Annotated in this window: 51 protein-coding genes, 2 tRNA genes and 4 pseudogenes; 27 read left to right on the top strand and 30 right to left on the bottom strand. The window is 41.8% G+C overall.

The genetic code is table 11. The features are described 5' to 3' along the window. Positions 1-250: 250 nt before the first annotated feature. The 3 genes from HWQ39_RS21115 to HWQ39_RS21125 form a co-directional block, all read right to left on the bottom strand. Positions 251-323: transfer RNA gene (locus tag HWQ39_RS21115), tRNA-Ala, on the bottom strand. A gap of 65 nt (positions 324-388) precedes the next feature. Further along, entirely contained in the window at positions 389-1,117 is a 729-nt protein-coding gene (locus HWQ39_RS21120; RefSeq protein WP_292849261.1) for an HAD family phosphatase, read from the bottom strand. After that, entirely contained in the window at positions 1,114-2,001 is an 888-nt protein-coding gene (locus HWQ39_RS21125; protein WP_292849263.1) for a class I SAM-dependent methyltransferase, read from the bottom strand. Before HWQ39_RS21125 ends, HWQ39_RS21120 begins: the two co-directional genes overlap by 4 nt. 314 nt (positions 2,002-2,315) lie before the next feature. On the opposite strand from HWQ39_RS21125, the pseudogene HWQ39_RS34450 reads away from it, so the two are divergent. From HWQ39_RS34450 to HWQ39_RS21150, 6 genes and pseudogenes are all read left to right on the top strand, one after another. Continuing rightward, positions 2,316-2,549: pseudogene (locus HWQ39_RS34450) on the top strand (RtcB family protein); the annotation flags it as partial. Next, a complete protein-coding gene (locus tag HWQ39_RS21130; RefSeq protein ID WP_366932291.1) occupies positions 2,535-4,463 on the top strand; it encodes an RtcB family protein in 1,929 nt (642 codons plus the stop codon). The pseudogene HWQ39_RS34450 and the gene HWQ39_RS21130, both read left to right, overlap by 15 nt. A gap of 53 nt (positions 4,464-4,516) precedes the next feature. Beyond that, entirely contained in the window at positions 4,517-4,687 is a 171-nt protein-coding gene (locus HWQ39_RS21135; protein WP_292849267.1) for a hypothetical protein, read from the top strand. 142 nt (positions 4,688-4,829) lie between these two features. Next, positions 4,830-5,405 carry an ATP-grasp domain-containing protein gene (locus tag HWQ39_RS21140; protein WP_292849269.1) on the top strand — a complete coding sequence of 192 codons (576 nt, stop codon included), beginning with the start codon at positions 4,830-4,832 and terminating at the stop codon, positions 5,403-5,405. Positions 5,406-5,487: 82 nt separating this feature from the next. Next, a complete protein-coding gene (locus HWQ39_RS21145) occupies positions 5,488-6,387 on the top strand; it encodes a helix-turn-helix transcriptional regulator (RefSeq protein ID WP_292849271.1) in 900 nt (299 codons plus the stop codon). 107 nt (positions 6,388-6,494) lie between these two features. Beyond that, complete coding sequence (locus HWQ39_RS21150; protein ID WP_292849273.1) at positions 6,495-7,307, top strand: class I SAM-dependent methyltransferase; 813 nt, start codon at positions 6,495-6,497, stop codon at positions 7,305-7,307. Positions 7,308-7,543: 236 nt separating this feature from the next. Here the strand turns inward: HWQ39_RS21150 and HWQ39_RS21155 are convergent, their stop codons facing one another. The 4 genes from HWQ39_RS21155 to HWQ39_RS21170 form a co-directional block, all read right to left on the bottom strand. Then, positions 7,544-8,209, bottom strand: coding sequence for a heterocyst differentiation related protein (locus HWQ39_RS21155; RefSeq protein WP_292849275.1), 666 nt, complete (start codon positions 8,207-8,209; stop codon positions 7,544-7,546). A gap of 236 nt (positions 8,210-8,445) precedes the next feature. Beyond that, positions 8,446-9,273, bottom strand: coding sequence for a tryptophan synthase subunit alpha (gene trpA, locus HWQ39_RS21160; RefSeq protein ID WP_292849277.1), 828 nt, complete (start codon positions 9,271-9,273; stop codon positions 8,446-8,448). A 92-nt stretch (positions 9,274-9,365) separates the two neighbouring features. Next, complete coding sequence (locus HWQ39_RS21165; protein WP_179068469.1) at positions 9,366-9,677, bottom strand: DUF3007 family protein; 312 nt, start codon at positions 9,675-9,677, stop codon at positions 9,366-9,368. Positions 9,678-9,701: 24 nt separating this feature from the next. Next, the gene (locus HWQ39_RS21170; RefSeq protein ID WP_179068468.1) at positions 9,702-9,914 is read right to left on the bottom strand and encodes an NAD(P)H-quinone oxidoreductase subunit L; all 213 of its coding nucleotides are present in this window, start codon (positions 9,912-9,914) and stop codon (positions 9,702-9,704) included. A 1,401-nt stretch (positions 9,915-11,315) separates the two neighbouring features. Between HWQ39_RS21170 and HWQ39_RS21175 the strand changes: the two genes are divergently transcribed. Next, on the top strand, positions 11,316-12,638 hold the full coding sequence (locus HWQ39_RS21175; RefSeq protein ID WP_292849280.1) for a hypothetical protein: 1,323 nt from the start codon (positions 11,316-11,318) through the stop codon (positions 12,636-12,638). A 12-nt stretch (positions 12,639-12,650) separates the two neighbouring features. Here the strand turns inward: HWQ39_RS21175 and HWQ39_RS21180 are convergent, their stop codons facing one another. After that, complete coding sequence (locus HWQ39_RS21180) at positions 12,651-13,571, bottom strand: lysylphosphatidylglycerol synthase domain-containing protein (protein WP_292849282.1); 921 nt, start codon at positions 13,569-13,571, stop codon at positions 12,651-12,653. A gap of 343 nt (positions 13,572-13,914) precedes the next feature. Between HWQ39_RS21180 and HWQ39_RS21185 the strand changes: the two genes are divergently transcribed. Together HWQ39_RS21185 and HWQ39_RS21190 are read left to right on the top strand one after the other, a co-directional pair. Further along, entirely contained in the window at positions 13,915-14,481 is a 567-nt protein-coding gene (locus HWQ39_RS21185) for a DUF6658 family protein (protein WP_292849284.1), read from the top strand. Positions 14,482-14,585: 104 nt separating this feature from the next. After that, entirely contained in the window at positions 14,586-15,185 is a 600-nt protein-coding gene (locus HWQ39_RS21190; protein WP_292849286.1) for a hypothetical protein, read from the top strand. A gap of 235 nt (positions 15,186-15,420) precedes the next feature. Here the strand turns inward: HWQ39_RS21190 and HWQ39_RS21195 are convergent, their stop codons facing one another. After that, positions 15,421-16,293 (bottom strand): S-methyl-5'-thioadenosine phosphorylase, encoded by an 873-nt coding sequence (locus HWQ39_RS21195; RefSeq protein ID WP_292849288.1) that lies wholly within the window; start codon positions 16,291-16,293, stop codon positions 15,421-15,423. Positions 16,294-16,631: 338 nt separating this feature from the next. Here HWQ39_RS21195 and HWQ39_RS21200 point away from each other — a divergent pair, with 338 nt between their 5' ends. Beyond that, the gene (locus HWQ39_RS21200) at positions 16,632-17,759 is read left to right on the top strand and encodes a metallophosphoesterase (protein ID WP_292849290.1); all 1,128 of its coding nucleotides are present in this window, start codon (positions 16,632-16,634) and stop codon (positions 17,757-17,759) included. A gap of 87 nt (positions 17,760-17,846) precedes the next feature. On the opposite strand, the gene HWQ39_RS21205 is transcribed toward HWQ39_RS21200, so the two are convergent. After that, complete coding sequence (locus HWQ39_RS21205) at positions 17,847-19,079, bottom strand: FIST N-terminal domain-containing protein (protein ID WP_292849292.1); 1,233 nt, start codon at positions 19,077-19,079, stop codon at positions 17,847-17,849. 372 nt (positions 19,080-19,451) lie between these two features. Between HWQ39_RS21205 and HWQ39_RS21210 the strand changes: the two genes are divergently transcribed. From HWQ39_RS21210 to HWQ39_RS21245, 8 genes are all read left to right on the top strand, one after another. Beyond that, the gene (locus tag HWQ39_RS21210) at positions 19,452-19,697 is read left to right on the top strand and encodes a Calvin cycle protein CP12 (RefSeq protein ID WP_292849294.1); all 246 of its coding nucleotides are present in this window, start codon (positions 19,452-19,454) and stop codon (positions 19,695-19,697) included. Positions 19,698-20,177: 480 nt separating this feature from the next. Further along, positions 20,178-20,774, top strand: a complete 597-nt coding sequence (locus HWQ39_RS21215; RefSeq protein ID WP_292849296.1) for a DUF3177 family protein — start codon at positions 20,178-20,180, stop codon at positions 20,772-20,774. A 16-nt stretch (positions 20,775-20,790) separates the two neighbouring features. Next, a complete protein-coding gene (locus HWQ39_RS21220; protein ID WP_292849298.1) occupies positions 20,791-21,087 on the top strand; it encodes a hypothetical protein in 297 nt (98 codons plus the stop codon). Between the two features lie 101 nt (positions 21,088-21,188). Beyond that, on the top strand, positions 21,189-22,250 hold the full coding sequence (locus HWQ39_RS21225; protein WP_292849300.1) for a lipase family protein: 1,062 nt from the start codon (positions 21,189-21,191) through the stop codon (positions 22,248-22,250). A gap of 85 nt (positions 22,251-22,335) precedes the next feature. Further along, positions 22,336-22,710 (top strand): DUF1304 domain-containing protein, encoded by a 375-nt coding sequence (locus tag HWQ39_RS21230; RefSeq protein ID WP_292849302.1) that lies wholly within the window; start codon positions 22,336-22,338, stop codon positions 22,708-22,710. Between the two features lie 139 nt (positions 22,711-22,849). Continuing rightward, on the top strand, positions 22,850-23,965 hold the full coding sequence (gene cbiD, locus HWQ39_RS21235) for a cobalt-precorrin-5B (C(1))-methyltransferase CbiD (RefSeq protein WP_292849304.1): 1,116 nt from the start codon (positions 22,850-22,852) through the stop codon (positions 23,963-23,965). A gap of 228 nt (positions 23,966-24,193) precedes the next feature. After that, positions 24,194-25,816: a glutamine-hydrolyzing GMP synthase gene (gene guaA, locus HWQ39_RS21240; RefSeq protein WP_292849306.1), complete on the top strand. Its 1,623-nt coding sequence runs from the start codon at positions 24,194-24,196 to the stop codon at positions 25,814-25,816. 1,099 nt (positions 25,817-26,915) lie between these two features. Beyond that, positions 26,916-27,320 carry a response regulator gene (locus HWQ39_RS21245; protein ID WP_292849308.1) on the top strand — a complete coding sequence of 135 codons (405 nt, stop codon included), beginning with the start codon at positions 26,916-26,918 and terminating at the stop codon, positions 27,318-27,320. Between the two features lie 186 nt (positions 27,321-27,506). Here HWQ39_RS21245 and HWQ39_RS21250 read toward each other — a convergent pair. Together HWQ39_RS21250 and HWQ39_RS21255 are read right to left on the bottom strand one after the other, a co-directional pair. Next, positions 27,507-27,707 (bottom strand): annotated as a pseudogene (locus tag HWQ39_RS21250) (cation transporter dimerization domain-containing protein); the annotation flags it as partial. A 149-nt stretch (positions 27,708-27,856) separates the two neighbouring features. After that, positions 27,857-28,396 (bottom strand): hypothetical protein, encoded by a 540-nt coding sequence (locus HWQ39_RS21255; protein ID WP_292849310.1) that lies wholly within the window; start codon positions 28,394-28,396, stop codon positions 27,857-27,859. 749 nt (positions 28,397-29,145) lie between these two features. Here HWQ39_RS21255 and ppk1 point away from each other — a divergent pair. The 3 genes from ppk1 to HWQ39_RS21270 all read left to right on the top strand — a co-directional run bounded on the left by ppk1 (position 29,146) and on the right by HWQ39_RS21270 (position 34,025). Continuing rightward, the gene (ppk1, locus tag HWQ39_RS21260) at positions 29,146-31,314 is read left to right on the top strand and encodes a polyphosphate kinase 1 (protein WP_292849312.1); all 2,169 of its coding nucleotides are present in this window, start codon (positions 29,146-29,148) and stop codon (positions 31,312-31,314) included. Between the two features lie 732 nt (positions 31,315-32,046). Then, on the top strand, positions 32,047-33,303 hold the full coding sequence (locus HWQ39_RS21265; protein ID WP_292849540.1) for a reverse transcriptase domain-containing protein: 1,257 nt from the start codon (positions 32,047-32,049) through the stop codon (positions 33,301-33,303). A gap of 305 nt (positions 33,304-33,608) precedes the next feature. Next, positions 33,609-34,025 carry a response regulator transcription factor gene (locus HWQ39_RS21270; RefSeq protein WP_292849314.1) on the top strand — a complete coding sequence of 139 codons (417 nt, stop codon included), beginning with the start codon at positions 33,609-33,611 and terminating at the stop codon, positions 34,023-34,025. A 130-nt stretch (positions 34,026-34,155) separates the two neighbouring features. Here HWQ39_RS21270 and HWQ39_RS21275 read toward each other — a convergent pair whose 3' ends face one another. Next, the gene (locus HWQ39_RS21275; RefSeq protein ID WP_179066585.1) at positions 34,156-34,329 is read right to left on the bottom strand and encodes a hypothetical protein; all 174 of its coding nucleotides are present in this window, start codon (positions 34,327-34,329) and stop codon (positions 34,156-34,158) included. A gap of 375 nt (positions 34,330-34,704) precedes the next feature. Here HWQ39_RS21275 and HWQ39_RS21280 point away from each other — a divergent pair, with 375 nt between their 5' ends. After that, positions 34,705-35,274, top strand: a complete 570-nt coding sequence (locus tag HWQ39_RS21280) for a DUF2854 domain-containing protein (protein WP_292849317.1) — start codon at positions 34,705-34,707, stop codon at positions 35,272-35,274. Between the two features lie 161 nt (positions 35,275-35,435). Here HWQ39_RS21280 and HWQ39_RS21285 read toward each other — a convergent pair whose 3' ends face one another. Next, on the bottom strand, positions 35,436-35,696 hold the full coding sequence (locus HWQ39_RS21285) for a chlororespiratory reduction protein 7 (RefSeq protein ID WP_292849319.1): 261 nt from the start codon (positions 35,694-35,696) through the stop codon (positions 35,436-35,438). 586 nt (positions 35,697-36,282) lie between these two features. On the opposite strand from HWQ39_RS21285, the gene HWQ39_RS21290 reads away from it, so the two are divergent. Beyond that, positions 36,283-36,483 carry a hypothetical protein gene (locus HWQ39_RS21290; RefSeq protein ID WP_292849321.1) on the top strand — a complete coding sequence of 67 codons (201 nt, stop codon included), beginning with the start codon at positions 36,283-36,285 and terminating at the stop codon, positions 36,481-36,483. Beyond that, positions 36,471-37,499 carry a PleD family two-component system response regulator gene (locus HWQ39_RS21295; RefSeq protein WP_292849323.1) on the top strand — a complete coding sequence of 343 codons (1,029 nt, stop codon included), beginning with the start codon at positions 36,471-36,473 and terminating at the stop codon, positions 37,497-37,499. Before HWQ39_RS21290 ends, HWQ39_RS21295 begins: the two co-directional genes overlap by 13 nt. Before the next feature lie 52 nt (positions 37,500-37,551). On the opposite strand, the gene HWQ39_RS21300 is transcribed toward HWQ39_RS21295, so the two are convergent. Beyond that, the gene (locus tag HWQ39_RS21300; RefSeq protein ID WP_292849325.1) at positions 37,552-38,757 is read right to left on the bottom strand and encodes a histidine kinase; all 1,206 of its coding nucleotides are present in this window, start codon (positions 38,755-38,757) and stop codon (positions 37,552-37,554) included. A 1,781-nt stretch (positions 38,758-40,538) separates the two neighbouring features. Here HWQ39_RS21300 and HWQ39_RS21305 point away from each other — a divergent pair. Continuing rightward, a complete protein-coding gene (locus HWQ39_RS21305) occupies positions 40,539-41,939 on the top strand; it encodes an S-layer homology domain-containing protein (RefSeq protein WP_292849326.1) in 1,401 nt (466 codons plus the stop codon). Between the two features lie 222 nt (positions 41,940-42,161). Here HWQ39_RS21305 and HWQ39_RS21310 read toward each other — a convergent pair whose 3' ends face one another. Then, positions 42,162-42,353, bottom strand: coding sequence for a hypothetical protein (locus HWQ39_RS21310; protein WP_292849328.1), 192 nt, complete (start codon positions 42,351-42,353; stop codon positions 42,162-42,164). An 85-nt stretch (positions 42,354-42,438) separates the two neighbouring features. Between HWQ39_RS21310 and HWQ39_RS21315 the strand changes: the two genes are divergently transcribed. Beyond that, the gene (locus tag HWQ39_RS21315) at positions 42,439-43,485 is read left to right on the top strand and encodes an SGNH/GDSL hydrolase family protein (protein ID WP_292849330.1); all 1,047 of its coding nucleotides are present in this window, start codon (positions 42,439-42,441) and stop codon (positions 43,483-43,485) included. Positions 43,486-43,890: 405 nt separating this feature from the next. On the opposite strand, the pseudogene HWQ39_RS21320 reads toward HWQ39_RS21315, so the two are convergent. From HWQ39_RS21320 to HWQ39_RS21340, 5 genes and pseudogenes are all read right to left on the bottom strand, one after another. Continuing rightward, a pseudogene (locus HWQ39_RS21320) lies at positions 43,891-44,157 on the bottom strand (carbohydrate porin); the annotation flags it as partial. 21 nt (positions 44,158-44,178) lie between these two features. Continuing rightward, the gene (locus tag HWQ39_RS21325) at positions 44,179-44,484 is read right to left on the bottom strand and encodes a transposase (RefSeq protein ID WP_292849542.1); all 306 of its coding nucleotides are present in this window, start codon (positions 44,482-44,484) and stop codon (positions 44,179-44,181) included. A gap of 27 nt (positions 44,485-44,511) precedes the next feature. Then, a pseudogene (locus HWQ39_RS21330) lies at positions 44,512-45,327 on the bottom strand (iron uptake porin); the annotation flags it as partial. After that, positions 45,282-45,584 carry a hypothetical protein gene (locus HWQ39_RS21335; RefSeq protein ID WP_292849332.1) on the bottom strand — a complete coding sequence of 101 codons (303 nt, stop codon included), beginning with the start codon at positions 45,582-45,584 and terminating at the stop codon, positions 45,282-45,284. The pseudogene HWQ39_RS21330 and the gene HWQ39_RS21335, both read right to left, overlap by 46 nt. A 335-nt stretch (positions 45,585-45,919) precedes the next feature. Next, positions 45,920-45,991, bottom strand: a tRNA-Thr gene (locus HWQ39_RS21340). Between the two features lie 33 nt (positions 45,992-46,024). Here HWQ39_RS21340 and HWQ39_RS21345 point away from each other — a divergent pair. After that, positions 46,025-46,318, top strand: a complete 294-nt coding sequence (locus HWQ39_RS21345) for a DUF3493 domain-containing protein (protein ID WP_292849333.1) — start codon at positions 46,025-46,027, stop codon at positions 46,316-46,318. 296 nt (positions 46,319-46,614) lie between these two features. On the opposite strand, the gene HWQ39_RS21350 is transcribed toward HWQ39_RS21345, so the two are convergent. From HWQ39_RS21350 to HWQ39_RS21390, 9 genes are all read right to left on the bottom strand, one after another. Beyond that, positions 46,615-48,306: a DUF1565 domain-containing protein gene (locus HWQ39_RS21350; protein ID WP_292849335.1), complete on the bottom strand. Its 1,692-nt coding sequence runs from the start codon at positions 48,304-48,306 to the stop codon at positions 46,615-46,617. Positions 48,307-48,599: 293 nt separating this feature from the next. After that, a complete protein-coding gene (locus HWQ39_RS21355; RefSeq protein ID WP_179066571.1) occupies positions 48,600-48,797 on the bottom strand; it encodes a hypothetical protein in 198 nt (65 codons plus the stop codon). Positions 48,798-48,995: 198 nt separating this feature from the next. Next, entirely contained in the window at positions 48,996-49,616 is a 621-nt protein-coding gene (locus tag HWQ39_RS21360) for a low-complexity tail membrane protein (protein WP_292849337.1), read from the bottom strand. Positions 49,617-49,721: 105 nt separating this feature from the next. Continuing rightward, positions 49,722-52,901: a translation initiation factor IF-2 gene (gene infB / locus HWQ39_RS21365; RefSeq protein ID WP_292849339.1), complete on the bottom strand. Its 3,180-nt coding sequence runs from the start codon at positions 52,899-52,901 to the stop codon at positions 49,722-49,724. A gap of 135 nt (positions 52,902-53,036) precedes the next feature. After that, positions 53,037-53,276 (bottom strand): hypothetical protein, encoded by a 240-nt coding sequence (locus tag HWQ39_RS21370; protein ID WP_292849341.1) that lies wholly within the window; start codon positions 53,274-53,276, stop codon positions 53,037-53,039. 106 nt (positions 53,277-53,382) lie between these two features. Beyond that, a complete protein-coding gene (locus tag HWQ39_RS21375; protein ID WP_292849343.1) occupies positions 53,383-53,658 on the bottom strand; it encodes a YlxR family protein in 276 nt (91 codons plus the stop codon). Between the two features lie 149 nt (positions 53,659-53,807). Beyond that, on the bottom strand, positions 53,808-55,082 hold the full coding sequence (gene nusA / locus HWQ39_RS21380; RefSeq protein ID WP_292849345.1) for a transcription termination factor NusA: 1,275 nt from the start codon (positions 55,080-55,082) through the stop codon (positions 53,808-53,810). A gap of 220 nt (positions 55,083-55,302) precedes the next feature. After that, positions 55,303-55,764 carry a ribosome maturation factor RimP gene (rimP, locus tag HWQ39_RS21385; RefSeq protein WP_292849347.1) on the bottom strand — a complete coding sequence of 154 codons (462 nt, stop codon included), beginning with the start codon at positions 55,762-55,764 and terminating at the stop codon, positions 55,303-55,305. A gap of 321 nt (positions 55,765-56,085) precedes the next feature. Next, the gene (locus HWQ39_RS21390) at positions 56,086-57,483 is read right to left on the bottom strand and encodes a hypothetical protein (protein ID WP_292849349.1); all 1,398 of its coding nucleotides are present in this window, start codon (positions 57,481-57,483) and stop codon (positions 56,086-56,088) included. Between the last annotated feature and the right edge of the window lie 188 nt (positions 57,484-57,671).

The raw sequence follows: 57,671 nt of genomic DNA on the forward strand, positions 1-57,671 counted from the left end.
AACTGGTTTACAAACTGTTGTTACTGTACCTCATAAACCTGCAATACGCTGTAAATATAAATTCTCGGTTAGATGGATGCTGATTACTGGGAATTTGTACAAGCATTAACAGCGCTTCACAGTTGGCAGTTGTTTTTAATTGCTGAAAACCGCGAAAATACGTAACTGATGCCCCTGAACTTGGAAAAAATGGACAATAATTCTTTAAAACTGACAATAATTATTTAATGTACAAATGTACAACAACAAATGGAGAATAACGGATTTGAACCGATGGCCTCTGCGGTGCGATCGCAGCACTCTACCAACTGAGCTAATTCCCCTTAATCAGTGCTGAGTCCAGAGTAATATCACTCATTAACTCAAGACATTATCACCATTGACTATTCTAACATTCAGTTACCGATGATTGAGGCTGTTTTTGGGAATAAACTTTTTGCACCCGTTCGAGTTCCAAATCACTAAGATAATCAACAGTCCAGTTACAGCAGCGCTGGAGCATGTGGAATGGATAAGTATTGGCGACACCAACAACCTGCATTTGCGATCGCTTCGCTGCTGCAATACCTGCTGGGGTATCTTCAATTGCTAGACACTCCTGTGCTTGAAGATTCAAGTCAGGATATTCTTTATTCAGCTGTTTCACTGCCAGTAGATAACCATCGGGTTCTGGTTTACTAGTGTTGATGTCATCGCCCGCAACGATAATTTTAAAATATTCAGCTAGTTTAGCGCGATTGAGTACTAATTCGATTTCTTTGCGAATAGCACCACTGACTAATCCTAGTTTCAGATTCCGCGATCGCACCTGAAATATTAAGTCTGCGACACCTGCATATAAAGGCAGCTTCTCTATTTTTTCTAGTTCCACCGTATAAGCTTCGGCTTTGCGGTATAACAACTGATTTAAATAGTTTTCGTTGGCTACTCTACCACGATTAGCAAGTAATTGCTGAAAACAAGCGCGATCGCTGCGTCCCAAAGAAGCTTGACGCTCGCTCACCTTTTGGGGTTGGAGATTTTCTTCAATGAGAATCTCATCGATCAGTTGTAGATGGATTGGCTCATCGTTAATGATGACACCATTAAAATCAAAGAGAACTGCCTTTAAACTCATGCCATTATGCCAAATGCTGGAGAACCAAGTCCCTCCAAATCATTATTATCTACTGATGTGGGAGTATACCGACGGACATTTTCGGTTGCTATTGGTTTAACGCCGCTAGTTACCTGATTTATCCACCATACATCCTGCGATCGCACTGCTTCAAATCCGGCTGCACCCATATTCGCTTCTGTACTACTAGCAGCATACTCACGAATATATGGCTCCTCAAAAATATCATTAAGCCATTCTAACTGCCGCAGAGTCTTCTGATTTCCATCTAGAATTAGTACTTGCCCTCCAGTTACTAGCATCCTAAAGCTTTCCCGCAAAATTGCTAAAGATACTGCATCTGGTGTTTCGTGGAATAGCAAAGAAGCTGTCACTAAGTCAAATGTTGCATCTCTGAAACTGGTTTTTTCAGCATTTCCATATCGCCAGACTATCTCTAAACCAGCATTTCTAGCTTTATCTTCTGCCCTTACCAGCATATAAGGTGATAAGTCCAAACCAATAACTTCCGCTTGGGGGAAAGCCTGCTTTAACATTAAGGTAGTGGAACCTGTGCCACAGCCTAAATCAAGTATGCGTCGTGGTTTTACCTTGATGGCATCAACCAAAGCTTGACGGACAATACTTTCATTCGGTGGCAGAACATATTGTGTAATCGGATCGTAAGTAACTGCTGCACCGTAATTAAGATATCCGCCTGCAATCCCGTGAAAATTTTGATTGCTGTAGTACGAGGGAATTATGACATCATCTCGTCGATAGCGATCGCTCTCTTTTTCCCAATCAATACTATCAGCGTAACGCCGTAAACCGTCTTCATCAATCAAAAGACGCACTACAGGGGATAAAAAACGTTCCCAGATTGTATCTTGACGCACTGCCATATTGTGTCAGAACTTTAAGGGGCTATGGAAGCAAAGTGATTTTCTTTACAAATTTTAATACATCTGGAAAATATCTGCTTTCTTTGGTGCGATCGCCTTGACGTTTGTAACCCATTTTGCTACATTTGTATTACAAGTATACTACTTTTTAAAAATAGTTCTTCATCTGCGCGAAAATTGAGACAGCTAAATCAAAGACAATACAACATTTAAATTGCTACAACTAACTAATGGGTTATAAGTCATACCGATAATTATCAGTGTCATATAGCCAATCCCAAATCTAAAATTTAAAATCCAAAATACAAACAATTATGCCCTACGAAAAGTTAGAAATTACCACACCAGCACCAGTCTTATCTTGGGCAAATCACTCTTTAGGGCCAGAAGAAACCAAGATGGCCAAGAATGTAGCATCATTACCATTTGTATTTAAGCACGTGGCATTAATGCCAGATGTTCACTTAGGAAAAGGTGCTTTAGTGGGTTCTGTAATTGCAACCAAAGAGGCAATTATGCCGGCTGCTGTCGGTGTGGATATTGGTTGCTTCATAGGAGATACCTTAATTCCTGTAGTGGATGGTAAATCCTATCGTATTAAAGACCTAATGGATTCGGGTAAAGAATTTATTGTTTATGCTTGTACGCCAACAGGAAAAATCGTTGCGGCTCAAGCAACTGCTAAGTTGACTAGACGAAATGCTTCACTAGTGAAAGTGATTCTAGATAATGGCGAAGAAATTATTTGTACTCCCGACCATCAATTCATGCTTCGGGACGGAACCTATAAAGAAGCTCAGTTGCTTCAAGCAGAGACTTCCTTAATGCCCTTTTACTCCAAGACTGACAAAGATGGTTACACTCTGATTACTCAGCCATACTCCAGCAAATGGCAAAAAGCACACTGGATTATTGCCAGGTCTGGATTACTCGGCAAGATTCCGAGATTTGAGGGACAGAAAACAGTTATTCATCATCAGAATTTCCATGAATCCGATAATCGACCAGAGAATCTTGAATTCATGGGCAATTGCGATCATTCTGCTTACCACCGCTCTTTAGTGGAGCGTAACCAACACTGGCAGTCTGCCGAATTTGAAGAGAAAAGAGTTGCTTCCCTTGCTCAAAAAGCAAAAACTCCAGAAGGACACCAATACTATGCTGAACGGGGAACTAAAAATATCCTTCAGTACATGGAACACCAACCAGAGCATTTTAAAAATGCAGTCGCGGGTAATGGTAATCGGGGTAAACAATATCTAGTTGAATATAATAAGAGTGAAAAAGGGAGAGAAAAGTCTCAAGAGATTGCTAACCGATACTATACCTGTGAGGTTTGTGGTGTACATGTCAAAACTCCAATTGGACTCCACAATCACCGCAGAAAAGAACATCAATGCAATCACAAAGTTGTAGCAGTAAATCCCCTAAGTTACACAGAAGATGTTTACTGTCTAACAGTACCGGAGTACCATAATTTCGCCTTGAAAGCTGGTGTATTTGTTCATAACTGTGGTATGAGCGCGATCAAAACAGCATTTACCGCCGAACAACTAGAAGGTAAACTAAAGAAAATCCGCTTGGATGTTGAAGCAGCAATTCCGACTGGATTCAACGAAAATAAAGATGTTGAAAAATCTGTCACCAATTGGCAACACTGGGATGATTTTAAAGACTTGCATCGCGGTGTACAAGACCTACAAAGTAAAGCAATGAAACAGATGGGTTCTCTAGGTGGAGGAAATCACTTCATTGAAGTGTGCCTCGATACAGAGAATCAAGTTTGGCTGATGCTGCATTCTGGTTCGCGTAACATTGGCAATAAACTCGCCCAGTGTCATATTCACACAGCCAGAGAATTAGCAAAAATGGCAGGTAATAAATTGCCTGACCCAGATTTGGCTCACTTTGTCGCTGGTACGCCAGAATTTCAAGCATATTGGCACGATTTGCAATGGTCACAAAACTATGCGCGTGTCAACCGCGATGTGATGATGGCGCGTTTTAAGCACATAGTTGAGAAACATCTCGCAGGTGGGAAGGCAACTAAACCTTTATTGCAGGTTAATTGTCATCACAATTACGCCGAAAAAGAAGTGCATTTTGACGAGGATGTATATGTTACTCGTAAAGGTGCAGTCCGCGCCCAAACTGAAGATTATGGGATTATTCCCGGTTCGATGGGGGCAAAGTCTTTCATCGTCAAAGGTAAAGGTAATGCCCACAGCTTTTGTTCTTGTTCTCACGGTGCAGGGCGTTTGATGTCTAGAAATAAGGCAAAAAATGTCTATACACTTGATGATTTGATAGAGCAAACAAATGGCGTAGAATGCCGCAAAGATGAGGGTGTCTTAGATGAAATTCCCGGTGCTTATAAACCAATAGAACAGGTTATGGCAAATCAAGCAGACTTAGTTGAAGTTGTAGCAACACTCAAGCAAGTTCTTTGTGTGAAGGGATAATTTAGTTAGGGTGGCCATTACCCACCTTTTTATTTTTAACCGCTGAGGAATAAATGATTGTTTTAAGTGAATCGACTGAACAAATAGAGCAATCAGCCAGCGCTAGTGAAAACAAATTGATGACTGATACTGCCGAATTATTAGGTTGTAAAGTCTACCATATCCCGCGAGATTTTGAACGATGTAGTACAGCAGAAAATGCTCGCTCTATGGGACATTCTTAACTATCCTAAAATAATTGCTGGTATCTGGATAGGATATATCCCTGAGTTTGAGCGTTACAAAGCCATATATCATGCAGCTTTAGATAAGGGGATAAAATTACTCAATACTCCTTTAGAACACTAGACAGCACTAGAGTTTGACTTGTTTTACCCTCACTTAAAAGGATTGACACCCGATAGTTTAGTAATTACTTCAACAACCGAATGTATTGAGGCTGGTGAATTATTGGGATTTCCTCTGTTTGTTAAAGGCGCAGTTCAATCGAGAGAAATGCAAGGATGGAAGTCTTGTGTAGCGAATAATCACGAGGAATTAGTCAAACTGACAGAATGGTTATTAAAACTTAAATACGGTTCACGAGGTAGAGTTATCGTTAGGAAATTAGTAAAGTTGCGGCATAAACGCCTAGCTCCAAATAACTTTCCAATGGGGAGAGAATTTAGATGCTTTATTTATAATCAGCAGATTCTAAAATATGGATATTATTGGGATGGTCAAGATGACTTGAGCAAGTTATCAAAACCAGAAGAAACGCAAGTATTAAAATTGGCAATCCTAGCCTCTGAATGCCTTGGTGTTCCTTATATAGCAATTGATATCGGGCAATTAGAAAGTGGAGAATGGATAGTGATAGAAACAGCCGATGCACAATTTGCTAGCCTGAGTCACATTTCTGCACTTGAACTATGGAATAAGTTAAAAGATATATGCTACTGATGCTTTTAATGCGAGACTATGTACTTTGATCGCGCATTAGCTTACTATCTTTTTTGTAGTAGCTCACAAGTGAGTAGGCAACATGAAATCTGAACAACTCTCAGCCATTCATGTGGCAAGCGGAAATCTTGTGCCGATGAGCAGCAAACCTCCTATTTTATCCAGTACTAATCATTGGAACGGGATTGTGCTTGAACAGCATTATTTACCCGCCTTTGAATGTCCAGAGCTTTGCTTACAGCAGCACAGCATTAATATTTGGCTTGGTAATTCATGTCAAATAGACTGGCGACTAGACGGTGGAAGGTTGCACAGTACGCAGATGATGAGAGGTTTGGTTAATGTCACTCCAAAGGGAATTCCGACTCAAGCCCGTTGGCATGAGGAAATAAAATTTCTCCTAGTCTCTTTTGATTCTAGTCTATTTAAGAGAGTAGCAGATGATCTGATCATAGGGAGCTATCGCACAATTGAAATTATCCCACAGCGCGGAGTCTGCGATCGCCAAATTCTTCATTTGGGAATGCCACTCAAAGCAGAGCTTGAAGCCGGATGTCCATCTGGTAAACTATATGGTGAATCAGTTGCGATCGCTCTAGCAGCCCATCTCCTCAAAACTTATTCTGGAACACGGCAACTAATTGCAGAGTTTGAGGTCAATCTTTCTGAGCGTCAATTACGGCAGGTAATTGATTATATTTATGACAATTTAGCACTAGAATTAACGCTGGCAGAACTGGCTAATCTAGTGAATATGAGTTCCTATTCATTCTGTCGTTGGTTTAAACGTTTAATGGGTATTTCTCCACATCAATACGTTATTCAATGTCGGATTGAACGAGCTAAATTTTTACTCACTTATACTCAATTAGCTCTTATCGAAATTGCACTTCAAGTTGGCTGTTCTAGCCAAAGCAACTTTACTACCCTTTTTCGTAAGCAGGTAGGAATTACACCCAAAGCATATAGAAAAATTATATAAATTTAGGAATTTTGCAAGATTTCAGCATTTTGAAAGCAAGTTTTCAGAAGACAGAAGTTTCACTCACAATTTATTCTCATAATTGACCACTGAAAATCGACAATATCATGCAAAATACCCAATACGAACAACAATATAAGAAAAAAGTAATTAATTTCTTTGATAGCAGAACTAGCTATGACAACGATTACACAATTCATCGCGCTCTCCCTCTACTAGATTTAGTTGAACTCCAAAAGGGGCAAAAAGTATTGGATATGGCAACAGGCACAGGTATTATTGCCATTGCTGCTGCCCAAATTATCGGTTCCGAAGGAAAAGTAACTGGAGTAGATTTTTCTTCAGGGATGCTAATTCAAGCACAACAGAAAATTGAAGAATTAGGCTTACAAAATATCGAACTCATTGAAGCTGATGCTGAGTATATCGACTTCAATGATGAGAGTTTCGATGTAATTCTTTGCTCTACAGCAATAGTGTATTTCAAGGATATTCTTGCTGCTCTACGTAAATGGTATCGTTTTCTCAAACCAGGGGGAATTATAGGTTTTTCTTGTTGCTCTGAAGAATCTTGTGGAGCGCCACTCATCATCGAAATTTGTGACAAACATAATATTTTACTAACAAATATCAATGAGCCAACAGGTACTCCTGACAAGTGTCATCATCTGCTTGCAGAAGCTGGTTTTCAAAATATTGAAGTGAAGATCCAACAACTAGGTTTCTACCGCAATCTAGAGCAAGCCAGAGAATGGAGTGGAGGATGGTTTCATCCCAGAGAAAATCCTTTGTTACAGGTTTCATCAGAGCAAATGGCAGAATTAAAAGTAGAGTATCGTCAAAAAATTGAAGCAGAAGCAACCGACCAAGGAGCTTGGTACGAAAATCTGACTTTTTTTGTAACTGGTAGAAAGGTTTAGAGCAAACTCTAGCTTTCTATTGTATTTAGCCAATTCATCAAATCAGCCTCACTGACAAAATTGTTTATGTTTTTATTTCAGATGTTTAATCTTAAATCTAATAGCCTCTGGCTGGGAATCCCTAAAAGGAAGGCTGCTGCCTCTTGAATTTGCGGCAGCAGCCCAATAAACAAAGTTTCCAGGGGGAACCTGGAAACGAGATTAGAAATCGATGTTTATCTGTGGTTTTATTTTCCCTATCCGTGCATTTCGTCGTATTCGTGGGCTTCAACTCGTCTTGCCTCCATCCGAGAAGCAGGCAGAAATTCGGCGCGACGGACTGGAACTAAGGGCGGTGTAGCTCCTTGGTAGGGGTGAATCACTTGGACAGTACGGCCTGAACGCTGCCGTGGTGAGAATAAAGCCAATACCCCAGCTACTACAACACCACCACCAATAGTAAGAGCTGCGCCTCCTACAGCCCAAAGCATAGGTGAAGACCACCAAGTAGTTTGCGGCTGCAATGCTGTTGTTTTTGGTTGATTATTCTGTTGGGCTAATTGCCACTGCTGCTGAGTATTGAAATTTTGGACTTGGCCTTGGAGTTGTTGATTTTGCAACTTCAGCTGTTCATTATCGTTTTTTAAACGCTCCAACTGCATCTGCGTGTTCAGCTTCTCCATCTCTACGCGCTGGTCAGTGCTGGTAGCAGTTGGTGGCTGAACCTGATTAGGATACATGGGTTGCCCATAAGGCGCGTAAGGATACATTTGTGGCTGCATTCCTTGGGGCGCTACTACACCTGGCATTTGCGAAGCAACAGCGAAGTTAGGTTGTAGGGGGGTATTTGTTCCTTTGAGCAATACGAGAGCCGCCAGCCCAGCTACGGCGACCCCGCCGATAAACGCCATACTCTCACTCATCGCCTTTGCTCCTTGATTGCGACGTAAATATATTCATTTCTGACTGACTCACTCTCACACTCATAAATTATGCCTACTTGATTTCACATAATACTCAAACTATAAGCTACTGTATCAGCTAGTTTTTTTACACCATGATATCTGATGTTAATATTCAAGACCATAATGGTCAAATTGTCTACTAAACAAGGATAAAAAAACTACACTGTTATACTTTTTTAATCTACTTTCCCCGTCTAATCAAGAGGAATATTTGTGCTGGTGTTGGTGGTTTTGATGGCTGCCTTGAGACTTTGGGAAAATTGGGCGATCGCATTTAATCCCTGTTCTGGTGTACCTTCTGCTAGCCGTTTTACAAAAGCGCTACCCACGATGACTGCATCTGCGCCCCATTCCCTTACCTGAAGGGCTTGTGCAGTTTCGGAAATCCCAAAGCCGACACCGATGGGTTTATCAGTAACACTACGAATTTGTTTGAGTAAATCGGACACGCGGTTTTCTATTTGCGATCGCACCCCTGTAACCCCGGTGACGCTGACTAAATAAATAAATCCAAGGGATGAATGAGCGATCGCTTGTATCCGTTCAGCAGAACTGGTGGGAGCTACCAACAAAATTACGTCAATTCCCATCTTACTCGCTGGTTGGAGCAAGCCTGCTGCTTCTTCCAAGGGCAAATCCGGTACTACCAATCCTGCGACCCCAGCCGCAGCAACTTGCTGAAGAAATTTGTCAATTCCCCGGTGCAAAATTGGGTTGTAGTAGGTAAACAGGACAATAGGCGATCGCAATTTTGGAGTAACCTCTTGCAACATTTCCAGCACTTGCTCCAATTTCGTACCCCTTTGCAAAGCGCGGGTAGAAGAAGCTTGAATTACTGGCCCATCTGCCAGAGGATCGGAATAGGGTATACCTAGTTCAATAATGTCGGCTCCATTTTGATCTAGAACCTGCAACGCTTTTGCCGTTGTTTCTAAATCTGGATCGCCAGCAGTAATAAACGGAATTAGAGCGCACTCACCATTGTGCCCAAGGGTTTCAAAGCAATCAGAAATCGCAGTCATTAGTCAAGAGTCATTAGTCATTGGTCATTGGTCATTGGTCGTTGGTAATTCGTAACTAACAAAGGACAAACGACAACTGACTAATGATAACTTTACACCTGAGATTGCTCTTCTTGTTCTATTTCAGCTTGAATTCGTGCTAGTTCTTCGGGAGTAAGCTCATCTAGCCGCTTTTGCAGGAAGTCTTGCTCATACTGTTCCCGCTGTTGATGGTAGGTCATTTTTTGTCCCACCGCACGGAAAAAATAGGTGGCTAACCAGCCAACTAACCCACTGACTAGTAAGACTTGGCTCCATATACCAGCTTTTTGATTATCCAAACCGACTAGCTGTAATCCTACATAAGCCAAGCCGCCGGCAATAAAAACACCCAAGCCAATTCCAATAGCGTCAATCCGTCGCATGAGAGTTATGACCTACCAATCTCGTTAAACTTGAACTTGTCGCCGTTGGGGTCGGAAATTTACAAACGGCGATAGAACCAACAAACCCGGAAAGAAGAAAAACACCAAAAAGTACATTAAGACACGCTCAATGGAGCTAGCAACATACCAACGCTGCTTCAGGTACAGCAAAACAGCAATCGGGATTACCAGAAGGTAAGCTCCAGCCAAAATTAGATACAGCAGGGCGACAATCATAACTTTCAAGTCTTAAGCATCTGTTTTCCATCATAGGCTGAAGAGACAGACAAGAGAGAAGTATAGTCATAATGCTTTTAACAAGTCGTGTTGGGATTGGGGATTGGGGACTTAAAAATGCTTTGGCGGGCTGGAGTACTTTTACAGTAGGCAATTTAACGGATATCATCACAAAAGCTAATATCATGCTATTATCGAAAACGCACTAGCAAACAATGCTTTGGTTAGACAAGATCGAAAACTATCTAGATTGATTACGAAAAAACAAAAAACTTCCAAATTTGGGAAGCGATCGCACAATCTAGAAAAAATATTTTCAATCTAGTTGGACAAAAGACACGATTGATGGTGGAATAGATGAGGGGGTATTTGCTACCTCTACAAAATAACTAGTTACACTAGTTGCCAAACACCTGCGGGGGTGTGGCGGAATGGTAGACGCTACGGACTTAAATAATTGAGCCTTGAAGGAGAAATCCCTCAAGTGGAAGCTCTCAAACTCAGGGAAACCTAAATCTGGTGACAGACATGGCAATCCTGAGCCAAGCCGAAGAAAGTCCTGAGTCATGAGTGCTAAGTGAATTTAAAACTCCTAACTCCTAACTCATCACTGTTCGGAAGGTGCAGAGACTCGACGGGAGCTACCCTAACGTTAAGTCGAGGGTAAAGAGAGAGTCCAATTCTCAAAATCTGAGCAAGCTATTGTCATCAGGTAGCAGTGAAAACTGCGGGAGAATGAAAATCCGTTGACCGTAAAAGGTCGTGTGGGTTCAAGTCCCTCCACCCCCACTAAAACCTAAAATACCGAAAAGCTTCAAGTGAAGTCATGGGCGGGTTGTATCTAATCATAGATCAGTCCGCCCATATAGTTATGTATAATCTTGGATTGTTAGCAAGATAGTTAAGAGACAGAAATAGCAAGGGTTTTAGCCCAAAACACTTGTAGAGACGGCGATTTATCGCGTCTTGAAAACCCAAAATTGTTGCCAGTAGCCCTTAACCCAAGCGTATTGGGGTTTTAGCCAGCCTCCAAATCTCTAATTTGGTGTAGTATTAGGACTGTTCGCGCAGCACCTCCAAGAATTCCCTACACTGCAATACGCTTGGGGTTATTAGTGTAGATAATTGGTCTATTGAAGACGCAATTTATCGCGTCTCTACATGAGGGTTTTGGATGTATTACAACCTCCTACCCCCTACCTCCTTCAGAAGTAAGTAATCTCACTGAACTATTTGATGAAGTGTTAAACAATTTGTCTTTAATACTTTATTTATGGTCTTAGTTAATCAAATTTATGTAAAAAAATTACCGAATCACTGAAGAATAGATTGATGCTACTGTTCAGCAAGGTTAAGCTGGTAATAATATGAACAGGAAGTATTTTTGTCCTGATAACTGAAATGACCGCTCATCGTTTATCAATTAGTCAGGAAGATTCCCATTGTGTTACGTCTAACTCTCAACAGGTAAATGTGCAAATTGCACAAGATGAGGTTTATAGCTTCTTCGTGGAAATTGTCAAAAAGTTGCCACCAGAGGATATTTTACGCGAATTCAAAGGTTTATTTATAGATGGTCTTGATTCAGAAGATTCCGATTATATACCTGGAATATACAGCATTTTTTTAGATGATAACGAACATGAATTATATAATACACTTAAGCGGTGTTGCTACATCATCGTTAATAATTGGAAAACTAACCGAAAAGACAAATATATCCAAGAATTAGTTAATTTATTTGTTAATGAAAATCTCAAGATAAAAGACAATAATCCTCCAGTAGTCAAGATTTGTAAAAGTTGGCTAGAGAATTTTGTCAACAGCAAAGATTACAAAGATTTGAAATTATTTGCTACGAAATATGAGGAATCATCTAAAGGTCATTGGGCTAATCGCTACACTTCCTATTTGTTAATCGATCAATCTGTTAATGAGAAGAATCCTAAAGAGCAACAAGAGGCTGCTAGAAAGCTTTCTAAACAGATGAAAGACAAATTTAAGTTTGAACTAGCAATGTATATTGCTCGTTCTCAATCTGCCGTCTCCAGCACAGCACGCTATACAAATCCCAGCATTTTGGGAGACCAAGCTCTGCGTTTAATCAAAGCAATTGTCTTAAAAAGAGGTGTGTTTAGTCATGAAAATATTGCCCATATATTTATCAAACAAACTCAAAACCAAACTCTAGAAGAATTTAAAATAAATCTGGATAAATATCTATTTTTCTCTGTAGACAATAAAGAATCGGTAGAGTCTTGGCGGCAGCAGTTTGTAAATAGTTTATCCTTATGGAAGACAGATTATAATCAAGAAAATATCACTAAAGAATTATTTTTGAGAACCTGTAATCGAGTAATTGATTGCTTGACAACAGAAAATGGCAAAGAGCCTTCATCATTATTTGTCTTATTGCTGAACCAAGGCAATGCTCTAACATTGGTAATTATACTGTTAAAGATTATTTTGATTTCTAGAAATTCCCGCCGACATTTAGAAACTCGCATTGCTAATCTAATTCGTTTTTACGAAAAATATTCAGAAGAGGAATGCAAGGGAGTAATAAATTTTATCGAGATTTTTAATATCACCTTTGCAATTTATGCAGAAAATGTAGAATATAACCTGATTAAGATGGAAGAAGAGGAACAAAGCAGTAATCAGCAGTTAAATCTCGATGGTTATCGTGTGTTTTCACAGATGAAGGTAGATAGAAAAAAATAAGTTTTGCCTGATTTATGATTTAGCAAAGCGTTCGTCTAGCCAAGCGAGGATAGCACCCGCCGTTTCAGCTAGAATACTAATGAGACGATATAAAGCGATCGCACTAAATACTAAAGCTGCTGGAAAGTGGTGTCGTAAAAGTTCATACGCGGTTGCTTCAAACACACCTAACCCACCAGGCGCACCCGGTACAACAAACCCCAATAACCAAGCGCAGCTAAAAGCTCCTAGCAGCAAAGGAATTTGATTCGCATTCAACGAACCCAGGGCGGATACGGTTAATATAAACCCAGTGGCGCGTAATCCCATAAAGCCCAATTCTCCTAATAAAGGGCGTAAAGGATAGCTTTTAAGACTGAAGGGAACGGTTGGTTGAGTGTTAGCAGCAGACTTTTTTGCTTTCAATCTGTACAAAAAGCGAATAACTGGGTTTAAACACCAGGGATGAATCGCACAAAGGACTACAGCTAAACTCAGCAATTGTAGTATTCGTATAACTAGGGTAGTATTAGCTGGTGCAAATTGGCTACTGCATAGAACAATGATGATTAAAGCAGCCGCTAGCATGAGTAACGGTTCTAGTAAAACGCTTAGGGTAGCTGCACCAGTAGGAATATTGGCATTTTTGGCGGCGACAATTCGTCCATAGTGATGCCAGATATTACCTGGTAAATACTTAGCTATGTTCGTTTTTAGGTAAACTTGGATGAACTGGGGAGACGATACAGGTTGATTTAACTCTTGGAGAATCCAAGTCCAAATCCAGCCTGCCCAAGTATGAGCTAGTAAAGTTATCCCTGTAGCGATCGCCATAATTGCCCATCCTACATCATCAATGCGGATAGCAGTAACCTCAATCCAATTATCCTTCAGAGCTTTTCCTAAAAAAAACAGCGTTCCGCCCAAAATTAGCCAGCGTAAAAATTGCTTCATGAATCTAGTCATTTAACGTTGAAAGCAACAAGGGCTGAATACCTCAAATCTTATGGTGTATCAGCTATCTATCCAAATATTTTGAAGTATTAAACAGCTTGATGTAGTTCTTTTTACGAAAAATATATTACTTTATTTTATATCTCTCTAGAGTTAGATAAAAATATTATTTTTGTTCTCATTAAAATGTAGCCTGCGCTAGAGGTAAAGAGCATTTTATTATTCATATCCTGAATACAGGTTATCGAAAGTGAGCAGAACCAAAACAAGCACAATAACTTGCTGACCAATCCAATGATTCAGCAAATTATTAGTTTATTAATATTTTGGTAAGGAGGACTACGTGAACACTGTGAGAGTATTCTTGAAACAAATAAGATTGCGCCAGATATTAACTATCTTTTTAGCTGGACTATTGTTGATAGTTAGCACTGCTTGTAGTGGGGCAAATGCTCAAGGTGCAAATCCGCAAAATCCTGCTGTACAAGCTGGGGGAGCAAACAATCCTTATAAGAATGGTGGAGACAAGTATGGCAACTACAGAACGTCTACCGATCCGAAAATAGCAAACCCAAAAGCCAATCAGGGACGCGACCAAGCTAGCTTACAACCAAGTTCGCAATTGTTGATTGCTACAAATAGAGAATCTCAGATACTTTATCCTGGTGGCGAGACACCAGCAGGTCGAGTCCAGAAAGAAGCAGAACTGCCATTCATCACAGATAAAGACTTTCGCCAGCCTGAACCCGGTGGTTTGATTCAGAATGAATCAAATGTAGGAGATCGGGTTAAAGATCGGCTTGAGACTGTAAAAGAGGCTGTTGAAGAAGCTTCCGGCTTTTTGAAAAACAAGGCAGATGAAGCGAGTGCTAGACCGGAATTACAAAAAAATCCCGCAGTAGGCAGATAGAATCCTTATCTTGTCTCAATGTCTGAAATTTGAAATAGAATAGATTGCGAATGCCATTTTGGTTGAAGTTTAACTTAGTCACAAAAAAGCAAGGACTTGAAAGTATGAAAAAAGCAGTTACTTGGTTGAAAAATATTCGTCCCTTAAAAGTTTTAACAGTTTTTTTGGCAGGGATATTCTTATTTCTGACACAAGCTTGTGGTGCCCCAGGAATAGCAACACAGCCACCACAGCCTGATGCTCAATCACCTTATTCCAAACGATACGATCCCACAAAAGATTATCCACTCTCTTCTCCTGCGGGTGGAATAAATAACTTTAGTGATGTAGATCCTAGAGCGAAAGATGAAAAGGCAGCGAATGACAGAGCTGACGCGCTGGCAAAAAATGCTCAAAAAAATATTGATCGCAAGGGAATTGACAGCCCAGAGCAATACGGCGAAAATTACAAACAAGGTACACCCTTTGGTGAAAGAGTGAAGAACCTGGGTGAAGATATCGGCAGTTCATCTGAAGAAGTTAGCAAAGGTGTTGTTAAAGGTACTCAGCGTGGATTTGAAAATCTCAAAGAAAATACCCAAAATGCAGCCAAAAACTTGACGAAAAATGTTCAAAGTGGGGCTGATGATGCTGGTAAAAATGTTCAGCGCACAGCAGAGGATGCAGCTGACGCAGTGAAAGGTGCAGTCAAAAAGGTTGATTGAAATTAGTTATCGAAACAGAATTCTGAAGCCAGAATTCAGAATGAATTCTATACGAGTGCTGATGATGAATAGATGGGTTTAATACCTCCACCAAATCGTAAGATTTGGTGGTTTTTAATCAGTAGCAGGTCTATAGCTTGCTTCCCACATGGTATCTATGCCCTACTGATAGCGTTGGCGCAGTCTCTTTGTAGAGAAGCGTCTTGATTCTGGCTCCTGAGTTCTGAATTCTTCACTACAAATACTTCTGTAACAATAACCCTAATTTTTCTTTTGTTGCCGCTGGTGCTTTATCCAACTGAGTCAAAATCGCATACTGCAACGCCGAATGCGCCTCACTCGGCGGCGGATTTTCACTCAAGCGGCGCACAGTTTCTTGAATCACCTTTTGAGCATTCACGGCATTCCGCAGCAAATTGCCAATCACTAATTCTACCGTCACACTGTCATGGTCTGGATGCCAACAATCATAATCTGTCACCAGCGCTAAGGTTGCATAAGCTATTTCTGCTTCCCTGGCCAGCTTCGCCTCTGGTAAATTTGTCATACCAATAATTGTTGCATCCCAACTACGGTAAAGATTCGATTCTGCTTTAGTAGAAAAAGCTGGGCCTTCCATGCACACATAAGTACCGCCGCGATGGAGAGTAACTTCTGGTAAACTGAGAGATGCGATCGCATCTGCCAACACAGTAGCCAAATTCTTACAAATCGGATCTCCAAAGGCAATGTGAGCCACAATTCCTTCACCAAAAAACGTTGAAATCCGATTTTTTGTCCTGTCAATAAACTGATCTGGCACCACCATATCCAGTGGTTTCGCCTCTGCTTTCAGGGAACCTACAGCACTAGCTGAGATTAAATACTTCACACCCAATTGCTTCATCGCATAGATATTCGCGCGAAACGGTAACTCAGAGGGTAAAAGCGTGTGATTGCGGCCATGACGCGCCAAAAAAGCTACCCGTGTCCCATCCAAAGTCCCCAGAATCAAAGCATCAGATGGCGAACCAAAAGGAGTTTGGACTTGCACTTCTTCGACATCTTTGAGCGCATCCATTTTATACAGACCACTACCACCAATAATTCCAATACTAGCTTGAGCCATGACTCTGAACCTGTTACTTGCTGATCTGCTAAGTTATTTTATCGTGGATATCTTGCCAAACTATTCTTTACTCAACGCTTAGAAGTGGAGAAAACACATTGATTCTAAGGAGTTTTTCGGTAACTTATGACAGACTTTACCTTAACTCATCCTCCAGCTTGAAACCGGGGGATGAGTTAATAATTTCATTCCAAATCTCCTTTGTATATGGGGTGCGATCGCTGCTTCATGTATACAAATGTTAAGTAGATGCACTCCTACGCAGAGAAACAAAGCAAGCGTTATACTTTTGGAAAAAGACTTGTTTTAACCCCTGCTTTTAACATTTTCATAAATCAATGACTCTCAATTTTCGCTTTGCGGTAGTCAGCGACTTACACCTGGCACTTCCCCATACAATCTGGGATCATCCCAGCCGCTTTCATCTAGTGGAAGTAAGTATCTCGGCGTTTAAAAGCGTACTAGAACATTTAATACAACTCGATTTAGATTTCCTGTTGTTACCAGGAGATTTAACCCAACACGGCGAACCCGAAAACCACGCTTGGTTGCAACAATGTTTAGCCGAACTTCCTTTTCCCGTCTATGTTGTTCCTGGGAATCATGACGTTCCTGTACTGTTGGCCGATCAGCAATCAATTGCTTTTGCGGATTTTCCCTACTATTACACAAAGTTTGGCTATGAAGATCCACAGCAGATTTACTACATTCGTGAGTTGCTACCTGGAGTGAAGCTGATTGGACTGAATTCTAACTCCTTTAATGACCAGGGGGAGCAAGTAGGGTGTTTAGATGCCAAACAGCTACGGTGGTTAGAGGAGGTACTAGCGGCGTCTGGTGATGATTTAGTTCTGGTGATGGTGCATCATAATGTGGTGGAGCATTTGCCCAATCAGTCGAACCATCCACTAGCAAATCGCTATATGTTATCTAATTCCGCAGAACTGTTGCAATTGCTGAGGCGCTATGGAGTCAAGCTAGTGTTTACCGGGCATTTGCACGTTCAGGATATTGCTTACTCAGATGGAGTTTATGATATTACCACTGGCTCTTTAGTGAGCTACCCTCACCCTTATCGGGTGCTAGAGTTTCATCAAGATCGCCAAGGTAAAGAATGGTTGCAAATTTTATCCCATCGGGTTGAATCTGTGCCGGAGTTCCCCGACTTGCAACAGTCATCAAGGCAATGGATGGGCGATCGCTCTTTCCCCTTCCTAATTAAGCTACTAACTCACTCTCCATTAAACTTACCATTATCACAAGCAAAAGAATTAGCTCCTGGTTTACGTGACTTCTGGGCGACTATTGCCGATGGTGATGCAGTTTTAGATTATCCTCATTTTCCTGCAGAAGTGCGGCGTTATATTCAGACATATAGTGCATCACAGTCCAACCCAGGCATCGCCACTGCTGGAAATTTGACGATGAGTGATAATAACACCACACTTTTGCTGGATAAGAGTTAGGAGTCATTCAATTTTGGATTTTAGATTTTAGATTTTAGATTTTTCCTTCAATCCAAAATTCAAAATCGAAAATTGCCTCAGCACTGATTACTGATTTTGACGACAAATTCCAAATGCTGAAGTGTAGGCGTGTAAGAAGGTTCTACCACCAACAGGGCCGATTTCACCGCCACAGAAAAAGCCACCTACAGGAATATCGTTAAGGTAGCGCTGAAATAGTTCCGAATCGAAGTTGGGTTTACCGTACAGTCCTTCACCTCGTCCCAGACAGGCAAACATCAAAGCAGCTACGGCAGAGGGTTCAGATTCTCGCTGATGTTGATAACTTTGCAGCAGTAATTCTAAGTCTTCAGCAGAGGCTTGGGCATCGCGGAGGTGGAATTGCAGCCTTTGACCAGGACGGACGCGATCGCCAATTGCGATCGCCCCAGCTGTTGGATCGACCCCAAGGATACCACGAATTAAAAAGTCCCCTTGCTGCAAAGCCAACTTAAATTCATCCATTGCCACACCCACAAACAGAGAGTGCTGTGCTAAAGTCCGTTCTTGTTCGCTGAGACTAGCAATCAAATCTCGCAACACCACTAAAGGTACTTTTTCATCTAACTCCAGAATAATATTGCGATCGGCTTTTGTGACTTGCAATGGTTTGCCAATCGGTCGGCATCCTTGAGCTACAATCGTTTCTAAAACAATATTGCCAGTCAAAGCTATACCAACAGTACCCTCTCTATACAGATTTTGGTGTTCCTCACTACTAGGATCGTTACAAAATAAGGCAACACGACCACCCATACCGCCACCACTAGCCTGTCCCCCCACTATCACCGATCCTGGATAAGCAAAATCCAGCCCTTGTAACAAATTGTTGATTCCAGAGGCGAAAGAACTAGAAAGTAAGATGAACTGGGGTGTGGGGAAGGGTGGCACACCAATCAAATCAAGCCAAGCATCTGGTGAACTGTCTAAGTCAGGTAAGTCTTCAGCAACAACATGAAAAACTTGAATCTTCACTCCTGGAAGATGTGCCAAAGTCAAGCTAATAGCTGGTTCAGCTTCTAGTTCTTGGGTATCTCCGCTAACTGTCGTCCCAATCACACCTCCACCACTACAGCCAATTAACACTGGCACAGAAAGTTTCTCAGCTAACAAGGGTAACAGTCGGGAATACTCACTCGTAAAAGCAGACGAAATGAATACCAGTCCTAGATCCGCAGGTGCCGTTAACGATGAGACAGCACGTTCCACCACATCTGTAACAGCGGCTTCCAAAGAATGACGGGTTGATAGGGCATTTGCCCACTGCATTTGGTCTGCCATGAGTTTTGAGCTTCTTTCTCTTTTTGGGCTAGTAGGTTTTGAATTTTGATTTTGGGAAGAATTGCATTTTATAAGAATTGACACCAGCCCTTTGTCTCCACCATCCCAAGAAGCTGGGGTTGTCATTCCCTATATAGGCATCTAAATATATTGTATGATTATTTATCTATGCTACTGATTCCACAAAATCTTAAAAAATAAAGATAAATGCCTTATAGATACGTTAACTTGCTGTAATGGTTATAAATCAATAGTCTAAAGCACTAACTTATGATCGGCTAAATGGTTAGAATGGTTATTAATCAAGCAGAAAATTGCCATTTCTGAACATTTTCTATACTAGTATTAACAACACACAACGAGACTCAAGCAATGACCAACATCCAAGAAACAGCAAAAGGCGACATCCAAGAGAAAATCCAAGAAGAAGTAGAACAAGCGCGTACTGTTTGCGATATCAGCGGTAGCAACTCCCCAGAGTGCGCTGCCGCTTGGGATGCAGTAGAAGAATTGCAAGCCGAAGCTTCTCACAAGCGCCAAAGCAAGCCAAAAAATTCTCTAGAACAGTATTGTGATGACAACCCAGATGCAATTGAATGCCGGGTTTACGACGACTAAAAATTGAGGCAAGCGGATTTTCTGTTGTTTGGTCGGCAAGCAACCAGGATTGAACAAAGAATACGCCCAAAGTGGGGGATACGGAAACTTCCCAATATCCTCCACTTGCAAGCGTTTTACTTAAACCCCTGATTTTAGTAGTGGAAACAAAAAATTAATTCCTTATTTTAATCAAGATGTTTCTGCCAACGACATAAGCTGCTATTTTCATAAATTAAACAACAAATATAATTGGCACTAGGGGCGTACATCTGTACGCCCCTATAAATTTGTTTGTAATACTCGTGACTTCTAGTCATACGAGGTTCAATAAACTATTATCAAGAAGAATTCAGGATGAATTGGAGTCCGACTCACTCCTGAATAAAAGGGTTTAATACCCCTGCCTTATTTAGCAGTCTACAATCAGGTAGTGGTATAAAATCCCACTTATTTATTCGGACTCCTGACTTCTTTTTTATCTATTGTTTGAGAAAAACTATGGACTATAATATTTGGTTTCGCCCTTTCGTCTGGATTGATTACCGACTATCAGTATTATTCTTGGTAATTATTCCGCTAATTCTTCTGATTTGGGCATTTGTGCAAAAAGCAGAAGGTATACAACGCTTATTGAGCATATACTGGCGAGTAGCAAGCCTAGTGGCAATCACGATTTACTTAATGATTGCCCAGTATCCAGTTAGCTTTATTTCTGGGTTGATGGCTCGGATTTTGATCCCGATTTCGCTATGGTTCTGGGTCGATATCAACGATGAAATTGAGTATCAAACCAGTGGTTCGTTGAAATTTATTTTTACTTCTTGGCGCTGGGCGACAACTGTTTATTGTTTTTTGGGCACACTCGCCTTTATCCCTTTTTTGGGTTGTGCTTTTTCTGGCAATGTGCTTAAGACTTCCTATTGTCAGGTTTGGTTCGAGGCTCCGTTGCTATTCAAAGAATATTTTCATGCTAATAGTAAAGCTGAGTTTTTAGGTTTTCTTGGCATAACTAGTTTAGTAATTTATGTGCTTTATTTAAGCTATTTTGTTCTAATTAAGCTGGGCAAACAGGGACGTTCAGCCACACCACAGTAACCCTAATCTTAAAAAAATGAATCCCATTGGCAAGCGACTGGAACAATACACCGCTAAACGCACCAAAGAAGTCCTAATTGTAACGGTGGAAATTGCCGATGAGCAAGATACAATCGCTATTTTCAAAGGCTTTTCCAGTTGTTTGATGCGTCCAACGGCATTTGATGCAGATGTACCAGTTCTACCAGATGGGGCAAACATCCTCAACATTGACCGAGTAGCCAGTCCTTACAATCCTGAAGCACCCCGTTATATTCAACAAGGAATTTCTTGGGAAGCTATGGAAGCTCTATTATTAGAAGTGGGAATCTAACTAATTACTAATTCGTAATTTTGCAGAAAGGCTGACTTTGAGAGAACACTTGTAAGGTGCGATAATGAAAACTTCCTTAGATTGCTACAAAGGTTAAACTGATGACTTCTTTATCTAATTCCAATGGGCCACTTGAACGGGCAGATATAGCTCTTTTTGACTCCCGGTATGAAGGATTTGATGCTTCTATAGCTCAAGAGTTAGCAGAATTACTTCAAAAAGCATATAAGCAGTTCGATCAGTTTGTTGCTGACGAAAAAGCAAATAAACCTCTTGTGCAAAAAAGCCAACTACAGCTTGGTGGAAATTATCAGTTGAAGAGTGAGCTTTACGAGAACAGTATGCCCTTTGGTTTTGTTGCTTCTAAAGCCAGTAGTAATGATGTATTTGTCGTTTTTAGGGGTACAAAAACCTTTGTTGAGTGGTTTAAAGATGCCAATATTCCGCTTGTTTCCTATAGTGACGGCAAAAATCAAGAAGGGAATATTTTGAAAGTCATTGGGGAATCAATACAACTAATCCAGTCTCCAATTTTGATCCCCAACGCTAATGGCTTTGGTCGTGTAACGGTAGGTTTTAGGCAAATCTATACTGCCTTGCGCCAAGCCATGATTGACGTACTTAACCTCTGTGATAAAGATTCTCGGATTTTTGTAACAGGACACAGCCTTGGTGCTGCATTAGCAACTTTAGCGATTCCAGATATTCTCACTAACACCCAATTTAATAAGCCTGAAAAAGTTACCCTATATACTTTTGCTAGCCCCCGATGTGGAGACAGAGAATTTGCTATTAAGTTTCAAGACATAGGTGTAAGGCATTGGAGAATTGCTAATACTGAAGATTTTGTAACTATGATTCCGTTTCCTACAGGAAATATTTTCAAAGCAACAAGAGCATTACCACGAGATCAACAAGAGGTAGCAATTGGGGATGGAGAAGTGACCTCAAAAGTAGATAAACCAAGAAATCCAAATCCACTTTTTGGTTTCTTTGAGGCAATGTATAACCGAAGCGGGGAAATATATAATGATCGGAAAAGAAGGATGCCAGATTACGTGCATACTGGCACACCAGTTTGTTTTACGATTCATGCAGCCGCTCTAGAGCAGCACCATAATTTAGAAGAGATTTATATGCGTGGAATCTTGAGATTTAAGTAAGGATTTATAGTAAATAGAGTTTCTTACACTGTAAGAAGTCTATTGTAAGGGAAGGATAATTGCTAGGTTATGGAGGAATCTTGCAGTGCAAATCATTGCCACTATCGCTGTTGCATTTGTTGCAGTCGTGCATATTATTATTTCAGTAGTAGAAATATTTTTGTGGGAAAACCCTTTTGTTCATCAAAGGCTTGGATTTACAGCCGACGTTGCAGGCCAAGTGGCTCCAATTGTTAAAAATGCTGGTCTATATAACAGCTTTATTGCCATTGGCTTAATCTGGGGAGCATTTGCTAAAAGCGATTTCCTATCAATTCGGGTCTTCTTTCTGGTATGTGTTGTGATTGCAGGTATCTTTGGTGCATTAACTCTAAGAAAGACAACTCTTGTAGTTCAGACACTACCTGCATCCATTGCGTTGATTTTTGTTTGGTTGGCTTTTGTTCAAGTCAAGGGATAAGCCTAACAAAACCAGTGGCGAGAAACATGAAAACTAGGGGAGTCTAACAACCGTCTGTAGTGGACGGTATTGCGATCTCGGTAGTGAGGCAAAGTTTAACTGCCGCGGCGCAAACAATTTTGATTTTTAAATTTAAAAAATGTCCCGTTCTGGATACACACTTCCCGTCTTTGCCTGTGCTGCTGCTGTTGCAGCTTTACACTGGTTACACGATCGCAAATCCCTAACTTTTGCCTCTGTAGATTTGATTAAACCCGCTCAAATAGCAGAAATCCCAATTGAACAGGTAGCAGGACTATCTGAGAATACAGCTTTAGCAATAACTCGCAGCGATCCTGGCGATAATCTCGACCTGACTAAAGATACACCGATTTGGGCATTGGTGGAATGGCGAGAACAGGGTGATGATGCTGTAATTATTAAAGGTGGAGAAGGGATTGGTAGGCAATTAAACGCTGATGACAAGCCGGCTATTTATGCTTATGCTCAAAGGCTGTTGCAAGAGAATTTGCAACGAATGCTAGCACCGGGGCAAAAAATCACGGTGACGATTATTTTACCTGAAGGGCGATCGCTAGCTGTTAGAACTTCCAATTCTGCTTTTGGTGTGGTTGAAGGACTTTCGCTTTTAGGCACAACTGGCATTTCTCAACCCTTAAGTACACCCGATCAGCTTGCAGTTTTTCGGGCGGAATTACAAAATAAAGCCAGTCATTTTGAAACTTTAGTATTCTGTATCGGGGAGAATGGCCTAGATTTGGCGCGTAAACTAGGGATTAATCCTGAACAATTAGTCAAAACTGCTAACTGGCTTGGCCCAATGTTAGTAGAAGCTGATGTGCTGGGTGTGAAAGAAATCTTATTATTTGGCTATCACGGTAAGCTGATGAAGCTGGCTGGCGGGATTTTTCATACCCATCACTACTTAGCTGATGGACGGCGGGAAATTTTGGCCGCGCACTGTGCGATCGCAGGTTTAAAATCACCAGATATCCAAGCCGTCTTTAACAGTGCTACCGCCGAAGCAGCACTAACACATCTAAAATCCCTAGATGCTGCAACTGGTAGTGATTGGGTAAATCAAGTTTACAGTGCGATCGCCGAAACTATCGATATTCGTTCCCAAGAATACATTCAAAGTCATAGCGAAAGCGGCACAAAAGTAACAGTCTGTGGCTCTATTCTCTTCGATCGCGATCGCAAAATTATCGTGAAGAGTAAAACTGCTGGTCTGTTGATGGGAAAATTATGTTAATTTATTATGAATAATCGTAAACAATCCAAATAAATAATCCTTTAAGTAACCACTCTAGGGTAGATTTATCGTTTTAATACCATCTCCGACTCCGGGACTTGGCAAATGCACATAAAGCCGCGTTTGTCAAGGTTTTTTATACCATTATCAGCCTGTCCAGGCTGAATAATAGCATCTCCATAGACCACAAAGCATCTACTTATCCTTAACAGATATAACTCTCCCGTCATGAATACAGCGGTGACTCTACCAACTGAACAAGCGCCCCAAACATTGGAAAATTTTGGGCGGCTTGATCGTCAATTGATTGTAATTCTGGATTTTGGCTCTCAATATTCTGAGCTAATTGCCCGTCGCATCCGCGAGACTCAAGTATACTCCGAAGTTTTGTCCTATCGCACTACTTCTGAACATTTGCGCCAACTCAATCCTAAGGGAATCATCCTCTCTGGTGGCCCAAGTTCGGTTTATGGTGAAAAGGCTCCCCATTGCGATCCAGAAATTTGGAATTTGGGAATACCCGTCTTGGGTGTTTGCTATGGGATGCAGCTGATGGTAAACCAACTCGGTGGCGAAGTGGCAAAGGCCGAGCGAGGTGAATACGGCAAAGCCTCATTATATATTGACGATCCCACAGATTTGCTCACTAATGTCGAAGATGGTACTACCATGTGGATGAGTCATGGAGACTCAGTTACCCAAATGCCATCAGGGTTTGAATTGCTAGCACATACCGAAAATACTCCCTGTGCTGCGATCGCCGACCATGAAAGGAAACTTTATGGTGTTCAGTTCCATCCAGAGGTGGTGCATTCTGTTGGTGGTATAGCATTAATTCGTAATTTTGTCTACCATATCTGCGATTGCGAACCCACTTGGACAACAGCAGCTTTTGTCGAAGATGCAGTTCGAGAAATTCGCGCCAGAGTTGGCGAAAAGCGGGTGTTGTTGGCGCTGTCTGGTGGAGTGGATTCTTCTACTTTGGCCTTTTTGCTGTACAAAGCTATTGGTGAGCAACTAACTTGCGTATTTATCGATCAAGGCTTTATGCGAAAGTATGAGCCGGAGCGATTGGTAAAGCTGTTTCAAGAGCAATTTCACATTCCTGTAGAGTATGTTAATGCTCGCGATCGCTTTTTAGCTGCGATCGCTGATGTCACAGATCCAGAAGAAAAGCGCCGCCGCATCGGACACGAATTTATCAGCGTATTTGAAGAAACATCCAAGCGCCTCGGGCACTTTGACTATCTAGCTCAAGGGACTCTTTATCCAGATGTGATCGAATCTGCTGACACCAATGTTGATCCCCAAAGTGGTGAGCGGGTAGCGGTGAAAATTAAGAGTCATCACAATGTTGGTGGTTTGCCCAAAGACCTCAGATTTAAATTGGTGGAACCACTGCGGAAACTATTTAAAGATGAAGTCCGCAAAGTTGGGCGTTCCATTGGTTTACCAGAAGAAATTGTCCAACGCCAACCTTTTCCTGGGCCTGGTTTGGCAATTCGCATCTTGGGGGAAGTCACATCTGAGCGATTAAACATTTTGCGCGATGCAGATTTGATTGTCCGGCAAGAAATTAACCAACGCGGTATGTATCATGATTTCTGGCAAGCATTTGCTGTATTGCTGCCAATTCGTAGTGTTGGCGTTATGGGAGATCAACGTACTTACGCTTACCCCATTGTTTTGCGGATTGTTACTAGTGAAGATGGTATGACTGCTGATTGGGCGAGAGTGCCTTACGATGTCCTGGAAGTGATTTCCACGCGGATTGTGAATGAAGTCAAAGGCGTTAATCGGGTGGTTTATGACATCACATCTAAGCCGCCTGGAACCATTGAATGGGAGTAATCAAGTTTTGATATGAATCTTTCATCTAATTCAGATTAGTTGTATTAGTTGAGATTCATATACAGCAGTTTGCAAGTTAATAGTCAAAGATAAAATCTAATTTACTTCTGACTCCTAATTTAAGACTTGCGGCATGTTTCCGCCTCCGCTTCAGTTATATTTCAAAATGACAATGCCGAACTGACTCGTTTAAAGCCTCGGTATTGTCTATTTTTTTGACTTTGGTATTACTAACTTTAATTTTTAAAGCATCAATCAAAATCTAAACCTGTTAAGCGAAAAAATATCTAATTTGCATAATCAAATTGAATATAACTCTTGTAGGGTGGGCAACATGAGCACCCAGATTATGCAATTTAAATATAGAACAGCTTATACCAATTCTTTATGAAGCTGCGTAGAATTCGATCCCCCCTAGCCCCCCTTTTTCAGGGGGGAACTGGAAAAACGTCTATCAAAGTCCTCCTTTTTAAGGGGGATTTAGGGGGATCAAGATATCTGCAACTTCACCTTAAGTTGGTATTAGTAATAAAGCGGTTATTAATCAGCAAGATTATTCTATAGGAATCCAGTTTGATTTTGAAAAAAATAAGTATTTGTAATGCGTTAATGTTTTGCATAGCGCACACTACTGGTGTGGCAAGCAAAAAAATTGTGCATTAGACGTAGGTTGGGTAGAACCCAGCATATATCACGATGTTGGCTTTGGCAAAGCCTCCAACACCACTTGCTACAACGCGGGGAACCCGCGCAACGCAGTGGCTCCCCAACCTACAATTTTTTTGTAACATTTTAGCTTTGATACGCGACTACGTATCTTTTCAAAAATAAAATATTATTCCTATAGAATTTCAGCTATTCGTGAGAGGTAATTTTTTAAATATAAAGGAATTTAGACACTAACATAATTTTATCTACTCAATAATTATAAATACCAATGAATAACTAATCATCAATTGGATGGTAGTTAAAAAAATTGAGTTATTGTCTAGGAAAATAGGCGCGATCGCAGTAAAATTACCAAAGGGATGGTGACATAAAAAATAATAAGCAAATTATTAGAAATAAGTTTCATTAAATCAACGTTTATGGAGATGTTATGGAACCTGCTCTTCCCCTTGCTGGCTTAAACATCCTCGTAGTTGATGATGATGATGATAGCCGTTTTTACATTACTACCGTGTTGGAAGCTGATGGAGCCGCAATTACGGCAGTTGCATCAGCAGCGGTAGCATTGAAAGTACTACCTGAGTTGCATCCAGATGTCTTGATTTGTGATATTGCGATGCCTGGTGAAGATGGCTACACTCTTATCCGCAAGATTCGGGCGCTGAAGCCTGATATTTATGGAAAACTACCCGCGATCGCCTTAACTGCTTATGGCGATAGCGAGTATCGTAGCCTCGCTTTGGAAGCAGGCTTTCAAACTCATGTGCCTAAACCGGTTGATCCAGGAGAACTAGTTGCGATCGTTGCTAATTTGGTTGCATCTTATAAAAGTTGACACAAAGATACAGGTATTGGGAATAGGGCATTGAAAAGAGGCAGAGGGGCGGGGTGCAGGGGGCAGAGGGGAAAACTTTTCTCCCTTGGGTCTTCCCCAGCCCCCAATCCCCATTACCCCTTATCCCCAGAGGGGGCTCCACCATCCCCAATCCCCAGTCCCCAATCCCTTCGTTTCAAAACTAATTTACTCAGATTTATATGCTGGTGGCTCGACGTGAATTAAGATTCTCACTGGACGGAATCGTTCTTCTAATCGGCTTTCTACTTCTTCGGTGATGTGGTGAGCGGTTTCTACATCTGCTGCATCCACTATTAAATGCATTTCAATGAACACTTGACGACCAAGAACACCGCGAGAAGCGATCGCATGACAGTTAATTACACCTGAAATATTGCGATGGGAATGTAGTAAAGACAAACAAATATAGGGAAGAGATATAGCATTGCTGTTTCTCTTCCCTATTTTTGAAATGTATTCAACTGTTCTCTCAGTTGCAGAAAAATTTGTAAGTACTTAAGAGACAAAAATTCAATTTATTCTAAACCGCCTAAACCATTAGCACCAGCACCAGCCCGAATGATAGCTGCTTGTGCGCCAATATCACCATTTGAAACAGCATCATCTAATGCTGCTGCTGCTGAAGCTACAAAAGGATTGCTGATAGTAGAAAGTGCTGTAATATCAGCTGTGCCTGGATCTATTTCCAAAGAAAGTATGGTTTCATCGTCTGTAAGTGGTGTACCAGTACCGTATAGAGGTGTAATTGTTAAAGGGCCAGGAAAGTACGCGTTATTGGGCAAAGTTAATTCACCACTAACACTGATAGAAGCGCCTGAAGCTCTAACAAGAGTTACTGCACCACGGGCTGCTGCTTGATTTGCACTTGCTGGTGCAGCCAGAATGTTACCAACGCTAACCAAACCTAACAAGCAGATGCTTCCTTTAACGATCGCAGAAATTTTCATGATTAACAAACTCATCGTGTTGTTTATCTTTGCGTTTTCAATATAACCATTGCTTTCCAGAAAACTCTCAGTAACAATACCAGAATTTTTCAAAATTTCAGCGGTCATAAATTAAAAAAACTAATAGACAAAATTGTGAGTGTGGAACTGAACGATAGCGGCAAAACCTTAATAAAAGAAAGCTATAGCGAGGCTTCTATCTATTTAATGCCTGTATAATAATTGTGGCAATAATTACCAATTTTAGTGTTTTGGAGAACAAAATCTAGAAAACAATTGAGGTAAGGCTTTAGACCGCTCATACACCATAATTCTCTGTAAATACAGCTTAATAATTCGTCACAAGTTGTCATGAAATGCCCATATCATACATAATCTTTGCTAAATCTTCAGTGCATCTTTATAGGTAGTATGCTATTGACAACAATCTGACTCCCCAGACTTATTGCGGTTCTTGTCTAGATGCAATATTTGTAGGGATGCACAACTGTATACCCCACCATATTCCACACAATTGAAACGGGCTATAAAATCTAGTTATGGGTTGGGTAGAATGATTCTCGGAAAAAAACGCTTTGCGCGATCGCGAAGCACCCGCTAGTAGTCTGTTAATAAATAATTGATAGATAAATTCCTTGTACACACGGCGATTTATCGCGCCTCTCTAACTGCGATCGCAAAACCAAAAATTTCTTAGGAGAGAGGAATGTAAGTAAGGTCAAATATTTGTCCCTAGTAGCAAGGTAGAAAATCAGCACAGCAAAAAATTGCCTCAGCGTTATGCTCAAGCACCATTTAACTTACTATATTTATTGTCCCCCAGTCCAATGGGCTACATTTGCTGCCTTTAGGTCATTATGGCAAAATCTAAGAAAAGCGCTACCCCCATCAATCTCAGCGATCCACAATATTATCTTAACCGAGAGTTAAGCTGGCTAGAATTTAATGGCAGGGTGTTACATGAAGCCTGTGACGATCGCACGCCTCTTTTGGAACGCCTCAAGTTTTTGGGAATATTTAACTCGAATTTGGATGAGTTTTTCATGGTGCGGGTTGCTGGTTTAAAGCAACAAGTAGAGGCGAAAGTTACTCTGTTAACTCCCGATGGTCGCACACCACAACAACAGTTAGACGATATTAGGTCTACCCTCATTCCCCACGTCAAGAAACAACACCAACATTTTGAGCAAGTACTTCGACCCTTATTAGCAAATAACGGCATCCATATACTGGATTACATAGATTTAAATCAAAAACAGCGAACTCATATCAACAGTTATTTTGAGGAACAAGTCTTTCCTGTTTTAACTCCTTTGGCTGTTGATCCTAGTCATCCTTTTCCTTTTATTTCTAATCTCAGTCTGAATTTGGCTGTTGTCGTCAAAAACCCAGACACCGAAGAAGAATTATTTGCCAGAGTGAAAGTCCCTAGCGTTCTACCACGATTTTTACCCATACCGCCAGAATTGGGAGATCAGAACAGCGACAAACCCACCAACTGGACTGGAGTACCTTTAGAACAGGTGATCGCTCATAACTTGGAATCTCTATTTCCAGGAATGAATATTCAAGAATATCATCCGTTCCGCATTACCCGTGACGCTGATTTAGTACTAGAAGAAGATGAAGCAGATGATTTGCTGTTAGCCATTGAACAGGAATTGCGAAAACGGCGGTTGGGTGGGAGTCCAGTCCGGCTAGAAATTCAATCCCAGACTCCTGAAATAGTGCGATCGCGATTATTGCAAGATTTAGAATTAACAGAAAGCGATCTCTACGAAGTAGACGGTCTTTTGGGACTGCGGGATTTGATGTATTTCATGGCCTTGCCATTACCAGAACTCAAAGATCCACCACGCCAATCTGTTGTCCCATTACGCCTGCAAAGGCTGAGAGAACCGAGTTTAGATCCAGATGTTTTGGAGACGGACGAAGGAAAAGACTTTTTTGCTGTGATTCGGGAAAAGGATTTGCTAGTACACCATCCTTATCAATCCTTTTCAGCTACAGTAGTGCGCTTTATTACCAATGCCGCTTACGACCCGAATGTGTTAGCCATCAAGATGACCCTTTACCGGACTTCTGGTGACTCGCCCATCGTCAACGCTTTAATTGCTGCTGCCGAAAATGACAAGCAGGTATCCGTACTGGTGGAATTAAAGGCGCGATTTGATGAGGAAAATAATATTTACTGGGCAAAACGACTAGAAAGAGTTGGAGTTCATGTTGTCTATGGTTTAGTGGGGCTGAAAACTCATAGTAAAACCGTTATGGTAGTACGGCGTGAAAAAGACCGGATACGTCGATACGTACATATTGGCACTGGTAACTATAACCCCAAAACTGCACGTGTGTATACAGATTTAGGATTATTCAGTTGCCGTGAAGAATTGGGTGCTGACATCACAGATTTATTTAATTTCTTGACAGGCTACTCCCTGCAAAAGTCTTATAGAGAGTTGCTGGTTGCGCCTGTGAATATGCGCGATCGCTTTTTGGCACTAATTAACCGCGAAATTGAAAATGTTCAAAATGGATTTTCTGGACGCATTGTTGCCAAAATGAATTCCCTAGTCGATCCAGAAATTATCGCCACCCTATATGAAGCTTCCCGCGCCGGAGTGCAAATCGACTTAATTATCAGAGGCGTTTGTTGTTTGCGTCCAGGAATCAAAGACATTAGTGAAAACATTCGCATCATTAGCATTGTCGGTCGCTTTTTAGAACACTCTCGGATTTATTATTTTCATAACAATACCCAAGAGGAAATCTATATCGGTAGTGCCGACTGGATGCGCCGCAACCTAGATCGCCGAGTCGAAGTAATTACCCCAGTCAAAGACCCAGATATTGCAAAAGATTTGCAAGAAATTATGGGAATTATGCTCGCAGACAATCGCCAAGCTTGGGAATTACAAGCCGATGGCAGTTATATTCAACGTCGTCCTTATGATGATTCTCCAGAAGCTAACTCACAAAAAATTATTATGAACATGGCATTACGTTCAACTGGTGTAGCCTCCTGATTGAGTGAAGCAATCCAACCTGCTTCGCTGAGGTTGCAGACTTCTGCGAAGCGTTAAAAAATCAGTTACTTATACCTCAATACAGTTTAGTTAAGCTTCTCTTCCTTCTCTTTCTTTGCGTCCAACTCTTACGAGACGTTGCGCGTAGCAAGATCCCCATAGGAGTATGCGTCCTTTGCGGGTGACGCTCCTAACGTCGCTAACGCTACGCTATTGCCCTTGGCGTCTACGTTAAAAAAAGTTGTGCGATTCGTTGCTTAGTGAATCACGGTATCAGCCCGTACATAACTAAGCCAGCCTGACAGCAGATTACTGTCATTAAAGGCTGAACTCTCGGTCAGATGCAAGTGCAAGTCTTGCCATTCCGACTCAGAATTGACTCCTTACCTGCCCACACCGAACAAGCTCGGTTCTTGTAGAGTGAAGCTGGGAACAGGGCGCAAACAGACAGCCGTTGCGGGCTGACACTGGCGCTAACAGGGAGTTCCTACGGCGAAACCGGGTCTAGAAAAGCAACTTACGTAAAAGCAGGGCGCAACACAAAAATCCCTGACTTCACTGGAGAATCAATTCCCGCCGCATTTTAACTTTGATAGCGGCAAGAGTCTAGGGAATCCAGTAGTTGAATTGACCACGCCTAAAGGAACTATCAATCTCTCCGAGGGAACGAATAAAAACGAGTTGTGGGTCTAGGGGCTTTTCGTTCCCCAAGTAGCCCAGACGAGCGGAGGAATCCCCATCCCTAAGAAAGACGGGACTACCAGAATGCTTAAGATACCTACCATCGCGGATAGAGCTTGGCAATGCCTCGCAAAATACGCACTAGAACCAGCACACGAAGCCACTTTCCACGCCAGGAGTTACGGGTTCAGAACTGGGCGCTCTGCCCATGATGCACAAATGTACATCTTTGATAACCTACGCTCACAAAGCAACGGAATAGATAAAAGAGTTATAGAACTCGATATCGAAAAATGCTTTGACAGGATTAATCACTCAGCAATAATGGACGAACTCATCGCCCCTAAAGGCTTAAAACTCGGAATATTCCGATGCCTCAAGGCGGGGGTTAATCCAGAATTCCCCGAACAGGGTACACCTCAAGGGGGAGTAGTTAGTCCACTATTAGCAAATATCGCGCTCAACGGAATCGAAGATATTCACAAATATCATCGAGACTACAAACGGGGAAGGAGAATAACAGACAATACCTCAGAAAAGCATATTGTCGAACCATCGATCCGATACGCGGATGACATGGTTATTATACTCCGACCCGAAGATGACGCAATAGAGATACTTGAGAGAATCAGCGAGTTTCTCCGCAAACGCGGAATGAATGTAAGCCAAAAGAAAACCAAAGTTACCGCCACGACAGATGGGTTTGATTTCCTCGGATGGAACTTTAAAGTCCAGAAAAACGGAAAGTTTAGAAGCACTCCCTCGGTGGACAACTTCAAGGCATTCCGTAAGAAAGTAAAACACATCGTCAACAACTCGAACTATGGTGCTACCACAAAGGCTGAGAAATTAGCCCCGGTAGTTAGAGGCTGGAGAAACTACCATAAGTTCTGCAAGATGGACGGGTCTAGAAACTCGTTATATCACATCGAAAAAAGAGCTTACACGGTATTCAGCAAGGAAACCAAGCAAGACCGCTATTCTAGCAAGAAATTACTAGACAAAGCATTCCCAACAGTTTCCTACTCCGAAAACAAACATGTTTCTGTCAAAGGAACTAAATCACCCTACGACGGAGATACAACCTACTGGAGCGAACGCAAAAGCAAGCTCTACGGCGGCGGAACCTCTATTGCTCTTAAAAAGCAAAACCATAGATGTGCTTCCTGCGGCTTAAAGTTCATTGATGAGGAACGGGTTCACCTGCATCACATTGATGGAAATCATGCCAACTGGAAGAAAAATAATCTTGAAGCAATTCATGAGAGTTGCCACGATTACAAACACATGAGCAAAGGCGCAAGCTAAGAACATCGGAAGCTGGGTGCGGTGAAAGTCGCACGCCCAGATTTAACTGAGAGGTGCGGGGAATAATATCCTCCATCGACTCAACCACTTTGACAAAGAGTAAAGCCTTAACCCAAGCGTATTGACTTATACCTTGATAACTAGCTCAACTTAGTTATTTTTGGAAAACCGGAATTTTTTGAGCAGTTGTCTAGGTATTTTGTCATGGGTTCACACAAGTTATTCAACCATAGGATAGAGTCAGTGCTGATACTTGTTCTCATAAACTAGAGGGGTTACTCTGAATAAATTTGTCTTTCCCCTCAATGTTAATGTTATCCTGTGAGCTTTCTACCTTGCGTGTTCTAGTAGTTGATGACCACGAACTGACTCGTTTAACCTTACAACTGGTTTTTTCTTGCCAGGAAAATATTCAAGTAGTGGGTTTAGCTAGTAATGGTGAAGAAGCTATAGAAATGGTTAAACGTTGCCATCCTGACGTAATTGTTCTAGATTTACAAATGCCTATCATGGATGGCTGGAGTGCGTCTAGTCACATTAAAGCTATATCTCCCAACACCCAAATCCTTGCTTACTCCTCAGTGGAAGACGTGAATTTCCACGGTACAAAAGAAATGTCTAGCTTTGATGACGTTTGTAAGAAAGATGTACCTACAAGTGAACTTATTGCCTTAGTTAGACAATTAGGTAAGCGTGCAGGAGATGATTCAGCAGCAGGATAAACCGATTAAGCTATGTTGCTTCGCCAACTCAGGTTTAGTTTAATTCTGGGGATTTGAGGACATGATAGTAATGAAAAGCGTCGGTATAGCCTGAAGTTGAGGGTTAAACCGACGCAATTTTTGATATTTTCTACTCTACAGGAATGGTGCGTCTAAATTCATCAATTAATTCATCTAGTTCTTCCAAAGCTTGATTTACGTCAACTCTCAAAGTTCCCAGGTTTGGTTGTTCCAGTAAGCTTAACAGGTACTCCCGTTTACTTTGAACTGCGACAATTCGTTCTTTTATAGTCTGTAAATCCATTATTTTTTCCTATCTTTAACTACCTTTAAATTTAAAGTTAACTCAAAATTTAATATTTTGGCCACTATACGCCCTTAGTAGTCCACGAGAGTAACTTTTCTTTGTTAGAAACTCTCTGTATCTTCCGTAACCCGACTCATACGTGTCAAAGAGCTAGGACAAACAGAATTTGCCCTTTTAACTCAGCTAAAAAACATCTAATTTGCAGAATCGAATTAAACATAACTCTTGTGGGGTGGGCAACATGAGCGCCCAGCTTATGCAATTTAAAGATGGAACAGTTTACCAGATACGAACGATGTTCTTCCCTAATTTGTTGCTCATAGCCGATGATAATAAAACTAAGGTATTCTGACTTTATACTAATTTAAGCTCATGCTACGCCAAATCTCTTTAGGAACACTCGGTTTAACTATCGGCGGTATATTAACCGTCATTGGCTTCATCGCCTATGCTGATAATAATGCCACACTCAATCTTGTCGGATTTTTTTACGGGATTCCTCTATTGTTGGGAGGGCTGGCGCTAAAAGCTAATGAACTTAAGCCAGTACCTTTTAGCCAAACGACATCACCTTCAGCATTGATACTACGCCAGCAGCAAGCAACTGAAACTCAAAATAAAATTCGCAAAGACATCACCCGATATTGCTATGGTCAAGACGCTCATCTAGATACAACACTTTCTTTTCTAGGTTTGAGTCCCACAGACCAGGAACGACCAACCGTAACAGGGTTGCGAGAAACAGAAGTGAATGGGAGCTATGCCCTAATTCTAGAATTTGATTCACCGCTAATACCATTTGATGTGTGGCAAAAAAAGCAGGAAAAAATGACTAATTATTTTGGCCCTGGATTAGAGATTCAAATAACACAGCCGTCTGAAAATACAATTGAGCTAGCGCTGATTAATACTCAAAAAGAGTCCTTAGTCAGTAGTCAATAACAAAAATTATTGTTACTCTAACTCCATGCCTTTATCTACAATTTAGATAGCCGACTTCTTGAAGAAGCCGACTATCTAGGCAGTTTAGGCAAGTAGGATTCCACCTTACTAACTATTGAAAAATTTGTTTTTTGGGATTTTCTTCATCACTGACCAAAAAGTTACTTTTCTAAACGAACTGCATACCACTGTAAATATTGTCCAGGGCCGATATCTAATTCGCAAGTGGTGTCGAGCAAATATTGTGCTTGAGCTTCCACAGTATCCAAGTTTTGTAGGTCAGGCGCCAAATCTTGAATTATGAGTTTTTGAAGAGTTGTTTCGAGCTTTTTTAATAACTCTGATAGTGTCAGAAATTGTTCTGGTTGATTGGTTTCTAGAACAACAAAGTTATCCTGCTGATACATTAATGAGTCGGGCATTTTAAGGATTTAGTGGAGGTAAATAGTTTTGGAGTTTTTTGAAACAATTTTTTGTTGTTTGTTTAGTTAATAAGATGGCAATTTTAATGTGCAGTCTGTGGATAAATTTTAAAATTTAGTTGTTCAATATATTAATTTAATTTTAGTATATTTGTATACATTTTTTAACAAAAAATCTATTTCTTTATAACTCAATATTCTGAATACAACTAAATAAGAATTTTTACTTAATTTATTAACCTAGAGTCAATGCATAATCAAGCCTTGTACAGGCTTAATCTCAACTTTATATAATTATACTAAACCCCAGCAAACCTTACCGGATAGACTGAATAAATTTAAGTCAGCCGCTCTGAGAACTTACTATTAGCTATTTTTTGAGGGCACTTTGGTAATTACTTTGTTCTGTCTTACTGGGTTTCTAAAGTAACTCCAAAACTAAATGCGTAAGGTGTCCATTTGCAATTCTCAAAAAAATTGTAATTTAACTTTAACAATTGGGAAATATAAAAGTAACATTTCCTCCCATAACCACAGCCGAACAAAAAGGTAATAATTGCCTTCGCGTTCCAATTATAGATTGTCTATGCAACTTAGTTATCTACCGCTTGCTTGGCTCAAGAACATTGAGCAGTCCATTGTCAAAAAACAGTTGATTGTGAAGCTAGACACACCTCTGCCGCAAATCCTGGCATTGATGAAAATAGCGATCGCCTCCATGCGATCGAGTTGTACAGCCTTTTTCAGGATAGTCCCGCAAGTGGAAGGCAACTCATGTCAGGCATAAGCCCATTTCCTCTTTCTACTAAGCAACCGCCACTGATTCTAGTGGCTGATGATGACAAGACCATGCGCGTATTGTTGCGTAAAGCGATGGAACAAGAAGGTTATCGCGTGATCGAGGTCAATGATGGCAAGCAATGTTTAGATGCTTATGAGACCATCAAACCAGATATAGTTTTGCTAGATGCTGTCATGCCTGTAATGGATGGCTTTACCTGCTGTAAGCACTTGCTCCAGATTGCTAGGAATAATTTAATATCAGCCCTTGCAAACTTTGATAGTGACTCGGCCCTTAACAATACGGTTATATCCAAGATATGGGAGCGCACTCCCATTTTGATGATCACATGCTTGGATGATGAGGATTCCGTAAACCGTGCTTTTGACGCCGGCGCAACTGATTATGTTACTAAGCCAATTCACTGGCCTGTATTGCGCCAGCGATTACGCCGACTGTTACAGCAAGCGCAAGTATACAAACAATTAGAGGCGGCAAACGAAGCTTTGCATCACCTGGCCAATGTAGATGGCTTAACTGAGTTGGCTAATCGTCGCCGCTTTGACGATTATCTCAATACTCAGTGGATTAATCTCGCACAAGAGGGATCTCCTCTGTCGATGATCTTGTGTGATATCGACTTTTTTAAGTTTTATAACGATAGATATGGCCATCCAGCTGGGGATGTCTGTTTACAAAAGGTGGGTGCTGTCTTAAGTCTTAAGGCACAAAAACATCAGGATTTAGTAGCGCGTTATGGTGGCGAAGAATTTGCTGTGATTATGCCATACACTCCTGCATCTGGCGCACTTCACGTTGCTGCAACGATACAAGCGGGAATCAAAGATTTGCAAATTGTTCATGACGGATCTCTGGTGAGTGAGCATGTCACCTTAAGTATGGGCGTGGCAACTCTTGTCCCCACTTGGGAATCCTCACCTTCGGATTTGATTGTCCTGGCAGATAAAGCACTGTATCAAGCAAAGGCCGGGGGGCGCGATCGCTTTGTCTCAAGTACTTAATTGTCATTTGTCATTTGTGAATGACCAAGCCCTAATGCCCCATACCCAATGACTAAGAAGGATAAACTGGTAGTGTGAAGTGAAACCATGCTCCGTTATTGGGGGCAGAGTCTACCCAAATTTGGCCATAGTGTGCTAAGACGATACGTTGGCATAGACAAAGACCAATGCCATAACCTTCTGTACCTTCATCCCGTTGCAGGCGGAAGTGGTTTTCAAAGATGCGATCGCGATTCTCTACAGGAATACCAGGCCCATTATCACCAATACTAAACTGAACTTTTTGAGTAGTGCGGTGTAGTCCAGCAATGCTAATCTTGCCACCTTCTGGGGTGTATTTGATGGCATTATCCAACAGATTTACTAGCACTTGCCGGATACGTTCTGGGTCAGCATAGACATAAGGTAAGTCACTGGGAATATCCGTTTCTACCTCTTGGGATTTGGCAGTATAGCGATCGCACAATTCTTCTAGTACATCTATACACAGTTTACCTAGCTGTACTTTTTGTGGTAAAATTGGAAACTCTATATCTTTGCCACGACCTACCTGCAAAAGGTCGGCAATCATCCGATCGATAACCTTAGTTTGATTACGGGCTTGTTTTAAGAGATGTGCGGTCAAGGATGGTTTGAGGCGTTGAAATTGCCCTGTATCTAAATTGTAGTTAGATTGAAGAGTTTCTATGGCGATCGCGGCAGCAGTTAGCGGATTGCGGAGATCGTGCGCCAGCATTGCAATCACCCGATCTTTAAACTGTAACTGCTCTTGGAGGTTATCTTTTTCCTGTTTCAAGCGAAAAATTTCGTCTGAGAGTCGGATTAGTTCAGCAGAAACAGCAACAGAACGGATAGTAGATTTGGGTGATGTAGCCCTTGCAGTATCATCTATACGTTCTTGTAAGTCTTCTTGTAATTTTAAATAGGCGTCTACAGCAGCTTGCCAGCGAGGCCACCAGTTTTTCAATTGCGCTATGATATTACTCCCAGCTAAAACCTGTCGTGGTTCGGGATGGATTTTGATTAAAGCTGGCGTTGCTACTAATTTGAAGTGTTCTGCTAAGTAAGGTTGTTGTCCAACATCAATAGTTTGAAGTTCAAAACTATACTCAGCCTGCAATTCTTTTAAGTAAGCACGTATTCGCTGTACCTGTTGGCGGGACTTGGGGCGTCCATCGACGAACAGCAGCAGTTGGAGTGGAGCCTCAGAATGAATCGGCTGATCCTGGGAAACTTGCATGTAATCGTGTTTCAGCACTGGTAACAACCCGGTGACGCTTTACAGAAAGTAAAATGGACTGACGGTTGTCGATGGTCGTTGTTTTTCTTCTTAATATATATTTTAGATTTTCATACTCCTATCCGATCTGCATTTTTGACATCAGATACATCTTTTTCAGCCTTTTGCTTAACTTCATCTCCAAGAAACACCCAAGCCCCTTGAATATAAGTCTTAATTTGCCCTGAATTAAAAATTTTCGCCAGAGTTAGCAGGTGAAAACGTTATTACTATGTCAAATCGGTTAGTGAAGCAGCTTGTCAATTCGAGTACTTGCTTTGAATAAGCAATCACCCAAGTAAACACAGATGCTAATTGTATCTAATTTATCAGGAAGCTGTTAACTGTTCAGACCAATTTTGTAGAGGGTTTTCTCAACCGCCAATGCATTCGATGAAGTGTCTTTTTTGCCTGCCTTTACCTGATCCTACTAATGATTGGTAAAACAGCCATAGCTAACTGCGTACTGCCTCTATAACTTGCGAAGCACACCTTATGCCCAGCTTTGTCCTTTAAAAACTCCCATCCTTCCCAGAAGAAGAGGGGATGGGTTATCTGAGGAAAAGTTTTAGATAACATAGAGGCGATGCCTACGTCGGTAAATTACGCACTTTTAAAGAAAGCACTCACTGCTTTCGAGGCTGTCAAGAAACTCTTGACAATAGCATAAGTAGTATTTTCTCCAGAAAATCAATTTAGAGATACTAGGAAAACTGCTGCGACACTCAGCTACTTTGCTTATTACCCCAGTCGCCAAGAATAATGAACTTACGCTAAGTTTCTGGAATTGCTTAACATTGGCATTTTCCAGATATTGCCTTACTCAGCTTACCATCGTTAGATGAATAATTTCCAAAATTGATTATAAGCCAGGTTAGCGAACTTAATTTCCCCTTCTTGGGTGAGGCTAGGGGGCTTTAGTCATAGTCTATCACTTCAGTTGCTTGGCGTAGGCTTTGCCCGCCGTAGGCATCGCATTACAACTAGTGCATCTGGAACCAGATTAAAGCTAGTTATCCACTCTAGCAATGGAATATTTAGATAACTCTCTAAAAAATTGCAAAGGGCGCGACCTATTGATTCACAATCTAGTATTGATCAGTTCGTAGTCGGCGGCTTTCGCCTTGATCTAAGAACTAAACTTTTTCCGAACTCCCAAATCATAAAACTCTTATCTAGCAAGTATTTCAGGTTTATTTATTTTTTTTCCAAAAATGTTAGTTTTCCAGAATTTTAGGGAATTCTATAAATAAGCATGGGAATTATAAAAACCTAATGGCTGTAAAACAAAGACAATACGGTAGCTTTTGCTACCGTTTACTCATTTTTAGAGATATTATCTTCACCAATATAGACATTTACGAAGAAGACGCCGCAAGTTGGTAGTGTCTTTTGGTGATCTAAAAAATAGGACTTACGCAAACAGTAGCCGAAGTCCCAATTTTATGATGTGTGGTAGTGGCATTCAGGAGTGCTGAGTAAATAAGTGAGATTCCCCATTCGGAACGGGCTAAGGGAACTCCAAGAAATAAATTATCCAATATTGTGGGGTGAGCAACATGAGTGCCCAGTCCACAATATGGCTATCGTGTCGCCCACCCCACAGGATTTAATTGGATATTTTTTTATTTGGAAGTCCCTAAACCTTAGCTATCCGGGAACGGAACTGTTTTGCCCAATGCCCAATGCCCTATTCCCTATTCCCACTTAATGAACAGTCTGCGCTAGGGTAGGAATTGAAACTCAATTTGTGATTTCCTGTGCTTCCCTGCAAACGTCCAGCTGTATTTCTAATTTGGGCTGTTCTACTCACTTCCTTAACAGCCTGTGCTAATAGTCCAGTCGCCAAAAACCTAGAAGAATCTTTGGCGGCAGATCCGAAGCTGCAAAGCAATCCAGTTGTCTTTGGAGAATCTCAGGTTAACCAGCCAAAAGCACAGCAAAACCAGTCAACAGTTCAGTTACCAGCTGATTTTCCTAAAGATATTCCCCTATATTCCAATGCCAAACTAGAGGAAGTTACACCTGCTAGCAGTTCAGAAAGTAAAATCTCAACTCGTTGGTTGAGTTCTGACCCCAGCAACTTTATTGCTAGCTTTTATCGCAGCCAGTTTCAAGCAAATAACTGGCAGATTTTGCAACAGCCAACAGATGATGCAGGGGGCGCTTTTGAGGCACGTCGTAACGATTTGCTGTTGAAGATTTCCATTCAGCCTAAATCAGTTACTAACGCCACACCGAATCAACCCCAAACGGCTACTGAATTACTGATTGATTACGTACCCAATAGTGCTGCGACGGCACAACCTACCCTAACTACAAATGCTAGCGAAACTACTAACGCTATTTCTCCTCAACCAGGAAATCCCCAGTTCATTGGCCCAATACCACCTGCAAACTTAGCAGCACAGACACCAAGTACGGTTAATAACCAAATAATCCCAACAGCAACACCTGAATCTCAGGTATTCAACGATCTGAATAAAGTACCGCAAGAATGGCGGCAACATATTCAAGACTTGGCTACATTAGGTATTTTGTCTTTAGAGCCAAAGACAACTAAAAGCAACTCTACTATCAGTACTACTAAACAGTTTGAACCGAGTAAAATCGTTACACATCGGGAATATGCCCGTTGGCTAATTGCTGCTAACAATGCTATGTATGCCAGCAATCCAGCTAAACAAATTCGCTTGGCATCAGAAAGTACTCAACCAGCTTTCAGTGATTTATCGGCAAAAGACCCTGATTTTCCTGCTATTCAGGGATTAGCGGAAGCTGGATTAATTCCCAGTCATTTGTCTGGAGACTCTACAGTAGTTTTGTTTCGTCCTGATGCACCCCTAACGCGGGAACAGTTACTACTGTGGAAATTACCCCTAGATACTCGCCAAGCTTTACCCTCTGCTAACTTAGATACAGTCAAACAAACCTGGGGTTTCCAAGATGCAGTGCGAATTGACCCCAAGGCTTTAAGAGCAGTGTTGGCTGATTACCAAAATAGCGAACAATCGAATATTCGGCGGGTGTTTGGTTATACGACTCTGTTTCAACCCAAAAAATCAGTAACACGTGCTGAGGCTGCTATGGCTTTGTGGTACTTTGGCACTCAGGGTGAGGGTGTATCGGCTGCTGAGGCTGTGAAGTTAAAGAGAAGTTAAAAAGCAGTTAGTTTAGCCTAAACATAAAAGTGAGCAATTACAACCTTTTAGGTAGTAAATTTTGCTATTTCTTTGTAAAATCCCGATTTTTGATGAAGAAAATGTAAATCTAAGTATTTTCAGAGTTTTTATCTGTGTTTGATGAATTTTTGAGGCATAGTTAAGTATAATAACGCAGAATAGCTCAATAAAGGTACTTAGTTTTGAATTTGGGATTGAGGATTAGGGACTGGGACGATTTTGATGGGGATTCAAACCCCAACCAAATTGGGAAAAATAATCTTTCCCAATCCCCAGTACCCAGTACCCAGTCCCGGAGCGCCTATTACTCACCTTCTTGCTGTGCTGTACCACTTCGTAGAACCAAGCTACAGCGTCTCGTAGAGAAGTTGAGGAATCCTCGGCGCGATCCATTGAAGTAACTCAAAGGACAATTTGTCAGACTATCGCCCTTTTATCACTTTTCAGCAGACCAAAAAATACCACGGATAAAACAAATATGAAAAAACAAGCTGTCGCAGTCGGATTTGTTCTATTTTCTTTCATGTTGCCGACCAAAGCCTCGGCTGCGAGTTTCGATCAGCTTTATGTATTTGGCGATAGTCTTTCCGATACAGGTAATATATACAATGCTAGCGGTCAAACATATCCTCCAAGCCCACCTTACTTTGAAGGACGTTTTTCCAATGGGCCAAACTGGGTGGATTATCTTGGAAATCAACTAGGATTACACCCCACTTTAGTAACTGATATAAATTTCACTACTATTCCTCCCACACCAATTCCTACTCAAGGGATAAACTTCGCTTTCGGTGGTGCTACCTCTGGTTTAGATAACGCTGTCTTTCCCAATCAAAATTTACCGGGAGTACTTAAACAAGTCTCTGGCTTTGCTGGAATTCTGCAAGCAAATAATCAAACTGCCGATCCAAATGCACTTTATACATTATGGGCAGGTGCGAATGATTTCCTTTTTGTTAATCCTGGAGACTCGGCTACGCCAATCAGTAATATATCCCAGGCGTTGAATACTCTGGTAGGGATCGGCGCGAAAAATATTGTGGTATTTAACTTGCCAGATTTAGGACAGCTACCAGGGGCTAATAAAGATGGTCGCAACCCTATAACTCTTAGTAATTCGGCTAGTGCGTTTAACTTAGGTTTAGCACAAACTGTAAGCGGTTTGAGTCAAAACCCTAATCTCAACATTACTTATATTGATACTAATTCTTTATTTAGTCAGGCAAGCACATTCGGTTTTACAAATGTAACTGAGTCTTGTCTAGATAGGCTAGATATATGTAATCCAGCTAACAACAATTTTCTCTTTTGGGACGATTTCCACCCAACAACCGCTGGTCATAAGGTGATAGCAGAAACGGTATTGGCGGCAATTGAGGCTAAGTCTGTTCCTGAACCCTCAATAAACTTGGGGATTTTAGCTCTTGGTGCTTTTGGTGCGGTAGGAGTGTTGAAGCGTCAACAAAAAAATTCAGCAGTCCGGGTTATAGATGTGCAATTTTCTCATATAACAGTTAAAAACTAAACTAATCGATGTGAGATTGCGATCGCTTATTTCAAATTATTGAAGAATAGGTTATGCACCATTCCTCTAGTGGTGCAGAAGCCGAAACTAATCAGTTGTTGATGTAAAAGTTTGCGGCTTCTGGTGCATAGCTTGCCGCAGTAGGCATTGCCTCAATAATATTATTGTGAAAATTCCAGGGAAATTTTAGGGATTATTTCTTTGTGGCGTTTCGAGAAGAGTAAAACCATATTCATCACTGTTAGGATTACTTTGATTAAGTTGTACTAATAGTACAGTCATGATTCCTGTAACATTTGGCAGCTAATCTTTTTTGCAAAAAATAATAATTTTTTGATATGGAAAAACTAATTATTTCAGAACCCCAACTTTTTTAAGAAAGTTAGGGTTTTGAGACAATATTATTTATATCTTGAACGTAGTTCTAACTACTCCCACAAAAATGTCCCCATTCTGTTCATTGTGATTTGGTGCTGTCAGCCAAATTAAACCAGGAGTAATACTGATATTCTTATTGATTTGATACCGATAAAACCCTTCAATGTGAAATCCCGTATCTGGGTCACGAGGAGGTAAGCCTGATAACTCTCCTGAAGAACCAGTCAATTTAGGCTGCATCCCGATGATAACTCCTCCCAAATTACCCGGATCGGAATTATCTTTACCTTTATCAGGGAAGGCTAGGGCGTGTCATCAATTAAGCCAAATGACAGAAGCAGCCAGATAAATTGCACCCAAAAAGTTGGTAGCGCGTTTATCGTAGCGCGTCGCAATCGCTCGATACTGCTTGAGTTTGGCAAAAAAGTTTTCAATCAGATGACGAGCTTTGTACAAATCCCGGTCATAGTCACGAGGTCTAGTACGGTTGCGTTTTGGAGGAATCACTGGTGTTTTCCCCTGTGCTTGAAGTCGCTCAATCACTCGCTCATTGGCATCATAGCCTTTATCTGCCAGTACTGTATCCGCTACAACGGTTTTTTTATTGTCTTTTTTACACATAGGATAGTATATAATCTGCCCCAATGCACCATAGCCACTATTAAATAAGCCGCTAACAGGGTTGTTAGTATTTTTTGCAAGATAAGCCATTTCTAGTTTGATATTTCGACTCGGCTTATAAGTGACTCCGATACCTGTATCTCCACCCAAACGGAAAATCGGACTGTATCGACCATAGCGAGAAATAGCACCATCCGCATCACTTTTTAGAGGATTAATAACATCCCAATCATCGAAGTAAGTATTAGAGCCTGTAGCAATAAGAATTTTAACTTGATCGCTGGGTTCATAACTATATTCCAGCTTACTGACAAAAACATCATTAGTTGAATTATTGCCAGATTGAAAACTTAAACGAGCATCATTTCCGGGTGTAATCGGATTAATAACATTACTCGCCTGAATTCGTACATTCAATTTATCTTTTGGAAACTTAACTTTCGGATTTGTAAAGCTGGCTTTAAAGTTTAGGCGCAACCTAGTAGAAAATGTGAGTTTGCTATCATCTCTATTCCCACTCCGGCTAGCATCACCAAAGGCATCTGTAGCAGCAAATATTAACTGACTATCGACGAGTTTTGTGGTTGTAGAAAACTGTTGTCCTTCTAGCTGTTCAGCACGTGCTTCCAAAGTATCAACTCTACCCCACAAGGTAGCGAGTTCTGTTACAAATTCTTCTTGCAATTTTTGTAAAGTCGCTAAATCTCCTTTGTTAACCATCCCTGTGATATCAGTATTAATTATTTGGTTAACTTTGTCTAAGCAGGCGTTTAATGCAGTAGCAAACTCAAAGCGAGTCATGGCGCGATTCCCTTTAAACTCGCCATCTGGGTATCCAGCAATACAGCCATAACCTCAACTAAAGACTGTAACGCTTGAAATGCCCAGTCAGTCGGTTGTACATCAGAAAGCTGATTAACTAAAGTGACTGGTGCAGAATCCAGTTGAGCATATCGATTAACTTTCTGAAGGTAATCAGGGCTTTTGTCAGTTGTTAAAAATCCTAGTGAATCTTCAGCTTGAACCTTGGTAAAGGTAGGCAGCACCAAAATCAAAATAGCAGGAACTAAGCTCAGAGAAGCTCTGAAAAAATTAAACATATTTTGATCCTGACAATAATTATTTTTGCATAAACCTAAAATTACTGTTTTTTTAATACAGAATATGCAAGACTCTTAACATCAAAAAAATAATTAAGTTAAATTTATATAATTTTACCATGAGGCTTTATTTATTAAGATATCAGAAATCCGATTTGATTTTTTCAAAACCCTGCACACATTAAGCAAGAGGCAACTAATCTTTCGCTATTGCCTGCTTCCACGAGTAAGTTCAAAAATCAAATAATAGCCCTATATCAACTATTGATTTTACAAGTATTTAGCAAAATGCTTGATTTATGTCAAACTTGAATATTGAGCAATAATTTTATCAAAGCCGATGATGGGATTTGAACCCACGGCCTGCTGATTACGAATCAGCTGCTCTACCACTGAGCCACATCGGCGTACACAATCTAAGAGTATAACATGATTTAATCATGGTGGATCAAAATCGCAAAAATCGTCTTAACCCCGAACAATACGCCAGCCTCAAAGCAGAAATAGCCGCTCCTTATCGGGGCTTCCGACAATTTTTCTATATTGCTTTCGGTGCTTCTGGTTCACTCGGTGCATTCGTCTTTTTCTTCCAAGTGCTTGCCGGACGCAATATTGAGAGCGCTTTGCCTAATTTAGCTCTTCAAGTAGGAATAGTTGCTCTAATGGTTTTCCTTTGGCGCTGGGAACAGCGTCGGCAACAACGCCCCCAATCAGGTAAAAATCCTAATTCCTGAAGGGAGAAATTTTGGCTGGTTAATTTTTAGAGGATGTCTGAGAAGTATCAAATATTTCTTGATCCTCCCTAACCCCCTTAAAAAAGGGGGCAATAAGAGTCTTAAAGTCCCCCTTTTTAAGGGGGATTTAGGGGGATCACCAAGGGTTAGATGTATACAAAAAAACTTTTCAGACATCCTATTAGATTCTGCAAATTTTCTGTTTAAAAACCCCAAAATTAATAAAACTCATATTATTTGGAAGCGCCAGACTAACCAATTATTGGTCTAGCGCTTCCAATTTGCTAACTAGGCATTTACTGGGCTGTTACCAAATAAGATGAAGGAATTGGTTGGGCACGTCCAGCATTGACGAGTGCCTGGTAAACAAAGGCAGCAACTTCGGCTCTAGTCGCCTGACGATTAGGATTTAGTTGCTTCACTGTGGGATAGTTGATTACTAGTTGCCGTGCAGTTGCAGCAGCAACAGGAGCGATCGCATAATTAGGAATCTGGGCAGCATCGGTGTAAAAGGAAAGGACATTCTGATTATTTGCAGTTAAGCCCAAACCATTAGCTAAAGCAACTAACACCTGTACTCTGGGGATTTGCTGCTGTGGCTTAAAAGTGCCATCGGGATAACCAGAAACAAATTGACTCTGGTAAGCAGATTGAATTGCAGCGTAAGCCCAAAAATTGGTTGCTACATCCTTAAACTTAATGCCTGCACGTTTGACTGGTGGCGTTAAGGCTTTAGTGACAATAGTGGCGAATTGAGCGCGAGTTACAGGTTCATTGGGTTTAAAGCTGCCATCAGGAAAGCCAGCAATAATATTTTGGGAGGCTAAAGCTTCGATGTAGGTTTTTGCCCAGAAATTTGCTGGCACATCTTTAAAGGCAACAGGCCCTCCAGGGGGTACATCAACAGCTGCGGCAACAAAATCTACTGAGCCAAAAATCTTTTTCTGATCGATATCGTTGCCAACAGCAATAATTTTACCTGTTTTGGTAGCGTTGTTCACATCATAACGAGTGTTATTGCGGATCAAATTACCACCAGGATTTTCATTGGTGCCAAGATCGGGTAAAGCACTAACAGTTGCTACTACTCCATCCCGCTTATTGTTCTGAATAACATTCTTACGCAATATGGGCTTCGCTGACTCTGAGATAAAAAGACCGTCTTGGTTTTCGACAATTTGGTTTTCCACAACGAGGGGCGTAGAAGTGCCACCGATCGCAAGACCAAAACCAGTATCCTGAAATAAGTTACTCCGAATTTCTCCTTGGGCAGCTTTAGCAATTGAAATGCCATTGCCTTTGTTTTGCACAAAGAGATTACCTTCGACTTTGGGATTGGCTGTACCCGTGACAAAAACACCCTCTCTGACACTGTTAGTAAAAGTACTGTTTTTGATGATGGGATTAGTTGATTCCACCCACACACCCGTACCCCGGCTATTTGGGTTGGTGACGGTGACACCAGTAAGAGTGGTATCTTGCTCGGCAAGGATAGTAATATCTTGTCTGGCAAAGGTACGGCTAGTGTAGAAACCTCCACCTGTTATTAATATCCCCTGACCTTTACTAGCTTCATCACCCCGCAGTGTTACCCCTGGTTTCAGCAACAGTGGGAAAGTTTCGCCACTTTCTTGGTTATAGTTACCAGGTGCTAATTGAATAACTGTACCTGCTTGGGCTTGACTGAGAGCGAAATTGATGCTTTTGTAGGGTGTCGCTGAGGTTGTACCAGCACCAGCCCTATCTGCACCACTTGCTGGATTAACGTAAATCGCTGCGGCTGTTGCCGGAACTTGCGCTGTGAGAGTTGAGGCTATACTTTCTGGGTGAGTCGCACCAGCATTAACTTCACTCGGTAGTAGTGAACCACTAGAAACAATAAGCATTGCCGTGAGTCCGGCTCCCACGTGCAAAGTATATCTGAGATTACTGCTAGAAAAAAGGCGGAAATTTTTCGCTAGAAAAATGTGAAAACCCCGATATTTCATTTTTTGAGTCTGTGATGTGCTGAACTACGGTATGTTGACCAAGGTTTTACAATAGCTACAAGGCTACTATGAAACCCATGCAAAACTATACTGGATGATTAGTACTGATTCAGCTAAATTCCTTAGATACATCACAGAACTTATACATTAGTTATATTAGACATCTTCAGAAATTAATTATACATTACGTAAAATACTTGTAGAGACGTGTTAACAGCAGGACTAATCCCGCCATTAACGCGTCTCTACATTCTTTTTCATCAGATATCTATTGTGTGATTTAGAAAATTCTATTAGTAAGCTAAAGTTTCTAAAGTTTCCCTTAAATACCTCTGTACTTGCTGTTCCAGACGAATTCCCTGTAATTGGGTATCGCGTTCTAGTTGCCAGCGCTGAAAACCGGAACTAGTGGAGATCGCGCACTTAAGGCTATACCAAATTTCAGTATCAGCAGAAAATTGGCGATCGCTAGAAGCTGGAATTTGAGCCATAGTTCCTCATTCCTTTATTTTAAACTTCAACGGTAATTGGGTATTGGGCATTGAAAGGAGGCAGAGGGGCGGGGTGCAGGGGGCGGAGGGAAAATTTTTCTCCCTTGCTCCCTGCTCCCTTGCTTCTTTCCGGTTCCCTCATCTCCCCCTGCTTTCCTCTCTAGCCCTTTAAAGTGAAATAATATACTTTGCGGGCTGCTACGAATCTGTATTTATCCTAAACAAGGATTGCAGTAATCGGGGCACGATTTGATTAACCCGCACCCCTAAAATGGTAAAGTCTTGCTTAATCTTTTCTAAAGATAATGGTTCTATGCCAGCGAATTCTGTGTCATTAGTCACCAAAACTCGCATTACACTCACAGGTATTTGTAAAAATAGATTGCTGCCTAAAAAAGCTAACCCTGCAAGCACTAGTGCAAGACTGCGCCATTGTGGGAGAAATTTAGCTGAATTCGCTACTAATGGAGCAATTTGGTAAAGATGCCACAATACAAAAACTGACAATACTGCTGCTACTAATGCCAGAATACGATTTAACTTTGTATTAATTAAACAGAGAATTTTTCGCTGACTTTCAGTCAGATTTTCTGGCTTTTGGGCTATTCCTAAAAGAGCAAATATATAAAAAGGGCGACGTAACTGCATCCACAGCAGTGGGAGAACACCGATGGAGGCAACTAAGAATAGCTCCATCCAGACTGGTAAAAACGGCTCGCCTACAGACAAGAAAAATAAACAGAGTACTAAAAAAACAGGCAAAGTCGCCAATCCAGCGACATGAATCCACAAAATAGGTTCAGAGCGAAATGAATGCATATTATAAAAAGTTGTGAGTTAAGAGTTAGGAGTTAAGAATTAGCAATCTTTAACTACTAACTCCTAATTTATTACTCCTAACTTCTAACCATTTTACCCTTAACACTATCTCGTTAAGGTGAGAGTGCGGCGTTTCGTAACCATCTGATAGGATTCGATGATGTCACCTTCAACCCAATCATTGAATTTATCGATGCCGACACCGCATTCATAACCAGCGTTAACCTCACGGGCATCTTCTTTCATCCGTTTTAGGGAATCAAGGACGCCTTCAAAGATCACCTTACCGCCGCGTCGCACCCTGACTTTGCAGTTGCGAACTAGCTTGCCAGATTGAACGTAGCAACCAGCAACCGCACCACGACCGACTGGGAAGACGGCACGGACTTCGGTTTGACCCAAGGGTTCTTCCACCAACTCTGGTTCCAAAAGACCTTCCAAGGCATCTTGAATATCTTCTAGGAGTTTATAGATGACGTTGTATTCCCGGACATCTACACCTGCTTCATCGGCGGCTTGTCTAGCGCCAGTAGCAAAGGTGGTGTTGAAGCCGATAATTACAGCGTTACTAGCAGCTGCTAAGTCGATATCTGTCTCGGTGATTTCCCCAGCAGTCGCTAACAGCATCCGAATTTGGACTTCGTTTTGCGGGATTTGCTTGAGCGCTCCCACAATGGCTTCCACGGAACCTTGTACGTCTCCTTTCAAGATCAAGTTGAGTTCTTTCAACTCGCCTTCTTGGGCTTGAGCGGACAGGGTTGTAAGGGTAACACGTCCTTGTAACAGGCGGGATAGGCGTTGTCTATCGGCGCGATCGCTAGCGAGTGCCCTGGCTTCTTTTTCGTTCTGGAAGACCTCGAACTCGTCGCCGGCTGCTGGCACATCACTTAAACCTAGTACCTCGACAGCAAAAGAAGGAGAAGCAATATCTACTCTCTTGCTTCTGTCATCCACCATCGCCCGGACTTTACCGAAGGCCGAACCAGCTACTAAGATATCTCCCACATGCAGGGTGCCATTCTGAATTAGCAAGGTAGCAACTGCTCCCTTAGCCTTATCGAGATGTGCTTCAATGACAGTTCCTTTGGCGGCACGATCTGGGTTAGCAGATAGTTCTCCAACTTCTGCTACTAAGAGAATCATTTCTAAGAGCGTATCCAGATTTTCACCTCTGATAGCGCTTACAGGAACCATGATTGTCTCACCGCCCCAGTCTTCTGCTGTCAGACCATATTGGGTTAGTTCTTGTTTAACCCGCTCTGGCTGTGCCCCTTCTTTATCAATTTTGTTGATGGCAACAACAATTGGCACTCCCGCAGCTTGGGCGTGACTAATGGCTTCAATGGTTTGGGGACGGACACCATCATCAGCAGCCACTACCAACACGGCAATGTCTGTTACCCGCGCTCCTCGTGCCCGCATCGCTGTAAAAGCTTCGTGACCAGGCGTATCCAGGAAAACTATCTGCTGTGGTTTACCCTCATGTTCGATATCCACATGGTAAGCACCAATGTGTTGAGTGATACCGCCAGCTTCGCCAGCAGCCACTTTTGTTTTGCGAATTGAGTCAAGCAGGGTTGTTTTACCGTGGTCTACGTGACCCATAATGGTCACGACTGGCGGACGGCGGTGGAGATACTCTAGGTCTTCTGCACCGACCATTTCCGTGATTTTGCGAGCTTCTGCTTCTCGTTCGACGGTTTCAACTTCTATTTCTAGTTCTTTTCCTACCAGGGTAATTGTGGGAATATCCAGATTTTGGGTGATACTCACTGCCATACCTTTTAGGAAGAGGATTTTGACAATCTCTGTATCGGCAACGCCTAATACGTCAGACAGTTCTTGCACAGTCAACGGCCCTGTGATCGTCACTTTTTCGGGGCGATCGCGCTTGGTCTCGGCTTCTTGGCGACGATTTTGGTGATGGTCGCGGCCAGAACCAGACCTAGAACCAGACCTAGAACCAGATTTTTTCGCTCTTGCAGTTGGGGCGCTAGCAAGGGTTGCACCTGGCATCTGTACAGGTCGAGTCGCTTTCGGTTTGGGAGGACGAGCAATGGAAAGGCTGACTTGGACTGTGGCTGGTGAGTCGATATCGTCATCATCCAGCAAATCTTCTTCAAACTCATCATCAAGGATGGGCTTGATCCGCTTGCCTTTAACGCCAGCTTTCGCCTTCTCTTTAACTTCGTCAATGATTTCCTCTTCTACCCACTTTTTGCCGCCTTTGGTCGGGCGAGGCGGACTTGGGCGTTTCAAATCGAGGAGATCCGGTGTGATTGGTTCATCACCCAAACCTTGAGATTTGCCGGCTATTCCTGACGACTGTCTGGGTGGAGTAGCGATCGGCATTGCGGCTGCTACAGATTCACTTGGGCGTGCTGGTCTGGGTCGTTGTCCCTCTCCCAGTTGTGATGGTGCAGATGGTCTATTGCCCCTTGGCTCTGGTCTGCTGGGTGCAGGGGTGGGACGACTTGTCCTTTGTGGCGCACCGACTGGGGACTGGTCTGTTGGCAGTTTCGCGACTCTCGGCTTAATTTGCTCGCGATCGCCTTCTGCGGGTCGTAGCCTTTGGTCGCGTTTGAGGATCGGTTTATCCGCCTGAGATCCCGGCTGTTCATCTACCACCTGTGCTTCTTCCGCCGCCGGTCTGGCTGGAGGAGCAACTAGTTGCGGTTTGATTGGTTTTTCCGATTTCGGTCTGGGTGCAACTGTTTTTTCCGGTTTTTGGGATGCTATTTTTTCCGGTGCTGGATTTGGATTAGGCATTTGTTCCAAGTCAGCGATCGGAGATTGGATCGGAGGTTGCTCTTTAGTCTCAGATTGAGTCCGGGGCACAGGACGAGTTGGTGCTGCCGGTTTCAGAGGTGAGACTGGTGTAGCGAAAGGCCGTGGAGGAGAGGGAGGATTAGCTTCAGACAAGGCAGCTTGGGTATTGGTAGCAAGTGACGCCTCTGGGGCGTTGGAAGAAGTAGTATTTCTCAATATTTTGGGTTTGAGTATTTCCAAAATTTGTGGTTTGTGGGGTGCAGCAGGTCGGTTACGTCCGCCGTTCGGTGGTGAATTTGGCTTATGGCTGGTTGTACCTAGTTCCTTTTTGGCTGATACATTCGTAGTTGCAAGCTTTTCTGCTGCCGCCCGGATGTTTTCTGCCTCGGACTCTGAAATCGTGCTGCTATGACTTTTGACCGAGATGCTGAGCTGCTCGCAAATTGCTAATAGCTCTTTGTTATCCAAATTCAATTCCTTTGATAATTCATAAATTCTAACTTTGCCGTTGTTCATCCACTCTTCCCCTTTAATTTACAGTTTTAGCGGATGGTTGCCTGGTTTGCGACATCTCCATCCTTGGATTACTGTTTTTAGACTGCCGTTCAGTTTTTGCCGGTGCCTCCAATCAGGAAAGAGAGATGTTTCGGTTTAATAATGACATCCCCACCAGGAATGATGGTTGAGGGATACCCATAAAAACTTCTTAAATAAAAGATTTTTATAGGAACCCTTGACGCCGAACTGCGCCTGAGCGCTACCAGGTTGCCATTTTGTAGTTTCTTGTTTTGTTGATTCTGAGTCTTCCACAACACAATCGATTACATCTTGTTCTGGGAATGTTGCTTCGTCTCTCTTTTTATGGGAGAGCCGAATGCCTTTTACACCCATTTACTATTTTGGCACTAACCTTAACGATCAACAGGGAGTGTCATGAAAGCGCGACTTCGGCTTTCGATACAATTCCTCTGGTGATTACGTCACAAGGTTGTTCCAACTAAATTTGGTTTTGGTTTTGGGTATTAGTGCGGGCTAGACGTTGCGACAAGCTTTGGTACAGTGTTTCTGGCACTGATGCGTGTAGCGATCGCCCTAGTCGATTTTTTTTTTGAGCCGCTTGTAAGCAACTCGTTTCTGGACAAATATAGGCAGAACGCCCCATGCCCTGATCTAATTGTACCTTTCCCGATGGAAAGACGCGGACAATCCGCCAAAACTCATCTTTTGAGCCTACTTTACGGCAACTAATACAGCGCCGATAATTTGGTTTCATCGGTTCTCTTACGATCTCAGCCCAGGATAATGGCAGTAAAAAGAAGTTTACTATGACTATTTTTTACCTATACCCAGCAGTTTTTGAGAAAATAATCCTTGAGACTGAGACTACAATCTACAGTATCAAAACTTTACAAAATTAATCAATTATTCATCATCGTTGTCAAAACTATCTTCCTCTTCTAATTCTTCCTGATTTTCATCCTCGAATTCTTCCTCATATTCCAGATCGTCTTCCTCTGATTGATATTTTGTTCTGACGGCTGCAAATTTGGCATCCTCTCCTGCAAAGTCGTACTTAGCTTTGTCTTTGATGTCTATTTTCCAACCAGTCAGGCGGGCTGCCAAACGGACGTTTTGTCCTTCTTTGCCGATAGCCAAACTCAATTGATCTTCAGCCACGAGTACGTGAGTTTGGCGTGATTCCGGGTCCATCAGCCGTACTTCATCTACTCGTGCTGGACTTAAGGCATTAGCAATGTATGTTGCTGGATCTGGCGACCAGCGAATTACATCTATTTTTTCACCGCGTAATTCGTTGACTACCACTTGAATTCGCGATCCCCTGGCTCCAATACAAGCGCCTACTGGGTCTACATCGCGATCAAGAGTATCAACTGCTATTTTAGTCCGGGGGCCGACATAACGGGAGGGGGGGTTTGCCTCCCTGGCGACGGCAACAATCCTTACCACTTCATCTTCAATTTCTGGGACTTCGTTGGCAAAGAGATAAACCACCAAACCAGCATCAGCACGAGACACGAGCAACTGTGGCCCTCGTTGTTGACCTTGGGAGACTTTTTTCAGGTATACCTTGAAGGTGGCATTTGCTCGATAATTATCGTTGGGTAGCTGTTCTCGCTTCGGTAATTCGGCTTCTACTTCTGGCTGACCAAAATTACTGGTGACTGCCAAAACCACTGATTGCCGCTCAAACCGCAGGACTCTTGCTTGCAGGACTGTTCCTTCTAAATCTTGGAACTCTTCTTGCACCATTTGGCGCTGTTGATCCCGTAATTTTTGCGCCAATACCTGCTTAGTTTGCATGGCCGCCATCCGCCCAAATTCTCCTTGGTCGGGGGTAACATCCAGTACTACAGAGTCTCCTAACTGGGCTTCGGGAGCGACTTGTTGAACTTCGTCTAGGGAAATCTGGTGGTCTGTATTATTAACTTCTTCGACAATGGTTTTGGTGGAAAGGACGCGAAAGCCTTCTCCTTCAATATCAAGTTCTACTTCAAAATTTTCAAAATAATCTTCGTCAAACTGTCTGCGCTCTAAATTTTGGGCACGACGATAACGTTCATAGCCTTTGAGTAGGGCTTCTCTAATCGCTGATTGAACTGCAAGTCGGGGTAAATTGCGATCGCGACTTATACTTTCAATTAATTCTTTTAATCCAGGTAAAGTAACCATTGACATAAGCAATCTCCTTTAAAAATTAGGGACTGGGGACTGAGGACTGGGGACTGGGCATTGGGCATTGGGCATTGAAAAGAAGCAGAGGGGCAGGGTGCGGGGTGCGGAGGGGAAAATTCTTCTCCCTTGCTCCCTGCTCCCTGCTCCCTGCTCCCTTGCTTCCTTGCTTCCTGCTCCCTACTCCCTAGTCCCTAGTCCCCAGCCTCTAGCCTTTAATCCTCGTTTATCGGCGCTCGTCTAACTGCACCTTATTAATTAGGGAACGGGGAATTTCGACTACACGACCTTTTTGGTTTAAGTAAAGTGTTGTCTCATCCCGACGAATCAACTGACCTGTCCACTCTTGTTGTCCGTCGTAGGGGGGCGTTGTGGAAATAATGACAGGAAATCCTTTAAAGGAAATAAACTCCCTGTCTGTTACCAATTGCCGCGAAATACCAGGACTAGACACTTCCAAGACATATTTATCTGGAACGATTTCCGCAGCATCTAAGGAGGCTTCTAAAGCACGGCTCATCCTTTCACAATCGTTCAACCCAGTGTCTTGTTCGGGGTTACGAATATCTACCCGCAACACTGGGGGACTTTGGTTGGTGTGAAAAACCACTCCAACCACTTCTAATCCCAGTCCTTCTGCTACTGGTGTCGCCAAATCAATAATTTGTGGAACTAAAGGATGAGCCATGAGAGAATTCAATAAAAAAAGTGGGCGTCGACCCACTTCCTGCGATAGGTATATCTTCCAAGAAGTCTTGTGACGAACCAAATGATGATTCGCCTAATTCGAGTTTAGCGCATTTCTTTTATAGTCGTGCATTGGGGACTCAGGTTAAGTACACAGATAATTCGTAGCAAATTGTCTGTGTACCTCTGCGCCTCTACCCTGCGGGAAGGCGAAGCGCCTGCTTATGCGTTTAAATTTCAACCCTCAATTAATTACGCCATGATTTTACGCAAAGCTCTAATTAAGGACTAGGAACTGAATTATCCCCAATCCCCAATCCCTCTACCCTTCCCGGATTTTTGGGAGAGCATTACCTTTATCAACTACTGTGGAAACTGATGTTTGTGTTCTTAGCTTCCGAGTTTGCTCGATAATTTGGTCTATGTCTTCTTGGGATAGACGCTGAACGTAGTTGAGTTTGATTTCCTCTAAGAAGTCAAAAAGTAAACTCTGAATTTCTGAAAGTACGTGTTTTTCCTTGATTTGAGATCCCAAGGCTTTGCTAAAGGTTTCTACTAGTTGACTGGTGAGCTTTGCGCCCACAGGGTCTTCAACAGCACTAACTAACGTTTTGTAAAGATTAGTTGTGATTTGAGTCGCCAATTGTTCGCTTAACTGGGTTTGAGCCTGTCCCACGCCAGGGAGATTCTGAAGATTGCGGTAGACGGGGACTTGATGGAAGACGGTTTCGATGTTGTGGCGCAAAATGGCAACGATCGCAGGTTGGATATCAGGTAGCACTTGGTAGACTATTGTTTTTACCAAAAGACCTGCGATCGCCTCTACTTCATTCACATTATTAATATCTATATAGGGACGTAAATTTTCTTGTTGCGAGAGCCAGCTTGTTAATTCACCCCGCTGAATTGAACCCTGAACCTGATTAATCACTCTCACCACGACAATTTCTGTGAGTTCTTCGGCAAAATTGGCGACAATTCCTTGATTAAGTTGCTTTCGCACTGGATACAGATTCAATAACTGCGCTTGATCGAGGCGAATTAATACAGGTATGATTCGCAACCCTCGCCAAAATGGCAGTAGTAAAAATAAATCGTACCAACGCCACAATAGTGCTTCTAACCAGCTAAAACCAGGATGTTGGCGTTTGAGCAAGAAGGTGCGCCCCAGCAATTCTACGCCAAATAAAATCACGAAGGGTAAGTCAATAATCCAGAAATCATCAAAAAATTCGCCATTTTCCCCGATTTTACGGTAATAGTTAGAGGCAATTAAAGGGCGAATACTATCGTTGAAAAAATTAATTTCTTGAACCCAGCCTTTTTGTGATAAATACGGCTGACTCCAAAAAGTGGCAAAGGACTGTTTTGCAGATTCGTTGTGGATGCGATCGCGCATCCGATTTTTGATTTTTTCCAGAGTACCACTCTTATTCACTCCCGCAAAGGGGTTAGTGTCAATCATCTCGTTGCTCAGACGCTTAATTTCTTCTAGCCTGCTATTTACTTGAGGCGACTGTAACCCTGTTTGGCTGACTTGTTCTTCTAATGCCTTTACTAGTTCTAAATAATTTTTCGTCTCTCTATGGCGTTCAATACCTTTTATTGGGTCATAAATCTCAACAATTTGCGGAAGTTTTCGCAAGTAGAAATCTCGCCAAGGTACGTAACTTAAATCAAACAAAACTAAACCTAAATTTACGGTGGCAGTAATTGCCATAAATCTTTCAAACCAAAGATTACGCTGTTTAGAAGATTTTACATTTCTCATTATTTGTTATATATTATACATTCTGAGAGCATTGAGAATATAAGCTATTTCGCTTAATTAATTTTCGGCTATTTCCAAGAAATTACAGCTATTTGCAGTTATTTACAGTTCAGCAAACTCCAACTAAAAGGGCAGTT

Source organism: Nostoc sp. NMS8 (assembly GCF_017115045.1).
Lineage (GTDB): Bacteria > Cyanobacteriota > Cyanobacteriia > Cyanobacteriales > Nostocaceae > Nostoc.

What these genes read in the sequence shown, in the direction of transcription:
- nusA (WP_292849345.1), bottom strand. Translation starts at nt 55,082, where the DNA reads ATGTCAATGGTTACTTTACCTGGATTAAAAGAATTAATTGAAAGTATA.
- HWQ39_RS21295 (WP_292849323.1), top strand. Translation starts at nt 36,471, where the DNA reads ATGTCAGGCATAAGCCCATTTCCTCTTTCTACTAAGCAACCGCCACTG.
- HWQ39_RS21345 (WP_292849333.1), top strand. Translation starts at nt 46,025, where the DNA reads ATGGTGGATCAAAATCGCAAAAATCGTCTTAACCCCGAACAATACGCC.
- HWQ39_RS21310 (WP_292849328.1), bottom strand. Translation starts at nt 42,353, where the DNA reads ATGGATCGCGCCGAGGATTCCTCAACTTCTCTACGAGACGCTGTAGCT.
- HWQ39_RS21390 (WP_292849349.1), bottom strand. Translation starts at nt 57,483, where the DNA reads ATGGCAATTACTGCCACCGTAAATTTAGGTTTAGTTTTGTTTGATTTA.
- HWQ39_RS21335 (WP_292849332.1), bottom strand. Translation starts at nt 45,584, where the DNA reads ATGTTTAATTTTTTCAGAGCTTCTCTGAGCTTAGTTCCTGCTATTTTG.
- HWQ39_RS21215 (WP_292849296.1), top strand. Translation starts at nt 20,178, where the DNA reads ATGGACTATAATATTTGGTTTCGCCCTTTCGTCTGGATTGATTACCGA.
- HWQ39_RS21360 (WP_292849337.1), bottom strand. Translation starts at nt 49,616, where the DNA reads ATGCATTCATTTCGCTCTGAACCTATTTTGTGGATTCATGTCGCTGGA.
- HWQ39_RS21200 (WP_292849290.1), top strand. Translation starts at nt 16,632, where the DNA reads ATGACTCTCAATTTTCGCTTTGCGGTAGTCAGCGACTTACACCTGGCA.
- HWQ39_RS21275 (WP_179066585.1), bottom strand. Translation starts at nt 34,329, where the DNA reads ATGGATTTACAGACTATAAAAGAACGAATTGTCGCAGTTCAAAGTAAA.
- HWQ39_RS21280 (WP_292849317.1), top strand. Translation starts at nt 34,705, where the DNA reads ATGCTACGCCAAATCTCTTTAGGAACACTCGGTTTAACTATCGGCGGT.
- HWQ39_RS21175 (WP_292849280.1), top strand. Translation starts at nt 11,316, where the DNA reads ATGACCGCTCATCGTTTATCAATTAGTCAGGAAGATTCCCATTGTGTT.
- infB (WP_292849339.1), bottom strand. Translation starts at nt 52,901, where the DNA reads ATGAACAACGGCAAAGTTAGAATTTATGAATTATCAAAGGAATTGAAT.
- HWQ39_RS21125 (WP_292849263.1), bottom strand. Translation starts at nt 2,001, where the DNA reads ATGGCAGTGCGTCAAGATACAATCTGGGAACGTTTTTTATCCCCTGTA.
- HWQ39_RS21255 (WP_292849310.1), bottom strand. Translation starts at nt 28,396, where the DNA reads ATGACCGCTGAAATTTTGAAAAATTCTGGTATTGTTACTGAGAGTTTT.
- HWQ39_RS21355 (WP_179066571.1), bottom strand. Translation starts at nt 48,797, where the DNA reads ATGGCTCAAATTCCAGCTTCTAGCGATCGCCAATTTTCTGCTGATACT.
- rimP (WP_292849347.1), bottom strand. Translation starts at nt 55,764, where the DNA reads ATGGCTCATCCTTTAGTTCCACAAATTATTGATTTGGCGACACCAGTA.
- HWQ39_RS21245 (WP_292849308.1), top strand. Translation starts at nt 26,916, where the DNA reads ATGGAACCTGCTCTTCCCCTTGCTGGCTTAAACATCCTCGTAGTTGAT.
- HWQ39_RS21220 (WP_292849298.1), top strand. Translation starts at nt 20,791, where the DNA reads ATGAATCCCATTGGCAAGCGACTGGAACAATACACCGCTAAACGCACC.
- HWQ39_RS21205 (WP_292849292.1), bottom strand. Translation starts at nt 19,079, where the DNA reads ATGGCAGACCAAATGCAGTGGGCAAATGCCCTATCAACCCGTCATTCT.
- HWQ39_RS21135 (WP_292849267.1), top strand. Translation starts at nt 4,517, where the DNA reads ATGATTGTTTTAAGTGAATCGACTGAACAAATAGAGCAATCAGCCAGC.
- ppk1 (WP_292849312.1), top strand. Translation starts at nt 29,146, where the DNA reads ATGGCAAAATCTAAGAAAAGCGCTACCCCCATCAATCTCAGCGATCCA.
- HWQ39_RS21375 (WP_292849343.1), bottom strand. Translation starts at nt 53,658, where the DNA reads ATGAAACCAAATTATCGGCGCTGTATTAGTTGCCGTAAAGTAGGCTCA.
- HWQ39_RS21350 (WP_292849335.1), bottom strand. Translation starts at nt 48,306, where the DNA reads ATGAAATATCGGGGTTTTCACATTTTTCTAGCGAAAAATTTCCGCCTT.
- HWQ39_RS21120 (WP_292849261.1), bottom strand. Translation starts at nt 1,117, where the DNA reads ATGAGTTTAAAGGCAGTTCTCTTTGATTTTAATGGTGTCATCATTAAC.
- HWQ39_RS21150 (WP_292849273.1), top strand. Translation starts at nt 6,495, where the DNA reads ATGCAAAATACCCAATACGAACAACAATATAAGAAAAAAGTAATTAAT.
- cbiD (WP_292849304.1), top strand. Translation starts at nt 22,850, where the DNA reads ATGTCCCGTTCTGGATACACACTTCCCGTCTTTGCCTGTGCTGCTGCT.
- HWQ39_RS21325 (WP_292849542.1), bottom strand. Translation starts at nt 44,484, where the DNA reads ATGTGTAAAAAAGACAATAAAAAAACCGTTGTAGCGGATACAGTACTG.
- HWQ39_RS21165 (WP_179068469.1), bottom strand. Translation starts at nt 9,677, where the DNA reads ATGCGACGGATTGACGCTATTGGAATTGGCTTGGGTGTTTTTATTGCC.
- HWQ39_RS21285 (WP_292849319.1), bottom strand. Translation starts at nt 35,696, where the DNA reads ATGCCCGACTCATTAATGTATCAGCAGGATAACTTTGTTGTTCTAGAA.
- HWQ39_RS21195 (WP_292849288.1), bottom strand. Translation starts at nt 16,293, where the DNA reads ATGGCTCAAGCTAGTATTGGAATTATTGGTGGTAGTGGTCTGTATAAA.
- HWQ39_RS21315 (WP_292849330.1), top strand. Translation starts at nt 42,439, where the DNA reads ATGAAAAAACAAGCTGTCGCAGTCGGATTTGTTCTATTTTCTTTCATG.
- HWQ39_RS21155 (WP_292849275.1), bottom strand. Translation starts at nt 8,209, where the DNA reads ATGAGTGAGAGTATGGCGTTTATCGGCGGGGTCGCCGTAGCTGGGCTG.
- HWQ39_RS21210 (WP_292849294.1), top strand. Translation starts at nt 19,452, where the DNA reads ATGACCAACATCCAAGAAACAGCAAAAGGCGACATCCAAGAGAAAATC.
- HWQ39_RS21180 (WP_292849282.1), bottom strand. Translation starts at nt 13,571, where the DNA reads ATGAAGCAATTTTTACGCTGGCTAATTTTGGGCGGAACGCTGTTTTTT.
- guaA (WP_292849306.1), top strand. Translation starts at nt 24,194, where the DNA reads ATGAATACAGCGGTGACTCTACCAACTGAACAAGCGCCCCAAACATTG.
- HWQ39_RS21145 (WP_292849271.1), top strand. Translation starts at nt 5,488, where the DNA reads ATGAAATCTGAACAACTCTCAGCCATTCATGTGGCAAGCGGAAATCTT.
- HWQ39_RS21225 (WP_292849300.1), top strand. Translation starts at nt 21,189, where the DNA reads ATGACTTCTTTATCTAATTCCAATGGGCCACTTGAACGGGCAGATATA.
- HWQ39_RS21190 (WP_292849286.1), top strand. Translation starts at nt 14,586, where the DNA reads ATGAAAAAAGCAGTTACTTGGTTGAAAAATATTCGTCCCTTAAAAGTT.
- HWQ39_RS21370 (WP_292849341.1), bottom strand. Translation starts at nt 53,276, where the DNA reads ATGGGTGTAAAAGGCATTCGGCTCTCCCATAAAAAGAGAGACGAAGCA.
- HWQ39_RS21270 (WP_292849314.1), top strand. Translation starts at nt 33,609, where the DNA reads ATGTTAATGTTATCCTGTGAGCTTTCTACCTTGCGTGTTCTAGTAGTT.
- HWQ39_RS21170 (WP_179068468.1), bottom strand. Translation starts at nt 9,914, where the DNA reads ATGATTGTCGCCCTGCTGTATCTAATTTTGGCTGGAGCTTACCTTCTG.
- HWQ39_RS21290 (WP_292849321.1), top strand. Translation starts at nt 36,283, where the DNA reads ATGCAACTTAGTTATCTACCGCTTGCTTGGCTCAAGAACATTGAGCAG.
- trpA (WP_292849277.1), bottom strand. Translation starts at nt 9,273, where the DNA reads ATGACTGCGATTTCTGATTGCTTTGAAACCCTTGGGCACAATGGTGAG.